At 69.5% G+C, this 55,546-nt stretch carries 57 protein-coding genes and 1 pseudogene (1 of these 58 running past the window's edge); 26 read left to right on the top strand and 32 right to left on the bottom strand.

Annotated elements, in window-relative coordinates:
• Positions 1-954: the 3' portion of a carbohydrate-binding module family 20 domain-containing protein gene (locus ACIA6A_RS17270; protein ID WP_396098655.1), read on the top strand. It extends 948 nt beyond the left edge of the window; only the last 954 of its 1,902 coding nucleotides appear in the window; its start codon lies off the left edge, out of view; the stop codon is at positions 952-954.
• A 41-nt stretch (positions 955-995) separates the two neighbouring features.
• On the opposite strand, the gene ACIA6A_RS17265 is transcribed toward ACIA6A_RS17270, so the two are convergent.
• Positions 996-1,571, bottom strand: coding sequence for a TetR/AcrR family transcriptional regulator (locus ACIA6A_RS17265; protein WP_396098654.1), 576 nt, complete (start codon positions 1,569-1,571; stop codon positions 996-998).
• Between the two features lie 150 nt (positions 1,572-1,721).
• Here ACIA6A_RS17265 and ACIA6A_RS17260 point away from each other — a divergent pair, with 150 nt between their 5' ends.
• Positions 1,722-3,947 (top strand): MMPL family transporter, encoded by a 2,226-nt coding sequence (locus ACIA6A_RS17260; RefSeq protein WP_396098653.1) that lies wholly within the window; start codon positions 1,722-1,724, stop codon positions 3,945-3,947.
• On the opposite strand, the gene ACIA6A_RS17255 is transcribed toward ACIA6A_RS17260, so the two are convergent.
• From ACIA6A_RS17255 to ACIA6A_RS17235, 5 genes are all read right to left on the bottom strand, one after another.
• Complete coding sequence (locus tag ACIA6A_RS17255; RefSeq protein WP_396098652.1) at positions 3,895-5,424, bottom strand: aldehyde dehydrogenase family protein; 1,530 nt, start codon at positions 5,422-5,424, stop codon at positions 3,895-3,897. The genes ACIA6A_RS17260 and ACIA6A_RS17255 overlap by 53 nt on opposite strands.
• 14 nt (positions 5,425-5,438) lie before the next feature.
• Positions 5,439-6,572 (bottom strand): NAD(P)/FAD-dependent oxidoreductase, encoded by a 1,134-nt coding sequence (locus ACIA6A_RS17250; RefSeq protein WP_396098651.1) that lies wholly within the window; start codon positions 6,570-6,572, stop codon positions 5,439-5,441.
• Between the two features lie 40 nt (positions 6,573-6,612).
• Positions 6,613-7,065, bottom strand: coding sequence for a hypothetical protein (locus tag ACIA6A_RS17245; RefSeq protein WP_396098650.1), 453 nt, complete (start codon positions 7,063-7,065; stop codon positions 6,613-6,615).
• Between the two features lie 590 nt (positions 7,066-7,655).
• Positions 7,656-8,249 carry a M23 family metallopeptidase gene (locus tag ACIA6A_RS17240; RefSeq protein ID WP_396098649.1) on the bottom strand — a complete coding sequence of 198 codons (594 nt, stop codon included), beginning with the start codon at positions 8,247-8,249 and terminating at the stop codon, positions 7,656-7,658.
• A 4-nt stretch (positions 8,250-8,253) separates the two neighbouring features.
• Positions 8,254-9,075 carry a hypothetical protein gene (locus ACIA6A_RS17235; protein WP_396098648.1) on the bottom strand — a complete coding sequence of 274 codons (822 nt, stop codon included), beginning with the start codon at positions 9,073-9,075 and terminating at the stop codon, positions 8,254-8,256.
• A gap of 239 nt (positions 9,076-9,314) precedes the next feature.
• Between ACIA6A_RS17235 and ACIA6A_RS17230 the strand changes: the two genes are divergently transcribed.
• Together ACIA6A_RS17230 and ACIA6A_RS17225 are read left to right on the top strand one after the other, a co-directional pair.
• Positions 9,315-10,904: a sensor histidine kinase gene (locus ACIA6A_RS17230; protein ID WP_396098647.1), complete on the top strand. Its 1,590-nt coding sequence runs from the start codon at positions 9,315-9,317 to the stop codon at positions 10,902-10,904.
• Positions 10,831-11,577, top strand: a complete 747-nt coding sequence (locus ACIA6A_RS17225) for a response regulator (protein WP_396099000.1) — start codon at positions 10,831-10,833, stop codon at positions 11,575-11,577. The genes ACIA6A_RS17230 and ACIA6A_RS17225 overlap by 74 nt, the downstream gene beginning before the upstream one ends.
• Before the next feature lie 2 nt (positions 11,578-11,579).
• Here ACIA6A_RS17225 and ACIA6A_RS17220 read toward each other — a convergent pair whose 3' ends face one another.
• The 3 genes from ACIA6A_RS17220 to ACIA6A_RS17210 form a co-directional block, all read right to left on the bottom strand.
• On the bottom strand, positions 11,580-12,188 hold the full coding sequence (locus tag ACIA6A_RS17220) for a GPP34 family phosphoprotein (RefSeq protein ID WP_396098646.1): 609 nt from the start codon (positions 12,186-12,188) through the stop codon (positions 11,580-11,582).
• Positions 12,185-12,613 (bottom strand): RDD family protein, encoded by a 429-nt coding sequence (locus tag ACIA6A_RS17215; RefSeq protein ID WP_396098645.1) that lies wholly within the window; start codon positions 12,611-12,613, stop codon positions 12,185-12,187. The genes ACIA6A_RS17220 and ACIA6A_RS17215 overlap by 4 nt, the downstream gene beginning before the upstream one ends.
• Before the next feature lie 213 nt (positions 12,614-12,826).
• Positions 12,827-13,795: a LacI family DNA-binding transcriptional regulator gene (locus tag ACIA6A_RS17210; RefSeq protein ID WP_396098644.1), complete on the bottom strand. Its 969-nt coding sequence runs from the start codon at positions 13,793-13,795 to the stop codon at positions 12,827-12,829.
• A gap of 245 nt (positions 13,796-14,040) precedes the next feature.
• Between ACIA6A_RS17210 and ACIA6A_RS17205 the strand changes: the two genes are divergently transcribed.
• Genes ACIA6A_RS17205 through ACIA6A_RS17190 form a run of 4 tightly spaced genes read left to right on the top strand, consistent with a single transcriptional unit; the run spans position 14,041 to position 18,873 of the window.
• Positions 14,041-15,330, top strand: a complete 1,290-nt coding sequence (locus ACIA6A_RS17205) for an ABC transporter substrate-binding protein (protein ID WP_396098643.1) — start codon at positions 14,041-14,043, stop codon at positions 15,328-15,330.
• On the top strand, positions 15,327-16,160 hold the full coding sequence (locus ACIA6A_RS17200; protein ID WP_396098642.1) for a carbohydrate ABC transporter permease: 834 nt from the start codon (positions 15,327-15,329) through the stop codon (positions 16,158-16,160). Before ACIA6A_RS17205 ends, ACIA6A_RS17200 begins: the two co-directional genes overlap by 4 nt.
• Complete coding sequence (locus tag ACIA6A_RS17195) at positions 16,160-16,966, top strand: carbohydrate ABC transporter permease (RefSeq protein ID WP_396098641.1); 807 nt, start codon at positions 16,160-16,162, stop codon at positions 16,964-16,966. The genes ACIA6A_RS17200 and ACIA6A_RS17195 overlap by 1 nt, the downstream gene beginning before the upstream one ends.
• Before the next feature lie 8 nt (positions 16,967-16,974).
• Positions 16,975-18,873: a glycoside hydrolase family 127 protein gene (locus tag ACIA6A_RS17190; RefSeq protein ID WP_396098640.1), complete on the top strand. Its 1,899-nt coding sequence runs from the start codon at positions 16,975-16,977 to the stop codon at positions 18,871-18,873.
• Positions 18,874-18,903: 30 nt separating this feature from the next.
• On the opposite strand, the gene ACIA6A_RS17185 is transcribed toward ACIA6A_RS17190, so the two are convergent.
• Positions 18,904-19,218, bottom strand: coding sequence for a hypothetical protein (locus tag ACIA6A_RS17185; protein WP_396098639.1), 315 nt, complete (start codon positions 19,216-19,218; stop codon positions 18,904-18,906).
• 298 nt (positions 19,219-19,516) lie between these two features.
• On the opposite strand from ACIA6A_RS17185, the gene ACIA6A_RS17180 reads away from it, so the two are divergent.
• A complete protein-coding gene (locus ACIA6A_RS17180) occupies positions 19,517-19,900 on the top strand; it encodes a winged helix-turn-helix transcriptional regulator (RefSeq protein WP_396098638.1) in 384 nt (127 codons plus the stop codon).
• Here ACIA6A_RS17180 and ACIA6A_RS17175 read toward each other — a convergent pair.
• A complete protein-coding gene (locus ACIA6A_RS17175) occupies positions 19,897-20,304 on the bottom strand; it encodes a RidA family protein (RefSeq protein ID WP_396098637.1) in 408 nt (135 codons plus the stop codon). The two genes, ACIA6A_RS17180 and ACIA6A_RS17175, sit on opposite strands and share 4 nt — an antisense overlap.
• A gap of 215 nt (positions 20,305-20,519) precedes the next feature.
• Here ACIA6A_RS17175 and ACIA6A_RS17170 point away from each other — a divergent pair, with 215 nt between their 5' ends.
• Positions 20,520-21,566 (top strand): M15 family metallopeptidase, encoded by a 1,047-nt coding sequence (locus ACIA6A_RS17170; protein WP_396098636.1) that lies wholly within the window; start codon positions 20,520-20,522, stop codon positions 21,564-21,566.
• On the opposite strand, the pseudogene ACIA6A_RS17165 reads toward ACIA6A_RS17170, so the two are convergent.
• Positions 21,553-22,080: pseudogene (locus ACIA6A_RS17165) on the bottom strand (beta-L-arabinofuranosidase domain-containing protein). The gene ACIA6A_RS17170 and the pseudogene ACIA6A_RS17165 sit on opposite strands and share 14 nt — an antisense overlap.
• 115 nt (positions 22,081-22,195) lie before the next feature.
• Positions 22,196-23,641 carry an ATP-binding protein gene (locus ACIA6A_RS17160; protein ID WP_396098635.1) on the bottom strand — a complete coding sequence of 482 codons (1,446 nt, stop codon included), beginning with the start codon at positions 23,639-23,641 and terminating at the stop codon, positions 22,196-22,198.
• 55 nt (positions 23,642-23,696) lie between these two features.
• On the opposite strand from ACIA6A_RS17160, the gene ACIA6A_RS17155 reads away from it, so the two are divergent.
• Genes ACIA6A_RS17155 through ACIA6A_RS17145 form a run of 3 tightly spaced genes read left to right on the top strand, consistent with a single transcriptional unit; the run spans position 23,697 to position 25,855 of the window.
• Positions 23,697-23,918: a hypothetical protein gene (locus ACIA6A_RS17155; protein WP_396098634.1), complete on the top strand. Its 222-nt coding sequence runs from the start codon at positions 23,697-23,699 to the stop codon at positions 23,916-23,918.
• A gap of 10 nt (positions 23,919-23,928) precedes the next feature.
• A complete protein-coding gene (locus tag ACIA6A_RS17150) occupies positions 23,929-24,978 on the top strand; it encodes an SDR family oxidoreductase (RefSeq protein ID WP_396098633.1) in 1,050 nt (349 codons plus the stop codon).
• Positions 24,979-25,000: 22 nt separating this feature from the next.
• Entirely contained in the window at positions 25,001-25,855 is an 855-nt protein-coding gene (locus ACIA6A_RS17145) for a hypothetical protein (RefSeq protein ID WP_396098632.1), read from the top strand.
• Here the strand turns inward: ACIA6A_RS17145 and ACIA6A_RS17140 are convergent.
• Positions 25,852-26,244, bottom strand: a complete 393-nt coding sequence (locus ACIA6A_RS17140) for a nuclear transport factor 2 family protein (protein WP_396098631.1) — start codon at positions 26,242-26,244, stop codon at positions 25,852-25,854. The genes ACIA6A_RS17145 and ACIA6A_RS17140 overlap by 4 nt on opposite strands.
• A gap of 50 nt (positions 26,245-26,294) precedes the next feature.
• Here ACIA6A_RS17140 and ACIA6A_RS17135 point away from each other — a divergent pair, with 50 nt between their 5' ends.
• Both ACIA6A_RS17135 and ACIA6A_RS17130 read left to right on the top strand, forming a co-directional pair.
• On the top strand, positions 26,295-27,401 hold the full coding sequence (locus ACIA6A_RS17135) for a hypothetical protein (RefSeq protein ID WP_396098630.1): 1,107 nt from the start codon (positions 26,295-26,297) through the stop codon (positions 27,399-27,401).
• Complete coding sequence (locus tag ACIA6A_RS17130; protein ID WP_396098629.1) at positions 27,395-27,646, top strand: PAAR domain-containing protein; 252 nt, start codon at positions 27,395-27,397, stop codon at positions 27,644-27,646. Before ACIA6A_RS17135 ends, ACIA6A_RS17130 begins: the two co-directional genes overlap by 7 nt.
• Before the next feature lies 1 nt (position 27,647).
• Here ACIA6A_RS17130 and ACIA6A_RS17125 read toward each other — a convergent pair whose 3' ends face one another.
• On the bottom strand, positions 27,648-28,517 hold the full coding sequence (locus tag ACIA6A_RS17125) for a hypothetical protein (protein WP_396098628.1): 870 nt from the start codon (positions 28,515-28,517) through the stop codon (positions 27,648-27,650).
• Positions 28,518-28,727: 210 nt separating this feature from the next.
• Here ACIA6A_RS17125 and ACIA6A_RS17120 point away from each other — a divergent pair, with 210 nt between their 5' ends.
• Complete coding sequence (locus ACIA6A_RS17120) at positions 28,728-31,232, top strand: ATP-dependent Clp protease ATP-binding subunit (protein ID WP_396098999.1); 2,505 nt, start codon at positions 28,728-28,730, stop codon at positions 31,230-31,232.
• Between the two features lie 38 nt (positions 31,233-31,270).
• Here ACIA6A_RS17120 and ACIA6A_RS17115 read toward each other — a convergent pair whose 3' ends face one another.
• Positions 31,271-32,194 (bottom strand): DMT family transporter, encoded by a 924-nt coding sequence (locus tag ACIA6A_RS17115; protein WP_396098627.1) that lies wholly within the window; start codon positions 32,192-32,194, stop codon positions 31,271-31,273.
• Positions 32,195-32,265: 71 nt separating this feature from the next.
• Between ACIA6A_RS17115 and ACIA6A_RS17110 the strand changes: the two genes are divergently transcribed.
• Positions 32,266-33,183, top strand: a complete 918-nt coding sequence (locus tag ACIA6A_RS17110; protein ID WP_396098626.1) for a LysR family transcriptional regulator — start codon at positions 32,266-32,268, stop codon at positions 33,181-33,183.
• Positions 33,184-33,186: 3 nt separating this feature from the next.
• Here the strand turns inward: ACIA6A_RS17110 and ACIA6A_RS17105 are convergent, their stop codons facing one another.
• Positions 33,187-33,489, bottom strand: a complete 303-nt coding sequence (locus tag ACIA6A_RS17105) for a hypothetical protein (protein ID WP_396098625.1) — start codon at positions 33,487-33,489, stop codon at positions 33,187-33,189.
• A 288-nt stretch (positions 33,490-33,777) separates the two neighbouring features.
• On the opposite strand from ACIA6A_RS17105, the gene ACIA6A_RS17100 reads away from it, so the two are divergent.
• Both ACIA6A_RS17100 and ACIA6A_RS17095 read left to right on the top strand, forming a co-directional pair.
• Positions 33,778-34,335 (top strand): hypothetical protein, encoded by a 558-nt coding sequence (locus tag ACIA6A_RS17100; protein ID WP_396098624.1) that lies wholly within the window; start codon positions 33,778-33,780, stop codon positions 34,333-34,335.
• Positions 34,336-34,350: 15 nt separating this feature from the next.
• Entirely contained in the window at positions 34,351-34,641 is a 291-nt protein-coding gene (locus ACIA6A_RS17095; protein ID WP_396098623.1) for a hypothetical protein, read from the top strand.
• Between the two features lie 491 nt (positions 34,642-35,132).
• Here the strand turns inward: ACIA6A_RS17095 and ACIA6A_RS17090 are convergent, their stop codons facing one another.
• The 7 genes from ACIA6A_RS17090 to ACIA6A_RS17060 form a co-directional block, all read right to left on the bottom strand.
• Positions 35,133-35,678, bottom strand: coding sequence for a hypothetical protein (locus tag ACIA6A_RS17090; protein ID WP_396098622.1), 546 nt, complete (start codon positions 35,676-35,678; stop codon positions 35,133-35,135).
• A 2-nt stretch (positions 35,679-35,680) separates the two neighbouring features.
• Positions 35,681-36,637, bottom strand: a complete 957-nt coding sequence (locus tag ACIA6A_RS17085; RefSeq protein ID WP_396098621.1) for a hypothetical protein — start codon at positions 36,635-36,637, stop codon at positions 35,681-35,683.
• A gap of 10 nt (positions 36,638-36,647) precedes the next feature.
• Entirely contained in the window at positions 36,648-37,073 is a 426-nt protein-coding gene (locus ACIA6A_RS17080) for an Ltp family lipoprotein (RefSeq protein WP_396098620.1), read from the bottom strand.
• 507 nt (positions 37,074-37,580) lie between these two features.
• Entirely contained in the window at positions 37,581-38,417 is an 837-nt protein-coding gene (locus tag ACIA6A_RS17075; RefSeq protein ID WP_396098619.1) for a DUF4352 domain-containing protein, read from the bottom strand.
• An 826-nt stretch (positions 38,418-39,243) separates the two neighbouring features.
• Entirely contained in the window at positions 39,244-40,053 is an 810-nt protein-coding gene (locus ACIA6A_RS17070; protein WP_396098618.1) for a CHAP domain-containing protein, read from the bottom strand.
• Positions 40,054-40,659: 606 nt separating this feature from the next.
• Complete coding sequence (locus tag ACIA6A_RS17065; protein WP_396098617.1) at positions 40,660-41,085, bottom strand: WXG100 family type VII secretion target; 426 nt, start codon at positions 41,083-41,085, stop codon at positions 40,660-40,662.
• A gap of 20 nt (positions 41,086-41,105) precedes the next feature.
• Positions 41,106-41,480, bottom strand: coding sequence for a hypothetical protein (locus ACIA6A_RS17060; RefSeq protein ID WP_396098616.1), 375 nt, complete (start codon positions 41,478-41,480; stop codon positions 41,106-41,108).
• 228 nt (positions 41,481-41,708) lie between these two features.
• Between ACIA6A_RS17060 and ACIA6A_RS17055 the strand changes: the two genes are divergently transcribed.
• Positions 41,709-42,542, top strand: coding sequence for a hypothetical protein (locus ACIA6A_RS17055; RefSeq protein WP_396098615.1), 834 nt, complete (start codon positions 41,709-41,711; stop codon positions 42,540-42,542).
• Between the two features lie 536 nt (positions 42,543-43,078).
• On the top strand, positions 43,079-43,438 hold the full coding sequence (locus tag ACIA6A_RS17050; RefSeq protein ID WP_396098614.1) for a VOC family protein: 360 nt from the start codon (positions 43,079-43,081) through the stop codon (positions 43,436-43,438).
• Positions 43,439-44,151: 713 nt separating this feature from the next.
• On the opposite strand, the gene ACIA6A_RS17045 is transcribed toward ACIA6A_RS17050, so the two are convergent.
• From ACIA6A_RS17045 to ACIA6A_RS17030, 4 genes are all read right to left on the bottom strand, one after another.
• Positions 44,152-44,910 carry a MerR family transcriptional regulator gene (locus ACIA6A_RS17045; RefSeq protein ID WP_396098613.1) on the bottom strand — a complete coding sequence of 253 codons (759 nt, stop codon included), beginning with the start codon at positions 44,908-44,910 and terminating at the stop codon, positions 44,152-44,154.
• Between the two features lie 67 nt (positions 44,911-44,977).
• Complete coding sequence (locus ACIA6A_RS17040; protein ID WP_396098612.1) at positions 44,978-45,697, bottom strand: ABC transporter permease; 720 nt, start codon at positions 45,695-45,697, stop codon at positions 44,978-44,980.
• 10 nt (positions 45,698-45,707) lie between these two features.
• A complete protein-coding gene (locus tag ACIA6A_RS17035; protein ID WP_396098611.1) occupies positions 45,708-46,631 on the bottom strand; it encodes an ABC transporter ATP-binding protein in 924 nt (307 codons plus the stop codon).
• A gap of 93 nt (positions 46,632-46,724) precedes the next feature.
• The gene (locus ACIA6A_RS17030) at positions 46,725-46,919 is read right to left on the bottom strand and encodes a hypothetical protein (RefSeq protein ID WP_396098610.1); all 195 of its coding nucleotides are present in this window, start codon (positions 46,917-46,919) and stop codon (positions 46,725-46,727) included.
• 661 nt (positions 46,920-47,580) lie between these two features.
• Between ACIA6A_RS17030 and ACIA6A_RS17025 the strand changes: the two genes are divergently transcribed.
• Together ACIA6A_RS17025 and ACIA6A_RS17020 are read left to right on the top strand one after the other, a co-directional pair.
• Positions 47,581-48,528 (top strand): sensor histidine kinase, encoded by a 948-nt coding sequence (locus ACIA6A_RS17025; protein ID WP_396098609.1) that lies wholly within the window; start codon positions 47,581-47,583, stop codon positions 48,526-48,528.
• Complete coding sequence (locus ACIA6A_RS17020; protein WP_396098608.1) at positions 48,525-49,196, top strand: response regulator; 672 nt, start codon at positions 48,525-48,527, stop codon at positions 49,194-49,196. The genes ACIA6A_RS17025 and ACIA6A_RS17020 overlap by 4 nt, the downstream gene beginning before the upstream one ends.
• A 1-nt stretch (position 49,197) precedes the next feature.
• Here the strand turns inward: ACIA6A_RS17020 and ACIA6A_RS17015 are convergent, their stop codons facing one another.
• The 4 genes from ACIA6A_RS17015 to ACIA6A_RS17000 form a co-directional block, all read right to left on the bottom strand.
• Positions 49,198-49,899, bottom strand: a complete 702-nt coding sequence (locus tag ACIA6A_RS17015; RefSeq protein WP_396098607.1) for a GPP34 family phosphoprotein — start codon at positions 49,897-49,899, stop codon at positions 49,198-49,200.
• Between the two features lie 77 nt (positions 49,900-49,976).
• Positions 49,977-50,744: a MerR family DNA-binding transcriptional regulator gene (locus ACIA6A_RS17010; RefSeq protein WP_396098606.1), complete on the bottom strand. Its 768-nt coding sequence runs from the start codon at positions 50,742-50,744 to the stop codon at positions 49,977-49,979.
• Positions 50,745-50,802: 58 nt separating this feature from the next.
• Positions 50,803-51,459 (bottom strand): GPP34 family phosphoprotein, encoded by a 657-nt coding sequence (locus ACIA6A_RS17005; RefSeq protein WP_396098605.1) that lies wholly within the window; start codon positions 51,457-51,459, stop codon positions 50,803-50,805.
• Positions 51,460-51,490: 31 nt separating this feature from the next.
• Complete coding sequence (locus tag ACIA6A_RS17000; protein ID WP_396098604.1) at positions 51,491-51,895, bottom strand: RidA family protein; 405 nt, start codon at positions 51,893-51,895, stop codon at positions 51,491-51,493.
• Between the two features lie 205 nt (positions 51,896-52,100).
• Here ACIA6A_RS17000 and ACIA6A_RS16995 point away from each other — a divergent pair, with 205 nt between their 5' ends.
• The 3 genes from ACIA6A_RS16995 to ACIA6A_RS16985 are packed head-to-tail and all read left to right on the top strand — an operon-like array spanning position 52,101 to position 55,498.
• Positions 52,101-52,919, top strand: a complete 819-nt coding sequence (locus ACIA6A_RS16995) for a lysostaphin resistance A-like protein (RefSeq protein WP_396098603.1) — start codon at positions 52,101-52,103, stop codon at positions 52,917-52,919.
• Positions 52,920-52,952: 33 nt separating this feature from the next.
• Positions 52,953-54,506, top strand: coding sequence for an alpha/beta hydrolase (locus ACIA6A_RS16990; RefSeq protein ID WP_396098602.1), 1,554 nt, complete (start codon positions 52,953-52,955; stop codon positions 54,504-54,506).
• Positions 54,503-55,498, top strand: coding sequence for a zinc-dependent alcohol dehydrogenase family protein (locus ACIA6A_RS16985; RefSeq protein ID WP_396098601.1), 996 nt, complete (start codon positions 54,503-54,505; stop codon positions 55,496-55,498). Before ACIA6A_RS16990 ends, ACIA6A_RS16985 begins: the two co-directional genes overlap by 4 nt.
• The last annotated feature ends 48 nt before the right edge of the window (positions 55,499-55,546 follow it).

Raw genomic sequence — 55,546 nt, 5'->3', positions numbered from 1 at the left:
CTGGACCTGAAGAGCGCGAACACCGCCGCGATGGTCACCAACCACGACCTCGAGCGCGACGGCAGCACGCTGCGCACCCAGGACGGCGGCAAGTACACGCTGGCCAACTACTTCCTGCTGGCCTACCCGCACGGCAAGCCGTTCCTGTACGACGGGTTCACGTTCTCGACCGGCAACACCGGCCAGTCGCCGCCGGCCGACGCGAACGGCTACGTCAGCGACACCAGCTGCGGCAACGGGGCATGGCAGTGCAGCACGCAGTCCACCGGCATCAAGGGCATGGTGGCCTGGCACAACACGGTCAAAGCGGCCACCACGGCCAGTGACTTCACGGCCACCTCGGACAGCGTGATCGGCTTCCGCCGCGGCTCGCTGGGCTGGGCCGGCTTCAACGCCTCCGGCAGCGCGTCGACCGCGACGTACCCCACCGGGCTGGCCGACGGCACGTACTGCGACCGGGTCACCGGCGGTGCCTCCAGCGGTGGTTGCGCCGGCACCGCGGTCACCGTCTCGGGCGGCAAGGCCAAGGTCACCATCCCGGCCGGCGGCGCGGTCGCCGTCGACATCAACGCGAAGTCCGCCGGTGGTGGCGCCACGACGGCGCCGACGGCCACGACGGCACCGACGGCCACGACGGCACCGGCCCCGACCACCTCCGCGTGTACGACGGTCGCGGTCACGTTCGGCGCGACGGTCACCACCGAGTGGGGACAGAACGTGTTCGTCCTCGGCAACAAGGCAGCGCTGAGCACCTGGGACACCACGGGTGGCGTGGCACTGTCGCCGGGCTCGTACCCGGTGTGGACCGGCGGGGTGAGCCTGCCGGCCAACACGACCGTCGAGTACAAGTACGTGAAGAAGGAAGGCTCCGAGATCATCTGGGAGTCGGGGGCGAACCGGACGTTCAACACCGGCAGCGCCTGCACCAAGACGCTGACCGACACCTGGAACTAGCCGACCCAGGGCCCCCGTCGTGATGGTGGGGGATTCCGCCGTCACGGCGTGGGGCGGCGCCGGATCTGCAGCAGCCGGCGGCCGACCTCGGTCAGCTGCGCGCGCAGCACCTCGGGGCCGAGCGTGGTGAGCTCCGGGTCGCGCAGTGGGCCGAGCAGGCCGGTGACGAACAGCGACAACGCCACCCGGGTGGAGACGTCGGCCGGGTCGCGGACCAGGTCGGCCAGCTCGTCCCAGCCCTGGGCGAGGGCGTGGTTCGTCAGCAGGAGGCCGACCGCGGGGTCGCCCAGCATGACGGCGAACTGCTCGTGGTTGTCGACGGCGAGGTCGACGATGCCGCGGACCAGCTCGTCGAGCCGGGCCTGCCGCCCGCGCCGGGCGGTGATCCGCTCGACCATCGCGGTGAGCCGGTCGACCACCGGTGCCAGCACGCCGAGGATCAGCTCGTCCTTGGTCCTGTAGTGGTAGTAGACCGCGGCCTTGGAGACGCCCATCTCGTCGGCGATCGCCTGCAGCGAGGTGCCCTCCACGCCGTGCTGCGCGAACAGGCGCAGCGCCACGTCGTGCAGCTGCAGCCGTCCGGCCCCCCGGGGTCGCCGACCGGTTCCTGTCGTCACGGTCACAGCCTATCGACACCTGTCCGTAACTTGCCGAACGGCTGGTTTGATACTGGCCGCACGGCAGGTTGAAAACTGGCCGAGCGGCAAGTTTAAGCCTTACGGTGATCGGGCCGATTGGATAGTGAGCGGCTTCTCGAGGGGGACAACGTGGCAACTCTGCTGTACCGGCTCGGCCGGTTCTCGTTTCGTCGGCGCCGGCTCGTGCTGGCGCTGTGGGTGGTGGTGCTCGCCCTGCTGGGGGTGGGTGCGGCGACCCTGTCCGGGCCGACCAGCAACGCGTTCTCCATCCCGGGCACCGAGTCGTCGCGGGCGCTCGACGTCATCTCCGAGAAGATGGGCGGCGGCGGCAACACCGCGACCGCCCGGGTCGTCTTCACCGTCGGCGACGACGCCGAGCTGACCGGCGCCACGCAGAAGGCGGCCGTCGAGAAGGCGGTCGCCGCGCTCAAGGTCGCCCCCCAGGTCGCCGCTGTCGCCGACCCGTACGAGTCGCAGACCGTCTCGCAGGACAAGCGGACCGCCTACGCGACCGTCACCTACGCGGTGGCCGCCCCCGACCTCACCGAGGCGGCCCGGGAAGGGCTCCGCACCGCCGGCGAGAGCGCCGCATCGGCCGGGATCGAGGTCGAGTTCGGCGGTGACGCCACCGTGGCCGGCACCGAGGCCGGCGCGACCGAGGTGCTCGGCGTGCTGGTGGCCGCCGTGGTCCTGGTGATCACGTTCGGCGCGCTGGTCGCCGCCGGGCTGCCGCTGCTCACCGCGATCATCGGGGTCGGCGTCGGCATGGCGGGCATCCAGATCGCCACCGGCTTCTTCGACCTGTCCAGCTCCACGTCCGCGCTGGCGCTGATGCTCGGCCTGGCCGTCGGCATCGACTACGCGCTGTTCATCGTCTCCCGCTACCGCCACGAGCTCGCCGAGGGCCGCGCCGGCGAGGAGGCCGCCGGGCGCGCCGCCGGCACCGCCGGGTCCGCGGTCGTGTTCGCCGGACTGACCGTCATCATCGCGCTGGCCGCGCTCGCGGTGGTCGGCATCCCGTTCCTGGCCGCGATGGGCTTCGCCGCCGCGGCCACCGTCTTCGTGGCCGTGCTGATCAGCCTGTCGCTGCTGCCCGCCCTGCTCGGCTTCGCCGGGGTCACGGTGCTGCCCAAGGCCCAGCGCGGCATCGCCGGCAAGCACGAGCAGCCCGCGGGCACCCCGTTCGGTGAGCGCTGGGCGCGTCTGGTCGTCAAGCATCGGGTCCTGGCCCTGCTGGTCCCGGTCGTCGCGATCGCCGTCATCGCGATCCCGGCGCTGGACCTGCGCCTCGCCCTGCCCGACGACAGCACCGCCGCGGTGGACTCCACCCAGCGCAAGGCGTACGACCAGCTCTCCGAGGGCTTCGGTGCCGGCTTCAACGGCCCGTTGATCATCGTGATCGAAGCCGCGGCCGGGCAGGCCGCGACCGCCGGTGCCGAGGCCCAGAAGATCATCACCGGCCTGCGGGACGTCGTGGTGGTGACCCCGCCGACGCCGAATCAGGCCGGTGACACCGCGATCCTGTCGGTGATTCCCGCCAGCGGCCCGACCAGCGAGGACACCAAGGACCTCGTGCACGCCATCCGGGCCCAGGAGAAGGCCTTCACCGCGGCCACCGGCGGCGCCACCCTCGCGGTCACCGGCACCGCCGCGATCAACATCGACGTCTCCGAGAAGACCAGCGGCGCCCTGCTGCCGTACCTCGCGGTCATCGTCGGTCTCGCGTTCGTCCTGCTCATGCTCGTGTTCCGGTCGATCCTCGTGCCGATCAAAGCCACCCTGGGCTTCCTGCTCTCGGTCGTCGCGGCGTTCGGCGCGGTCGTCGCGGTCTTCCAGTGGGGCTGGCTCGCCGACCTGCTCGGTGTCAAGTCCACCGGCCCGCTGGTCAGCTTCGTCCCGATCTTCCTGATCGGCATCCTGTTCGGCCTGGCCATGGACTACGAGCTGTTCCTGGTCAGCCGGGCCCGCGAGGAGTACGTGCACGGCGCTTCCCCGGACGACGCGGTGATCAGTGGCGTCAAGCACGGCGCCCGGGTCGTCACCGCCGCCGCGCTCATCATGATCAGCGTCTTCGCGGGCTTCATCCTCGCCGACGACGCGATCATCAAGTCGATCGGTTTCGCGCTCGCGTTCGGCGTGCTGATCGACGCGTTCCTGGTCCGGCTGACCATCGTCCCGGCCGTGCTCTCCCTGCTCGGCAGGGCGGCGTGGTGGCTGCCGCGGTGGCTGGACCGGGTCCTGCCGAACGTCGACGTCGAGGGCGAGCAGCTCACCAAGGAGCTCGCGGCGGACGACGACGAGCTCACACCGGGAACTCCACTCCCTGAGCCAGCGGGAGCGCACCGGAGTAGTTGACCGTGTTCGTCGCCCGGCGCATGTAACCGCGCCAGGCGTCGGAGCCGGACTCCCGGCCCCCACCGGTCTCCTTCTCGCCGCCGAAGGCCCCGCCGATCTCGGCCCCGGACGTCCCCAGGTTGACGTTCGCGATGCCGCAGTCGGAGCCGTCGGCGGCGAGGAAGCGTTCGGCCTCCGCCTGGTCGGTGGTGAAGATACTGGACGACAACCCCTGCGGTACGCCGTTGTTGAGCGCGATGGCCTCGTCCAGGCTCCGGTACGTCAGCACGTACAGCAGCGGCGCGAACGTCTCCCGCCGGACGATGTCGGTCTGCCCGGGCATCCGTACGATCGCCGGCTCGGCGTAGTAGGCGCCGGGGGCCTCGCCGGCGTAACGGCGCCCGCCACCGGCGACGAGCTGGCCGCCCTGGTGCCGGGCCGCGTCCAGCGCGTCCCCCATGGCCTGGTACGCGGCACCGTGGATGAGCGGCCCGACCAGGGTCCCGGCCGCGAGCGGGGAGCCGATGGGCAGCCGCCCGTACACCTCGGCGAGCCGTTCGGTGAGCTCGCCGGCGACCTCCGCGTGGGCGATGACCCGCCGCATCGTGGTGCACCGCTGGCCCGCGGTGCCCGCCGCGGCGAAGACGATGCCCCGGGTGGCCAGGGCGAGGTCCGCGGCCGGCGTGACGATGGCGGCGTTGTTGCCGCCGAGCTCCAGCAGCGACCGGCCGAACCGGTCGGCCACCCGCGGGCCGACCGCCCGGCCCATCCGGGTCGAGCCGGTGGCGCTGACCAGCGCGACGCCGGGGTGGTCGACGAGTGCCTCGCCGACGTCAGCGCCGCCGATCAGCACCTGGCTGAGATGCTCGGGAGCACCGCTCTCGGCGACGGCCCGGTCGAGCAGCGCCGCCGCGGCCAGCGCGGACAGCGGGGCGAGCTCGGACGGCTTCCACACCACGGGGTCACCGCAGACGAGCGCCAGCGCGGTGTTCCACGACCAGACCGCGACCGGGAAGTTGAACGCGCTGATCACCGCGACCACGCCGAGCGGGTGCCACGTCTCCATGAGCCGGTGACCCGGTCGTTCGGAGCTGATCGTGCGGCCGTACAGCTGCCGGGACAGCCCGACCGCGAAGTCGCAGATGTCGATCATCTCCTGCACCTCGCCGCGCGCCTCGGAGGTGACCTTGCCGACCTCGATGCTCACCAGATCGGCGAGGTCGTCGAGGTGCTCGCGCAGCAGCCCGCCGAACCGCCGCACCAGCTCGCCGCGCGCGGGTGCCGGCACCGTCCGCCAGGCGAGGAACGCCGCCCGCGCCCGCTCGACCGTCCCGGCCACCGCCGCCGCGTCGTGCCCGCGCAGCGAACCCAGCGAACCGCCGTTGACCGGCGAGGTCACCGGACGGTCACCGGCGAGCGCGGCGAGATCGACCCCGCAGCGGTACGCGGCCGCGTGCGCCCGCGACCGCAGGTCCTCGATGCTGGGCAGTACGGTCACGGTGTGCTCCCTCGTCAGACGATGTTGAGCTCGGGCCGGGCGGCGGCGCGCGCGAAACGGTCGGCGCCCAGCCCGGAGACGTCGGTGAACGGTTCCCGGCCCAGGTAGAGGTCGCGCATCACCTCGCCGACCGCGGGCCCCATCAGGAATCCGTGCCCGGAGAAGCCGGTCGCGTACAGGAACGACCCGGCCCGGCCGATGAGCGCGTTGTGGTCCGGCGTCACCTCGTAGAGCCCGGCCCAGCCGCCCGCGATCCCCACGTCGGCCAGCCCCGGCGTCCGGCGCGCGACGGCCTCGCCCAGCCGGGGCAGCCACGTGTCGGAGCGGCCCAGCTTGAACCCCGGCGTCTCGTCGGGGTCGGACATGCCGATCAGCAGGCCGGCGCCCTCGTTGTGGAAGTAGTACGTGGTGTCGAGGTCGATGGTGAACGGCGTGTGCGGGTCGAGCCCGGGGACCGGCTCGGTGACCAGGATCTGCCGCCGCAGCGGGGTGACCGGCAGCTCGACCCCGGCCCACGACCCCACCCGCGCCGACCAGGCCCCGGCGGCGCAGATCACGGTGTCGGTACGGATGTCGCCGCCCTCGGTGTGCACGGTCCCGGGGTCGAGCCCGGTGACGGCGCAGTGCGGGATCAGCCGGGCCCCCGCGCGCCGGGCGGCGGTGGCGTAGCCCAGCACGACCGACTCCGGCGTGCAGTGCCCGTCCAGCGGCGAATGCACGGCGGCGAGTACGCCGTCCGTACCGATCAGCGGTGAGAGCTTTTGTGCCTCCCGGGCGCCGATCATCCGGGCCGGGACGCCGAGCTCGTGCTGCAGCGCCACGGCGGCCTCGAACGACGCGACCGCCGTAGGATCACCGAGCAGGAACAGGTAGCCGACCCGCCGGAAGTCGATCTCCTGCCCCAGCCGCGCCCGGAAGCCGGCGAACGTCTCGAGGCTGCGCGCCCCCAGCATGATGTTGACCGGGTCGGAGAACAGCGCCCGCACCCCACCGGCCGCCTTCGACGTCGACCCGGACCCCAACGCGCCCTTGTCCACCAGCACGACGTCCCGCACGCCGGCGGCGGCCAGGTGGTAGGCGGTGCTCAGCCCGATGACCCCGCCACCGATGATGACCACGGCGGCGGAGGACGGCGGCGGCGTAGTCATTGCCATCCATCTTCACCGATGGATGGCGACGCGTACAGGATCAGAAGTAAACGGTGACGCCGACCGCCTTGCAGGCTCCGGTGAGGGTGGTCTCGGCCTTCTCGAAACCGCCGGTGCCGATCGCGGCGGCCGGGCTGGGGTCCTTGGCCGCCTTCGCGGCCTCCGAGCCGAGTTCGCGGGCGGCCACTGCCACCGCGCTGTCGCCCGCGGAGAACGCCTCGACGGCGACCTGGTCCTCGAGTTTGGTCAGGATCGCCGCGAGCGCGGCCGGGGTGGGGCCGGTCTTGGACTGCTGGAGTTCGAGCAGGTCGTCCTTGAGGTCGTTGCCGAGCTTCTGCACCGAGGTGCAGATCTTGACGTCACTCGCCGTGGTCGAAGCGGCCGGGGCCGAGGTCGCCGCGGCGGTCGGTGCCGGGTCCTCCGCGCCGCACGCGGCCAGCATGAGGAGGGAGGCGAGGGCCAGGACGGCGGACGGTACCCGAGAGCGCTGCACAAACGCGTACGGTAGCCGACGTTCCTGAGCGCCCGCGCCTGCCTCCTCGCCGTTCCCCCCGCGCCACGGCCCAGGAACGTGTAGTTCTGGAAGACGTGGGCAAGCTCGTGTGCCAGGTCCCACGACCCGTAGCGGTGTCGGCCTCACTGATCCGAGCGCGGGCAGGTTCTGGGAGACCGGCGCCGAGTTCATGGCCATGCAGACGGTGCCGGCTTCCTCGACGCCTACAACGGCGGCAGCGAGGTCTGGCTCGTGGTCTCCGGCACCCCGGCGGCGGTCCCGCACCGTGCCTTCCTGGACGGCTACCCCAGGGCGAGGCGAAGCCGGTCACGTCAAGCCCGCCGCCACCGGGAACGGCCACCGGCACAGCAACGGCGGCGGGTGGGTCGCCAATCGCGAACGTCGCCGCCACCGCGTACGTCGGCCCGAAAGCGGCCGTCCACGCCAGGACGGTCACCGGCAACGCCCGCATCGAGGGGCTCGGCTGGGTCAACGGCGGCACGGTCGGCGGCAACGCGGTGGTCAAGGACAACGCGCTGATCCAGGGTGGCGCGGGCCGTCCGGCCTCGACGCGGTCCGGGCGGCCTGACTCAGCAGTTCGCGCTCACCCGCTTGACCGAGTACTCCTTGTCGTCGCGGGTGATGCCGGACGGCACGCCGTCGAAGTGGCTCTCCACCTTGTCGCCGCCCCGCACCTGCTCGTAATGCAGGTGCGGGGCGCTGGAGTCGCCGGTGCTGCCGACCCGGCCGAGCCGCTGCCCCCGCTCCACGCGCTGGCCCTGCTCGACCTCGGGCGCCTCGAGCAGGTGCAGGTACAACGTCTCCCAGCGGCCGCCGTGATCGATCTTCACCCAGTACCCGCCGCCGCGCCCGGGCCGCCCCTTCGGGTTGTCCGGGGTGCGACTGCCCAGTCGCCCGCTGACCCCGGCCTCGACCACGGTCCCGGCGAACGAGGCGAGCACCGGCTGACCCCAGGGCTCACCCTCGGTGGGGTACAGGTCGATGTCGTAGTCGTCGTGGCCGGGATAGGTGTTGAGCTGCCAGGTCTGTCCGCAGGCCACGGGCAGCTGGAACGCCGGCCGTGGCCCGGGCGGCCGCAGGACCGGGTCGAGGAACACCGCCGCCGTGCCGAGGACCACCAGCCCCGCGGCGACGATCGCGAGGGGTTTCCAGCGGAAGGTCACATGGTCAGTATCCGTAGCGGCTCTTGAGGTGGCGCCACCAGTCCCGGAACATCCAGGCGTCGAACGCGGTGATCGAGGTGGCGGTGCCGGCCTGCATGAGGAAACCGCCGACGCCGGTGGGGGTCCAGTCGTAGAAGTCGTCCAGGCCCCAGGTGTGGCCCATCTCGTGCAGCAGGATGTGGATGTTGTCGGTGTTCAGGTTGGCCATGTAGTACTCGCGGCCGATCCGCTGCCCCCAGTCGCCACCCGCGCCGCCACCGAAGCCGTCGGTCAGCCACAGCGACTGGTCGTAGTGGCGGGCGACGCCGCCGGGGCAGTTCGGGTACTGCCCGTTCTGGTTGAAGAAGCGCCCGCACGGCGGTGCGCACTGCGGGGCGTTCTCGTTGATGTTGTTCACGGTGATGTCGACCGAGGTGTCGGTCCACTGCAGCTGCGACCGGTTCCGCACCGCCCACCCGACGACCTTGACCGGCACGTTCGCGTACGGCCAGCCGTTGTGCCCGGACAGTTCGTCCATCCACTTCTGGTACTGCCGGGCCACGGTCGCGTGGATCTGATCACGCTGGGCGGTGGTCACGGTGGCCGTCGAGTCCCACCGTACGCAGTAGTTGAGGTATCCGCCGTTGGCCATGATCTGGTCCCAGCCGTAGTTGCGGAACCCGTACAGATTGCCGTTGTTGTAGGTCTGCTCCTGGTGTTGCCAGACCTGGCCGAGCGGGGTGACCAGGTTGGCCGGTGGACTCCACGTGGCGGGCGCGGCGTTGGCGGCCCCCGCCCCCGCGAGGACCAGCACCAGGGCGAGCAGGACGGTTCGCAGTAGACGCACGTCTCCTCCATGGATCGACATCCTTGGATGTCTGAGCGTGCGCGCCGAAAAGGGTTTCGGCAACCCGGCGAAGCCGGTCCGTGACGACTGCGACTCACGGGCGGGCACTGAGGAATCGCCGCGAACCCGAACCGGAATCCGAACCCGGCCCCGGTGCCAGTCGGACGACATCCTCCGCCTGACGCTTTCCCTCCCGACCCGGATCGGGCGCGGGAGTGAGCGCGTGGCAATCTGGTGCCGTGACGATCCGAGCCGCCCGTGAGCGCTGGTGGGCGGCGGTCCGGGGCGCCGGGCCGGCCCGGCTCACGTACGAGATCGGCCTTGCGCTGTTGCTCGGTGTGATCTCCGCGGTGTCGGCCGCCGGTGCCGGGGCGGCGCCCGCCCTGCTCGCGGTCGTGGTTGCCGTCACCGCGCTCGTGCTGGTCCCGTTGCGGCTGGTGTATCCGGCGGGCGCCTTCGCGGCCGCCACGCTCGCCGGCACGGTGACCGGCGGGCAGAACAGCATTGTCCTGATGGTGCTGGGCATCGCCGCCGGTTACCGGATGACCCGCCTCTGGCGCACCGCGGCGGCGTTCACGGTGGGCCTGCTCTGCGTCGGCGTCATGCTGTTGTACGAAGGCGTGTTCGACCTCGGTTCCATAGTGTTCCTGGTCGCCGACTACCTGGTCTTCGCGGTGCTGCCGGGGCTGGTGGCCCTGATCGTCGGGCGCCGCCGCCGGTTGGTGACCGCGATGCACACCCGGAACGTGCAGCTCCACGACCAGCAGGCCGAGGTGGCCCGCCGGGCCCGGGAGCGGGAACGGACCCGGATCGCCCGGGACCTGCACGACTCGCTGGGGCATCAGCTGACGTTGATCTCGCTGTACAGCGGCACCCTGGCCACCGCCGACGAGGCGCAGCGGCGCTCGACCGTCGAACTGCTGCGGGCGACGTCCGCCGCCGCGATGGGCGAGATGCGGCAGATCCTCGGCATCCTGCACGAGGAGGACGGCGGGCAGCGCAGTGTCGCCCAGCCGTTGAGCAGCCTGGACGACCTGATCACCAGCGCCCGTTCGACCGGCGCCGAGGTGGTTCTGCACCGCGACGGCGACTCCCGGCCGCTCGCACCGATGGCCGAGCATGCCGCCTACCGGGTGATCCAGGAAGGCGTGACCAACGCCCTGCGGCACGCCCGGGGCGGGGCGGTCCAGGTGAGTCTGCGGTACGAACCGGACGCGCTGATCGCCGAGGTGGTCAACGAACCCGGGCGGCGGCACGACGGACCGACCTCCGGCCAGGGGCTGATCGGGCTCGGCGAACGGATCCGCCTGGCCGGTGGCGTGCTCTACCACGGCCGTACGCCGGACGGCCGGTTCCGGATCGCGGCGATGCTCCCGTACGACGGCCAGACCTCCGACGGCCAGAACCCCGACGGCCAGCCACCGGCGGTGGCAGCGGCCGGGGACTACTCCCAGCAGATGTACCGGTCCGTGCAACGGTCCCGGATCGGGCTCATCGCCGCGGGCGTCGGCGTCGCCGCCGTGGCCGGGCTGTGCGGCGGCGTGCTGATCCTCGGCGAGACGGTGCTCACCGTCGACCGGGACACCTACGACGCGGCCACCGTCGGTCAGCGCGAGGACGAGGCACGCGACAGCCTGCCGGACCCGGATGCGGCGACCGTGGGTGCCGTCGGCGGCGGCCCCGCCCCGGCGGGCGCCACCTGTGTCGACTATCCGGGGTCGTTCGTCGAGCAGTTGAGGGATCCGCATCCCGGCGATCTGCACTACCGGTTCTGCTTCGCCCGCGGGGTGCTGGCGGCCAAGCAGATCTTCTACGAGCCCGAGGCCTAAGGTGGGTGCCGTGACCGAACCGATCCGGGTGCTGATCGCCGACGACGACCGGCTCGTCCGTGGCGGTATCGGGCTCATCCTGACACCGTTGTCCGATGTGGAGGTCATCGCCGAGGCGTCGAACGGCCGTGAGGCGGTCGAGGCGGCTGTCCGGCACCGCCCGGAGGTGGCTCTGCTGGACATCCGGATGCCGGTGATGGACGGGCTCGCCGCGCTGCGGGAGATCCGCCGGTCCGCACCGGCGACGGCGGTGCTCATGCTGACGACGTTCGGCGAGGCCGACTACGTGTCCGAGGCCCTCGCCGAGGGGGCCGCCGGTTTCCTGCTCAAGGACTCGGCGGTCGACGAACTCGCCCGGGCGATCCGGGCGGCCGCCGCCGGTGAGGCGTTCCTGACGCCGGCGGTCACCCGGCAGGTCCTGGACCGGCTGCCGCACGCCGTGCCGCCGCGCGCGAACGCGGCCGCCGAGCGCCTGGCCACGCTCAGCGAACGGGAACGTGAGGTCCTGTTGCTGCTGGCCCAGGGACTGTCGAACGCCGCCATCAGCGCGCAGCTCTGGATCACCGAGGCGACCGTGAAGACGTACGTGAGCCGGCTCTTCACCAAACTGGGCTGCGACAACCGGGTGCAGGCCGCCCTGCTGGTCCACCAGGCCGGCCTGCATCACAGCTGACGTCAGTAGTACGGGGCGCCACCGTTGAAGCGCAGAGCGGTGGCGGGGACCGGGGCGGCCTGTCGTACTGCCAGGGCGATCGGGTCCTTGGCCGCCTGCCGCCCGAGTCGTAGCCGGGTGGCGACCCCGGCCCGGCCCAGCACGGCCCGGCCCAGTACGGCCCCGCTGAGCTCCGTCGCCCACAGCAGCGCGCCGAGGTCGGAGACCACACCATCATGCTGGACGGCGCTGCGTGCGTCATCACGGTGGCCGTCCGATGTCACCGCGACGACATGTCCCGCGGGGTCGAGGCGGCAGTGGCCGTGCGCGGCGAGCGCCGCCATGACCGACTGTCTGACGTCAGCACCGCAGGCCGGAAGAACCTGGTGCGGTGGGCGTGGCGTCCCGTCGGACAGCTGGTGCAGGAGCCGGTCGAGCAGCGGATCGCCGGTGGCGGACGGGCTCCGGACGGCGACGAGGCCGTCACCGGTCACCTCGATACGGCCGAGTCGGCGCAGTTCCATCAGGGCGGCGGCGGCCAGGCCGAACTCGAGGACGAAGCGCGGGAGGCGGGGCCGGCCCGAGGGACGGTGCGCGAGCAGGAAGAGCGTCTCCCGCAGGGCCATGGTCATGCCCGGCTCGGCGCGGGCTCCGCGACCGGCAGATCCTTGACCACGACGGTCCGGCTGACCTTGTCGCCGATCGTCTGGCGCTTCGCGGTGACCAGCGGCAGCAGGTACCCCAGGCAGAGCAGCGCACCGTCGAGCAGATGCGCCACATCGCGCAGGACCGCCCGGCCCACCCCGATCGGCCGCCCGGTACGGTCGTCGACCAGCCGGACACCGAGCACCTTGCGGCCCCAGCTCTGACCCGTCCGGCCGGCCAGATACCAGCGGTCGTAGGCGAACAGAGCGAGCGAGGCCACCCCCACAACCATGGCGACGACCCGCGGGGCGCCCGGAGTGTCGAGGAACTCGGCGGCCACGAAGAACGGAACGACAACGAGCCCGTCGATGGTGTTGGTGGCGACCCGGGTGAGCCAAGATGCGTAGTTCATCGCTGTTCCTTCAGTAGCAGGCGGGACGTCCCGGTGCGGACGTCCGATCGGCTCCGGCCGACTGCGTCAAGATTCGCAGCGCGGGCCACCCCCGCGCGTCGTCAGGAAGTGGTGTCCTGGCTGCCGCCGTGTCATCCGATCGGCCGACACCGGTCTGCCACGAAACCGGATCGGCTGATCTGAAAAGACTCCCACCCGAACCGGGTATCCGAGCTAGACCGACTCCCGGGTGACCAGCCGGCAGGAGACGGTCTCGACCCCGGACCCGAGGGTCCCGTCGATGGCGGCGAAGAGGCGCTGCGCCGCCAACCGCCCGAGCTGCTCCAGATTCATGTCGATGGTCGACAGCGGCGGCCGTGCGTTCGCCGCGAGGATGTTCCAGTTGTCGAAACCGATCACCGCGACCTGTGACGGCACCTCGAGATCCGACTGGTGCAGCACGTCGAGCACTCCCCGGGCGATCTCGTCCGAGCCGGCGAAGATCGCGTCGATGTCCGGGGAGCGTTGCAGCAGCATCCGGGTCGCTCCTCGGCCCCAGGCCTCGGACCAGGATCCGAACCAGACCTGGTCGCCCGCGAGGGCGAGGCCTTCGTCCGCCAGCCGCGCGAGGGCCCCGGATGCCCGGTCCTGGGCCGCGCCGTACGTGGCGTCGCCGGTGATGTGGGCGATGCGTCGCCGGCCGTGGCGGATGAGGTGGTCGACCGCGAGCCGGCCGCCGCCGATGTTGTCGGTGACCAGGGACAGGTCGGCCGGGTCGTCGGAGGGGGAGTAGGCGTAGATCACCGGCACCGGGAGGTCGCGGCCGAGGGAGGGGCGGGCGTCGGGGCGGGCGCCGACCACGATGAGGCCGTCGACGCGGCGGGAGAGCAGGGCTCGCAGGTGGTGTTTCTCGCGGACGTTGTCGCCCCGGGCGTCGCAGAGGAAGACCGAGGTCTGGTCGGAACCGAACGCGTCCTCCGCTCCCATGAGGATGGGGATGGAGAAGCGGCCCTCCAGGTCGGACGTGAGCAGCCCGACCGTGCCGCTGCGCTGGGTGATGAGGCCCTGGGCGAGCGTGTTGGGGGAGAACGACAGGTGTTCGGCGGCCTGGACGACCCGGGCGCGGGTCTCGGCGCGTACCTGGGGCTGGCCGTTGAGGGCTTTGGACGCGGTCGCGATGGAGACGCCGGCGAGCTTGGCCACGTCGCGCAGGGTGACCGTGCGGGAGGGGCGCCCTTGTGGACCGTCCGATGCGGAGGGTGACCCCGTCGAAACTATTGACAACGAATTTCCTCCGGATTACGTTTCTGAAAACCTTTTCGGTCGCGGCCAGGCACGCCAGCCGCGCCGCTATTCAAGCTGTCTGCCTGCGATAACTCTGAATCTTCCCGGCTCCCAGGGTAGCTGAACGGCACCAGGACCGAAACTCACCGAAAACGGAGATTCTCATGCGGAACCTCAGAGTGACAGCCGTCGCGGTGGCGTTGATGACCGCGCTCGCCGCCTGTGGTGGGTACGGCGGCAAGGGGTCGGCCGCGGCTCCCGCGGGTGCCGGGGCGGACGGGGTGGACGACGGGTCCGAGCTGACACTGTGGACCCGGGCGCCGTTGGAGCTGCAGGCCAAGGAGCTGGTGGAGGCGTACAACGCCGGCCACAAGAACCAGGTGAAGCTGACCATCGTCCCGAACGACGACTACGTCTCGAAGGTCGGTGCGGCGGCCGGCAGCGGGCAGCTTCCCGACCTGTTCGCGGCGGACATCGTCTACGTGCCGAACTGGACGAGGTCGGGGCTGTTCGCGGACCTGACCGACAGTATCGCCCTGCTCCCGTACGCGGACACGATCAACCAGGGCCACGTCGGCGCCGGCACGTACGAGGGCAAGAAGTATGTCCTGCCGTTCGTCCTGGATCTGTCGGTCATGTTCTACAACAAGGACCTCTATCGCGAGGCCGGACTCGACCCGGAGAAGGGGCCGACGACGCTGGACGAGTTCAAGGCCCAGGCCCTCGCGGTGCAGAAGCTGAACAAGCCGGGCGTCAACGGCACCTATTTCGGCGGCAACTGCGGCGGCTGCGGCGTCTTCACGTGGTTCCCGATGGTGTGGGCGAGCGGCGCCGACGTCATGGACGCCGAGGGCAGGAGCTCGCTGCTCAACAGCGCCGAGGCCAAGAAGGTGTACGCCACCTGGCGCGAACTGCAGGACGCCGGCGCGATCGCCCCGGGTGCCCGCGACGAGACCGGCGCCACCTGGGTCGCCGCGTTCCAGGAGGGCAAGATCGGCGTGATGCCGTACCCGGCGACGTTGCTGCCGACCGCGGCGAAGACGGTGGACGTGGGTGTCACCGGCATCCCGGGCGCGACCGGGGGGACGTCGACGTTCGTCGGCGGCGACGGCATCGGCATCTCGAAGGACTCCAGGAAGACCCAGCAGGCGTGGAACTACCTGTCGTGGCTGATGTCGGAGAAGGCACAGGTCGACGTGCTCGCCAAGGGGAACAGCACGGTCGCGCGCACCGATCTGGCGGACAACCCGTACACCGCCAAGGATCCCCGGGTCGCGACCATCAGCGCGGTCGCCGGGTCGGCACGGAGCAGGACGCCGGTGTCGGCCAACTTCCAGCAGGCGTTCAACGCTCCCGGCAGCCCGTGGGTCACCCTGTTCCGCAACCAGGTGTACGGCGACGTGTCCGCGCTGGAGAAGGACAACGAGGCCGTGACCCGGGTGCTCGGGCAGTGAACAAGAGGTTCACCGGCTGGGCGTACGCGGCCCCCACCGCGGCGTTCGTCGCGATCTTCTTCGTCGTCCCGATCGTCATCGTGACCCGGATGTCGCTGTCCGACTGGAGTCTGTTCACCGGGAACCGGGGCTGGAACGCCCCGGAGAACTACACCACCGCGCTCGACGACCGGCTGCTGTGGCCGGCGGTGTGGTTCACCCTGACGTACACCGTCGTCACCACCGTGATCCTGCTGGCCCTCGCGCTGGGGCTGGCGCTGCTGGTGCAGGAGTCGAGCCGCTGGACCGGCCTGCTGCGGACCTCGTTCCTGATCCCGTCCGCCCTCGGCCTGGCCTCCGCCTCGCTGCTGTTCTACGCGCTGTACTCCCCGCAGAGCGGGCCCTTCGACGCCACGTTCCTGGGTACGCCCGCGAAAGCCCTGTGGTCCACGGTGGCCCTGATCGTGTGGCGCTACGCCGGTTTCTACATGATCCTGCTGCTCGTCGGGTTGCAGGCGATCTCCGGTGACGTGTACGAGGCGGCCCGGCTCGACGGCGCGAACCGGTGGCAGACGTTCCGCTCGATCACCCTGCCACTGCTGCGGTCGTCGCTGGCGCTGTGCACGATCCTCTGCGTCACCGGCTCGCTGCTGGCGTTCGACCAGTTCTACATCCTCACCAAGGGCGGGCCGGACAACAGCACCGTCACCATCGTCCAGCTCGTCTACAACATGGCGTTCCAGGGGCGCAACGACCTCGGTGGGGCCGCCGCCCTGTCGATCATCCTGCTGGCCGCGTTGCTGGTCATCAACCTCGTACAGTTCCGCGGCCTGCGCGGCAGGGAGAGCTGATGCTGCGTACGTCGAACCGGGTCCTCACCGGAGGTCTCGCCCTGTTGTTCCTGTTCCCGTTGCTCTGGGCGGCGGTGGCGTCGGTCAGCCCGCAGGCCGGCACCGCGCAGACGTCCGGGTGGGGCCTTGGCAACTATCGGACGCTGGCGAACTACCAGGCCGGCATCGGTCAGTACCTGCTCAACTCGACCGCGGTGTCGCTGATGACGGTGGCTTTCACGCTCGGGGTGTCGCTGCTCGGCGGGTACGCGTTCGCGACGTTCGCGTTCCCCGGCCGTGACCTGCTGTTCCTGGTCACCCTGGCGATCCTCATGGTCCCGTACGCGACCCTGCTGATCCCGCTGTACGTCCTGCTCAACGACCTCGGCCTGCAGAACTCCCTGGTCGGGCTGGCACTGGTGCTCACCATGTTCCAGCTCCCGTTCGCCGTCTTCATGATGCGGATCTCGTTCGAGTCGGTGCCCAGGGAACTGCGGGAGTCGGCTCTGGTGGACGGCTGCGGCAATCTCGGGGCGCTGCTGCGGGTGCTGTTGCCGGCCGTCAAGCCGGGGCTGGTGACCGTGGGCCTGTTCGCGTTCCTGGCCGCGTGGAACGACTTCATCACGCCGCTGGTGCTGATCAACGACTCCGACAAGGCGCCCCTGCCGCTGGCCGTGGCGAACATGCGCCAGCAGGTCATGGGGATCGTCGACTACGGCGCGACGGAGGCCGGGGTGGTCGCGCTCGCGCTGCCCTGCATCGTGCTGTTCCTCGCTCTCCAGCGGCACTACGTCCGCGGGTTCATGTCCGGCGCACTCAAGGGTTGAGAACACACGTGAGCATCAATGACTGGATTGAGCGCGGCGGCACCCCCGCCGCCCCCGGCTCGGGCCGGCTGCGCCCGCTCGGCCTGCGCGAGGTGACGCTGCGCCCCGGCTTCTGGCAGCAGCGGCAGGAGACCAACCGGTCCGCCTCGCTGGCGCACATCGAACACTGGCTGGAGAAGTCCGGCTGGCTCGGCAACTTCGACGCCGCGGTGGCCGGCCGGCTGCCCGGTGACCGCCGGGGCCGGGAGTTCGCCGACACCGAGGTCTACAAGCTGCTCGAGGCGATGGCCTGGGAGTTCGGCCGGACCCGGGATCCCGTGCTGGACCGGCGGTACCGCGCGCTGGTGAGCCGGGTGGCCGCCGCGCAGGAGGCCGACGGTTACCTGAACACGAACTTCGGCCGGCCCGGCCAGGCCCCGCGCTACAGCGACCTGGAGTGGGGGCACGAGCTGTACTCGTTCGGCCACCTCGTGCAGGCCGGGGTGGCGCGGGCCCGCACCTGCGGCGACGACGAGCTGGTCCGGGTCGCGGTGCGGGCCGCGGACCACGTCTGCGCGGTGTTCGGACCGGACGGGATCGCGTCGGTGTGCGGGCACCCGGAGATCGAGCCCGCGCTCGTGGAGCTGTTCCGGGTGACCGGCGAACGGCGCTACCTCGACCAGGCGAAGCTGTTCGTGCAGCGGCGGGGTCACCAGGTGCTCGCCGACATCGAGTTCGGCCGCTCCTACTTCCAGGACGACATCCCGGTACGCGACGCGGACGTGCTGCGCGGGCACGCCGTCCGGGCCACGTACCTCGCGTCCGGGGCGGTGGACCTGGCCGTGGAGACCGGTGACACGGAGCTGCTCGCCGCGGTCACCGGGCAGTGGCGGGCCACGGTGGCCCGGCGTACGTACCTGACCGGGGGGATGGGCTCGCGGCACCAGGACGAGGCGTTCGGGGAGGATTTCGCGCTGCCGCCGGACCGCGCGTACTCGGAGACCTGTGCGGCGATCGGGTCGGTGATGCTGAGCTGGCGGCTGCTGCTGGCGCACGGCGACGCGGAGTACGCCGACCTCATCGAGCGCACGCTGTTCAACGTGATCGCCACGGCCCCCGCCGACGACGGCAAGGGCTTCTTCTACACCAACACGCTGCACCAGCGGGTCCCCGGCAGCGAACCGGAGCCGGACGTCCTGGTGCCACGCGCCGCGTCGAGCCTGCGGGCGCCGTGGTTCGCGGTGTCGTGCTGCCCGACGAACCTGGCCCGGACGTTCGCGAGCCTCGCCGCGTACGTGGCCACCAGCGACGACGACGGTCTGCAGCTGCACCAGTACACCGCCGCCGGGCTGGGCACCACGCTGCCGGACGGGCGCCGGATCGGCCTCGAGGTCGAGACGGTGTACCCGCGGGACGGCCGGATCGCGGTACGGGTCACCGAGAGCCCGGACACCGCGTGGCCGCTGAGCCTGCGTGTCCCGCCCTGGGCCGCCGGGGCGACGCTCGACGGCCGGCCGGTGACCCCCGGCTGGGCGCGACTGCACCGCGTGTTCGCGGTGGGCGACGTGGTCGTGCTGGAGCTGCCGGTCCAGCCCCGGCTCACCGTGCCGGACCCCCGGATCGACGCGGTCCGCGGGTGCGTGGCCGTCGAGCGCGGCCCGGTCGTGCTCTGCGCCGAGTCGGTCGACCTGCCCGCCGGGGTCTCGCTCGACGCGCTGTTCCTGCCGGGCGGCACCGCGCTGAAGGACGACGACGGCACGGTCGTCGTCACCGGCCGGCCGGTCGGCCCGCCGGACGCGGGCTGGCCCTACGGCGCGGCGGCCGGTGCGCCCGGCCCGGACGTGGACATCCCGTTGAAGCCCTACCACCGCTGGGGACGGCGTGGTCCGTCGACCATGCGCGTGTGGCTCCCCGTCACCGACTCATGATCTCCCGAAACCAGGCCGAGCTGGCGCCGGTCAGACCGTGAAGCCGGCGACCAGGGTCTGCAGCTCGCCGCTGGTCCGGGCCAGGTCCTCGGCGGACCGCTGTGCCTCCCGCACCACCGTCGTGGTCTCGCTGACGGCGTCGGAGACACCGGAGATGGTCATCGCGATGTTGTCGCTGCGCTGCGCCGCCTCGGCCACGTTGCGGCCCATCTCGCCGGTGGTCGCGGTCTGTTCCTCGACTGCGGCCGCGATCAGTGTCTGGTAGTCGCTGATCCGGTTGACGACGTGCCCGATCTCGGCGATCGCGGTGACCGCGTCGCCGGTGTCGGTCTGGATGGTCAGCACCAGCCGGGCGATGTCGTCGTTCGGCGGGCAGGGGAGCGGTCGCCGTGCAGAGCACCCCGGCGACCAGGAACCACCACGGCACGCGGTCGGTCCAGGGCAGCCGCCGGATGCCGATCAGCATGGCCACGGCGCACGACCAGCCGATCGGGACCTGGAAGGCGATCTCCCACCAGGCGAGCGCGGCATCGGTACGTAGACGACGACGGCCGTGACGACCGCCGCCGCGTACAGTCCGCGTCCCGTCATGCACTGATCACACCGCATTCGCGCCGGGGAGATGCGGCTATCCTCCAGTTCCATGGGAACCAGACACGAGATCAGCCTGTTGCCGCCGGAGGCCGACCTGGCGCGGGCCGACTCGCTGGCCCGGGAGATCTTCTCGGACGTGGCGAACAAGTGGGCGTTCCTGATCATCGAGTTCCTCGGGCAGCGCACCATGCGCTTCACCGAGCTGCGCCGTGAGGTCGGCGGCATCAGCCACAAGATGCTGACCCAGAACCTGCGGATGCTGGAGCGCAACGGCCTGGTCGAACGCACCGTGCACCCCAGCATCCCGCCCCGCGTCGAGTACACCCTCACCGAGGCCGGCCAGGGCCTGCGCGGGGTGGTCGACGGCATGTGCGGCTGGACCCAGCGCTACCTGGGTCACATCGAGCAGTCCCGCCGCACGTTCGGCGACTAGTCCAGGACGGCGGTGGCCTCGACCTCGACCAGGTGCTCGGGCACGTCGAGCGCCACGATGCCGAACAGCGAGGCCGGGGCCAGCGGGGTGCTGCCCAGCGTGGCCGCGGCCCGGCCGATCCCGTCCAGGAGCTCCGGCATCCGCTCGGGCCGCCAGTCGACGACGTGCACGGTCAGCTTCACCACGTCCTCGAAGCCGGCGCCGGCGGCGGCGAGCGCGGTGGCCACGTTGAGGTAACACCGCTCGACCTGGGCGGCGAGGTCGCCCACGCCGACCGTGGTGCCGTCCGCGTCCCAGGCGACCTGCCCGGCGACGTGGATCAGCTTCGAGCCGGTGGCCACCGACACCTGCCGGTAGACGCCGACCTGCGGGAGTCCGCTCGGGTCGATGAGGGTGACGGCCATGGTTGGTGCCTCCTCATTCGATCACTTTCGGTAACTGGGTAACCGTAAGAGATCGTGGTTGAGCTGGGAAGAAGGCACTTTTTCGACACTCAGGAACTTTTCGGTAACCGCTGCAACCGGGCCGCTACGGCATGGGGCCGGGGCTGCACCGCGGGGTCGGCAGAGTCGTCCGGACAACCTTCCTGACCGTTCTGTGGCCGAGGAGCGCTTGCCAGATGACGACACGATCCACTCTCACCGCCGCCATCGTCGCGGGAATCACCGCGATCCTGCCGTTCACCGGCACCCCCGCCCCCGCGTCGGCGGCCGTCCCGGCGGTCGCCCAGCGCTGGGCCACGCTGATGCACCGCAGCCTCACCCCGAGCCCGGAGTACCTCGCGCTGCGCAGGACGCTCGCCGCGCAGCGGGCCACCCTCGCCACCCGGGCCGGGCAGGTCACCGCCGGGCGGGTCGCGCACGAGGTCGCGCAGACCGAGCTGACCTCGGCGGTGGCCGCCGACGCCACCGCGCGTACCCGGTCCGCACTGGCCGTGGAGGCCCTGACCAGCGCCCGGAACAACCTGACCGTGGTCTCGCAGCAGCGCCCGCGCAGCGGCGCCGCGGTGGCCGTGGCGAAGAAGGCCGTCACCGACGCGGCCGCGACGGTGACCACCCGCCGGGCCGAGGCGCGTACGGCCGCCGCGACCCTGAGGACCACGCAGGCCACCGCGCTCACCGCGACCACCGACCTGGACAACATGATCACCGTGTGGCAGACCGCCGCCACCGCGGTCCGGACGAACCAGCAGAAGCTCATCGCCCTGGACGACTCGGCCGAACTCGCCGCTCAGGCCGCCGCGATCAGCCGGGACGTGGTCACCGGGGTCCGGCCCACGTTCACCGTCGCCGACGCCACCACCGTGTACGGCATCACCGTGCACCGCAGCATCGCGTTCGCGTTCCAGCGGATGCTCGACGCCGCCAAGGCCGACGGGGTGCCGCTGTCCGGTGGCGGTTTCCGCACGAGGGAGCGTCAGATCGAGCTCCGCAAGATCAACGGTTGCCCGGACATCTGGACCGCCCCGGCGTCGTCCTGCCGGGTGCCGACGGCGATCCCCGGCAAGTCCCTGCACGAGATCGGCATGGCCATCGACGTCACGTCCGGCGGCCGGAGCCTCACCGCGGGCAGCGCCGGCTTCACGTGGCTGGCCGCGCACGCCGACGAGTACGGCTTCGTGAACCTGCCCTCCGAGCCCTGGCACTGGTCCATCACCGGCGGCTGACCGCCACCGGGAGGGTGGCCATGGCCGCCACCGGATCGGTTCTGCTCCCGGCATCGGGCGCGGTCGTGGCGGAAAAAACGGGTGTGGGGGCGGAACGGGCCGCACCGATGACTGTGAAGACGGCGGCGTGGTCGAAGCGCTGAGCGACGGTGAGCCACCGGGCGTCACCGGTCCGCAGGTGCAGGTCGGCCAGCACCTCGTTCATGCCACCGAATTCGGTGGCCAGCATCGCCTGCATCTGCGCGGTGCCCAGCCGCGCGATGCGGGTGTCGACCTACCCGGCGAGCTTGAGCAGGACGTCGCGCGCCGCCGTGGACGCGATGAGCCGCGACACGTCGAGCAACCCGGCCATCGTCTTGTGGACGCAGTAGTAGGGAACGTTGCCGTTGCTCAGGGTGCGCGCATCGAGAGCGTCGAAGTCGGCCTCCGGAAAACCGGAGAGGTAGCCGTTCGCCGCCGGGCAGCTCGGCGTCCGGTTCTGATTGTCCCGCCGGCGCCCGGCGGTCAGCCGCACCTGCCCGAGCGCGAACGGACGCACCGCGCCCCCGGGCGTTGCTTACGCCGGGATTGTTCCCAGGGCGGGCGCTACCAGGGCCCCGAGCCCGGCCGCCTGGAGCAATTCCAGACATTTAAGAAGATGATTGCCATGCCGCCACGATGTCGTCGGGACCCCAGACCACGTCCACCGCATCGGCCGGTAGATCCGTGCCGGAGCGGGTGACGGCGATCAGCCCGGTGTGCGCGGGGTCGAAGCCGGGGATCTGCTGGGCACCTTCCCGGAGCTGGTGCAGATCGTGGTTGTCGAACGGGGTTCCCAGCCACTTCAGGGACCCGCAGAAGTGGATCCGCGACGCGACGGGTCCCCGGTCGGCGCCGACGAGGTCGATCTCCGGATCGAACTGCCGGTTCCACCAGCCACCGACGGTGTGAGCCTCGGGCCAGGGCAGCGCTCCGCCGATCGCGGCTTGCTCCAGCGACATGCGGACCAGCGGTTCGACGGCCCGGCCACGCCAGCTGGTCCACCGGTTCTGGAACAGGGCATAACCCGCGTCGGGCCGCCCCCTCCTGGTCAGGTTGTGCACGTCGCGCAGGATGGCGAGGTAGAGGCGCAGGTTGGTGTCGGCGACCCGGTACAACCCCGGTCTGCCGCTGGTCGTCGCGAGTGGCTGGTCGGTCGCCAGGACCTGCTTGTCGTCGGTGAGCTGCCGCAGCAGCGGGGACAGGGTGCCCGAGGTGACCGGTCCCTCGCGGCCGCCGGCGGTACCGGCGATGTTCGCGAAGGTGCGCGCGTCGCCGCCGACAGCTTCGAGGACGCGCCGGGCGACGTCCGGGTTGGGAAACTCCGAGGCCAGGGACTGCTCCGGCACGGTGAACAGCGCCGCCGCCGGGTCGGCGCACTCGTCGCGTAGGTAGTCGTCGGCGCTGGCCCCGGTGGGCCAGCGCAGGAGAACGCCGGGCAGGCCACCGGTGATCAGATGCGCGTCGATGGCGTCGGAGCCGGTCAGCCCGGTCGCGGTGGCTGTCTCGGCGAGGTTCAGCGGACCGAGGACCAGGCTGTCGGCGCGGCCGTAGAAGGGCCGGTCGTACGCGGTGAAGCGCTGCATCATGTGCAGGTCACTGCCAAGGAGCAGGAGCAGGATCGGCCGGTGGGAGAGCAATCGGTCCCAGACCACCTGCAGTTGTCCGTCGAAGGCGTCGTCCTGCTCACTCAGCCACGGCAGCTCGTCCAGCACGACGATGCACGGCCGGTCCGGCAGCGTGCCCGCGAGCACGCGCAGCATGTCTCCCCAGCCGCCCGTGGGTGGCGTCGTGGGCAGCAGGCCTGGGTCGTTCGGCAGGTCCGATTCGGTCAGGGCGGAGAGGAATTGACCAGTTGATTCAGTGACTGACGCACCCTTGACGGCGGTGAAATACAGGTAGGGCAGGCCGGAGCGATTGCAGAGTTCCTGGACGAGGCGTGATTTGCCGACCTGACGTCGGCCGCGGATCGCAACGGCGAGGCCGGTCGCGGTCCGTGTGACGTGATTGATTCGTTTCGTCAGGAGGGACAACTCGGTGCGCCGTCCAACGAACATAGGTCCCCCGATCAGGTAGATGCCATCTACGTAGATGGCATCTACCTTAACGGAGATGCTCGATGACGTCTTCCGGGTTGCGGCGGGGGAGGGGTCGTGGGCCGGCCTCGCCGATTACCAGCACAACGGCATCACCAGCACCCCGCTGTCGAATCCCTGGACGATCTCCGGCAACGCGAGCGTCGCGGCCAGCGCCGGGTGCGCCGCCCAGTGCTTCCGGGGCGACGACCATCGGACCGACACCGTCGGGGCAATAGCGGAGGTGTGGAGCAACTAAGATTGTCGATGTGAATGATGACCTTGTCCTGGTGACCGGCGGATCCGGGTTCATCGCGGCGCACTGCGTGCTGCGGCTGCTCGAGAAGGGATACCGGGTCCGCGCCACCGTGCGCTCGCCGCAGCGCGAGGCCGGGGTGCGCTCGATGATCGAGGCGGGCGGTGTCACGCCGGGGGAGTCGCTGTCGTTCGCGGTCGCCGACCTGACCTCCGACGACGGGTGGGCGGCCGCGGCGGCGGGATGTGACCACGTGCTGCACGTGGCGTCGCCGTTCCCCGCGGCCATCCCGAAGGACGAGGACGAGATCATCGTGCCGGCCCGCGACGGCACGCTGCGGGTGCTGCGGGCCGCTCGCGACGCGGGGGTCCGGCGCACGGTGCTCACCTCGTCGTTCGCCGCCGTCGGCTACGGCCACCGGGACGGCGAGCGGGTGTTCACCGAACAGGACTGGACCGATCTGGACGGGACGCCGCTCATCCCGTACGTGCGATCGAAGGTCCTCGCGGAGCGTGCCGCCTGGGATTTTGTCAATGCCGAGGGCAACGGCATGGAGCTGGCCACGGTCAATCCGGTCGCGGTGTTCGGCCCGGCCCTCGGGCCGGACTATTCGCTCTACATCGATCTGATCAGGGACCTGCTCGACGGCAAGCTCCCCGTGCTGCCGCGGTTGCGGTTCAACGTCGTCGACGTACGGGACGTGGCCGACCTGCACGTGCGGGCCATGACCGATCCGGCCGCGGCCGGGGAGCGCTTCCTCGCCGTCGCCGGGGAGATGACGCTGCCGCAGATCGCCGGCGTGCTGCGCGAACGCCTCGGTGAGCAGGCCCGGCGGGTACCCACCCGGACCGTGCCGGACTGGCTGGTGCGGGTCGCGGCCCGGTTCAGCGGGCGGATCGCCCAGTCGGCGTCCAGCCTCGATGTCGTGCGGAAGGGCACCAGCGAGAAGGCCGGCCGGGTGCTCGGCTGGCAGCCCCGGCCGGTGGCCGACACCATCGCCGACACGGCGACCAGCCTGTCCGGTCTCGGGCTGCTGCGCGAACCGCTGGTCAGCGCCGGGTAGCCGTCATGAGAGGATCTGCGGCATGGAAAACCAGCAGGTAACCGGCGACATCGATGTGCGGGTCGCCCTCGCGCAGGACAGCGAGACCGCACCCGAGGTCCTCTACAAGCTGGCTTCCGACCCGTCGTCGCAGGTCCGGGCCGTGGTGGCGGCCCGCCCGGACGCCCCGGCGGAGGCGCTGCGGCCGCTCGCCCGCGACTACGACCGGGACGTGCGCGAGGCCGTCGCCCGTAACCCCTCCGCCTCGCAGGGCAACCTGCTGCGCCTCGTCGCCGACGCCGACCGGCGGGTGCGCTGGGCGGTCGCCGCGAACCCGGCCTGTGACGTCGCGGTCCGCGAGGTCATGGCCAAGGCCCACGACAAGGAACTGCGCGGCCTGCTCGCGGAGTCCCAGGCCCTCGAGCCGGACCTCGCCGCGGTGCTCATCAACGACGTGTCGCCCGAGGTCCGCGAGCGCCTGGCCAGCCACACCAACGACCCCGAGGTCATCGCGACGATGCTGAAGGACCGCACCGTCCGCGTCCGCAAGGGCCTGGCCATCAACACGCGTACGTCGCCGGAGCAGCGCCACGCGCTGGCCCGGGACTCGTCGCCGGACGTGCGCGCGGTGCTGGTCCGGGCGCTCGAACTCGCCGAGGACGACCTGAAAGCCCTGGTCACCGACCGCTCGGCGGAGGTCCGGCGTTCGCTGGCGTCGTCGTCGATCACGCCGGAGCACATCCGCAAGCAGCTCGAGAACGACGCGGACCCGGCGGTCGCGCAGGAGGCCCGCGGCTACCAGCCTTCGACGGCGGCCACCCGGACCACGCCCGCCGCCCCCCGGCCCGCCCACCGGCGGGCCGTCGGCAAGCGTTTCCCGGGCAAGGCCGCCCGCTAAGCGGCGGAGGCCTCCCGCTTGATCCGCTCGAACTGGGCGGCCATCGCCTCGGCCAGGGCCTGCGCGGCGGACAACGGGCGGACCATGACGGTCAGCTCGTCGATCAGGCCGTTCTCGTCGAGGTGCAGGAAGTCGCAGCCGTCGACCCGGACGTCGCCGACCCGGGTCTCGAACACGAGCGCGTGCTCCCGGCCGTTGTCACCGCTCAGCTCCCGCACGTAGCGGAAGTCCTCGAACACGCGCAGCACGCCGCTCAGGATCGCGGTGGTGATCGCCCGGCCCTCGTACGGCCGGAACGCCACCGGGCTCCGGAACACCACGGTGCCGGCCAGTGTCGCGGCGATGGCGTCGATGTCACGTGCTTCCACGGCTTCCCGGAAAGTGACCATGCGGCCCAGGCTAGCCGTCACGGCCCGGGGTGGCGACATACCATTTTGTCATGTTATTGGCTAAATGTGCCGTTGGTCTTCTTGGTACCGCGATCGGGCTGACCCCGGCCGTGGCGCCGGCGGCTCCGCGGCTCGCCGTCTCGTCCGTGGTCACCTACCTGGGCTATGCGCCCACCCGGGGCGGCACCGGCGAGCTGCGTGTCGTCAACGCCGGCGGTGCCACCGCACGCCACGTCACGGTGCGGCTCGCCATGCAGCTCGAACGTGGCATCTCCGGCACACTGGCCGGTGCCGACGTCACCTGTGAGCAGGTCCGGGCCGGCGCCGTCCGCGCGCTCGGTGACCTGCCCGCCCGGTCCTCGGTGACGCTGACGGTCACCTGGGAGGTCCACCCGAGGCCCGGCCCGGCCTGGTACGACGAAGCGGCCCGGGGCACCGTCACCGCGACGGCCGGCACCGCGACCCCGGCGACCGGCACCGTCGTGGCCTCCGGCACCACCGGCTCGTTCCCGATCGCAGGACCCGATGCCGTCGTGCGCCCGAGGTCGCCGAGGACACTCACCGTCGAGCCCGGCCGGACCGTCGACCTGCCGATCACGTTCCGCGCCGAGGGGCAGGCCCCGGCGGAAGGGGTCTACGTCCGCGTCGAGGTGGACGCGCTCCGCCTCGTCCGGCCCCGCGGCAGCAGGTGCGTGGGGGAGCGCGGCAGTCTGCTCTGCTACCTGCCGGTGCGGCTCATGCCGGGCCGGCAGGCGGACGCGTGGGGCCGGCACAACCCGTTCCGCGTCGCCGCCGGCCGGGGTGCGGCGCGGGTCCGGCCGTACGACATCGTGGTGAACGTGAGCCCGGGCAACGGCACCCACCGGCACGTCGGCCTCGGCCGTGACGGCCGCCTGCTGATCCGGCCCACGGTGCCGCTCACCACCTCGGTCAACGGCAACTATCACGACACCCAGGACGCGCTCATCCCGTTGACCGTGCCAGCCGGTGCTCCGCTGCCCATCACCGGCACCCCCGCGGCAGCCGTCGCCACCGCCGGGATCTCGTCCGCCGCGGCCGGCGCCACCCTGATCCTGGCAGGTCGTCGTCGCCGCCCACGCCGACCCCGATCCCGTTCGCCGCGACGCACCCCACCGGGTGCAGCCCCGACGTGCTGATCCAGGGCAAGCCGGCCGCCACGCTCGGCAGCGGCACCACGAACGTGCCACCGCACATCCCACCGGGCGGTCCGTTCCAGATCCCACCGACCAACCGGGGTACGGTGCCGGCCGGCAGCGCCACGGTCCTGATCAACGGCAAGCCCGCGGCCCGGACCGGGGACAAGGAGCTGACCTGCGCCGACCCGATCCCACTGCCCAACGGCACCATCGCCGCGGTCAGCACCGTGCAGATCGGCGGCTGAGTCAGGAGGGCGGGGCGCCGGCCGGTTCGGCGGTGGGCTCCGCGGTCAGATCGTCCACCGCGACGACATGGGTGGCCGGGTCGGTGTCGAGGCGGACCTCGTACCCCGTGGGTGGTCCGTCCGAGGTCCAGACCGCGCCGGTCACGGTGGCGTCGGCGCCCTCGAAGCGGACCCGGGCCCCCGGAGGTAGGCAGCCGTGGGTCTCGACGAGCAGGGCGTCGAGGATGTGCCGGGCACCGTCGAGCGAGTCACGCAGGCTCACCGAGCGCAACTCGCCGCCGAGGGCGATCGCCGCGTCCCGGGCGTGGCGGTCCGGTCCGGCCTCACCGGCGGCGAGCGCCGCCTCCACCCGGGTCCAGAACTGCCAGCGGTCCTCGTCGAATAGGAAGCGGGCGGCCCGGTCGGCGGCGGCGCAGGCGATGTCGACCGCGGCCTCCTCGCCGAGCTCGGCGGCCCAGGCGAGCTCCTCCGCGGCGGGCAGCAGCGCCGGCGACTCGTGGGTTACCACGGCATACAACATCGCCAGGACCGTACGGCGGTGCTCCCCGTCGTACATCGCGCCGGGCGGGAGGCGCAGGGGAGGGAAGCGGGCGGTCAGGTGGGTGGCGCGGCCCAGCGGTAGGTCGGCGGCCATCCGGGTGTCACCGACCCGGGTGTGGAACGGGCGGCGTTCGCGCTCAGCGAACATCCACGCGCGGTGGTCGCCGGTGCCGATCGGGAAGGCCGGCGGCAGATGCGCCGAGCGGGCCGTCGTCGGCGCCGTGAGCAGGCGGGAAGCGACGGAATAGGGCACGCCGAGCTTGGCTGCCAGCGCCCGGGTAGCCCGTTTGCGGGCCCGGTCGGGTACTGCTCGGCGTTCAGTTCCGGTCATGTGGTCCTCCCGTGCCCATCGTAGGCCGAGATCGCGTTGTAGGCTGCAGAGGCAGCCGCGCCTGCACGAGCGTACTGAGGCCTCCCACGCGGGTCTCGTGTTCACGCCAAGAGGCTCTGACTCAGCGCATCTCGCCATTTTCGTTGCCGCGCGCCCGTGCGCGTCTGCCTGGTGAGGTGCGTGGGACCTCGCTGTGAGGACGTGAGTGTCGTGTTCGAGCGGTTCACCGACCGGGCCCGCCGGGTTGTTGTCCTGGCCCAGGAAGAGGCCCGGATGCTCAACCACAACTACATCGGGACCGAACATGTCCTGCTCGGCCTGATCCATGAGGGTGAGGGTGTCGCGGCGAAGGCTCTGGAGAGCCTCGGCGTATCCCTCGAGGGGGTCCGGCAGCAAGTCGAGGAGATCATCGGCCAGGGTCAGCAGGCGCCGAGCGGGCACATCCCGTTCACGCCGCGGGCCAAGAAGGTGCTGGAGCTGTCGCTTCGCGAGGCTCTGCAGCTGGGCCACAACTACATCGGCACGGAACACATCCTGCTCGGCCTGATCCGCGAGGGTGAGGGCGTCGCCGCCCAGGTCCTGGTGAAGCTCGGTGCCGACCTCAACCGGGTGCGTCAGCAGGTCATCCAGCTGCTCTCGGGTTACCAGGGCAAGGAGCCGGCCGCGGCCGGTGCCGCCGCGGGCGAGGCCGCCCCGCCGACCTCTGCCGTGCTCGACCAGTTCGGGCAGAACCTCACCCAGTCGGCCCGCGACGGCAAGCTCGACCCGGTCATCGGCCGGGAGAAAGAGATCGAGCGGGTCATGCAGGTGCTGTCCCGCCGTACCAAGAACAACCCGATCCTGGTCGGGGAGCCCGGTGTCGGCAAGACGGCCGTCGTCGAGGGCCTCGCCCAGGCGATCGTCAAGGGCGACGTGCCCGAGACGCTCAAGGACAAGCAGCTCTACACGCTGGACATGGGGTCGCTGGTCGCCGGTTCCCGCTACCGCGGTGACTTCGAGGAGCGCCTCAAGAAGGTGCTCAAAGAGGTGCGCACGCGCGGCGACATCATCCTGTTCATCGACGAGATCCACACCCTGGTGGGTGCGGGTGCCGCCGAGGGTGCGATCGACGCCGCCTCGATCCTCAAGCCGATGCTGGCCCGCGGCGAGCTCCAGACGGTCGGTGCCACGACGCTGGACGAGTTCCGCAAGTTCTTCGAGAAGGACAAGGCGCTGGAGCGCCGCTTCCAGCCGATCCAGGTCGGTGAGCCGTCGCTGGCCCACTCGATCGAGATCCTCAAGGGTCTGCGCGGCGCCTATGAGGCCCACCACCGCGTGACGATCACGGACGCGGCCCTGGTGGCGGCGGCCACGCTGGCCGACCGCTACATCTCCGACCGCTATCTGCCGGACAAGGCGATCGACCTGATCGACGAGGCCGGCGCGCGGATGCGGATCCGCCGGATGACCGCACCGCCGGACCTGCGTGACTTCGACGAGCGCATCGCCCAGGTGCGTCGTGACAAGGAGTCCGCGATCGACGCGCAGGACTTCGAAGGTGCCGCGCAGCTGCGTGACAAGGAGAAGCAGCTGCTGGGTCAGAAGGCGCAGCGGGAGAAGGAGTGGAAGGCCGGCGACCTGGACGTCGTGTCCGAGGTCGATGACGAGCAGATCGCCGAGGTCCTGGGTAACTGGACCGGTATCCCGGTCTACAAGCTCACCGAGGAGGAGACGTCCCGCCTGTTGAACATGGAGGACGAGCTCCACAAGCGGGTCATCGGCCAGGAGGACGCCGTCCGGGCGGTGTCCAAGGCCATCCGCCGCACGAGGGCCGGGCTGAAGGACCCGAAGCGCCCGTCCGGTTCGTTCATCTTCGCCGGTCCCTCGGGTGTCGGTAAGACGGAGTTGTCGAAGGCGCTCGCGGAGTTCCTGTTCGGTTCCGAGGACGCTCTGATCCAGCTGGACATGTCGGAGTTCCACGACCGGTACACGGTGTCGCGTCTGGTCGGTGCGCCTCCCGGCTACGTCGGTTACGACGAGGGTGGCCAGCTGACCGAGAAGGTCCGTCGTAAGCCGTTCTCGGTGGTGCTGTTCGACGAGATCGAGAAGGCCCACCCGGATGTGTTCAACACGCTGCTGCAGATCCTGGAGGACGGTCGGCTGACCGACGGTCAGGGCCGCATCGTGGACTTCAAGAACACGGTGATCATCCTGACCACCAACCTGGGCACGCGGGATGTGGCCAAGGCGGTGTCGTTGGGCTTCCAGGCCTCGGAGGCCGAGGAGTCGAACTACGAGCGGATGAAGGTGAAGGTCAACGACGAGCTGAAGCAGCACTTCCGCCCGGAGTTCCTGAACCGTATCGACGACACCATCGTGTTCCACCAGCTGCGCCAGAACGAGATCCTCGAGATCGTGGACATCTTCACGGCCCGGATCAAGACCCAGTTGAAGAACAAGGACATGGGTCTGGAGCTGACCGACAACGCGAAGAAGTACCTAGCGAAGAAGGGCTTCGACCCGGTCCTGGGTGCCCGTCCGCTGCGTCGCACGATCCAGCGCGACCTGGAGGACACCCTCTCGGAGCGGATCCTCTTCAACGAGCTCCGCCCGGGACAGACCGTGGTCGTGGACTGCGAGGGCGACCCGGAGAACACCGAGAAGTCCAAGCTCGTGTTCAGCGGTGGCGAGCCGCTCGAGCCGGTGGCCGTCGCCGCCGAGGAGAGCACGGACTGACGTCCGGCCCGGCCGGTCCCGCGGGACCGGCCGGGCCGTCACGTACGGGCGCCGGCCGGCACTTCTGCGGTATGGCCCGCGTCGGCGGGCACCTTTTCAGCCGGTTCAGCCGGGGACTTCTGCGGTACGGTCCGGGTGGAGAGCCGGCAGCCGGCCGCCACCAGCGCGAAACCGGCCAGGGTGCTCAGGCCCAGGTGCTCGTCGAGCAGCAGGACACCGAGCAGCACCGCCACGACCGGGTTGAGATAGGTGACCAGGCCGGCCCGGTTCGCCCCGGCCAGGCCGATGAGCTGGTAGAAAGCCAGCAGCGCGACCGCCGTGCAGAACACGCCGAGCACCGCGAGCGCACCCCACGCGGGCAGTCCGACCGGCCCCGACGGCAGGGCGAACACCGCGAACGGGATCAGCACCACCGCGCTGATCGAGGTGGTCGCCCCGGTCAGCGCCTCGGCCGGGACGGCGGACAACCGGCGCTGCACCAGGATCGTCGCCACCGCGTAACTCAGCGTCGCGACCAGGACCATGGCCGCCCCGAGCAGGCCGCCGGACACGTCCACGCCGACCAGCACCGCCACCCCGGCGAACCCCAGCGCGAGACCGGCGACCGGGGCCCGGCCGAGCGGTTCGGTGCGGGCCATCAGCAGGGCGATGAGGGCCGGCTCGATGGCGATCAACAGGCCGGTGAGCGACGAGCTGATGTGCGTTTCACCGTACGTGATGAGCGTGAACGGGATCAGGATGTGCACCGCCGACAGGGCCAGCACCGGGCCGGTGTGCCCGCGCAGGGCGGCCAGGCTGCCCCGCCGGGCGGCGACCGGGATGAGCACGAGGGCCCCGATCGTGATCCGGCCGGCCACGACCACGATCGGGGACAGGTCCTCGATCGCGACCTTGATCAGGAAGTACGGGATGCCCCAGAGGACGGAGACCAGCAGGAAGAGAAGCCACGCGCGTCGGTTCACGCCTCTCAGCGTCGTCGCGTACCGTCATCAGGGGTAGTGATGACTTGCTGATGTGGTCGTAAGGAAAACTGATGATCGACGTGCGCCGCCTCGCCGTCCTGCGCGAGGTCGCCCGCCAGGGCAGCTTCAATCGGGCGGCCGCGGTGCTGCGGCTCACCCCGTCCGCGGTGTCGCAGCAGATCAGCTCCCTGGAACGCACGCTGGGCACCCCGGTCGTGGTGCGCAGCACGCGCGGCATCGAGGTCACCGAGGCGGGCCGGGTGCTCGCCGCGACGAGCGACGCGATCAGTGCCGAACTCGCGTACGCCCAGACCCTGATCGACCGGATGGCCGCCGGGCAGCGCGAGTCCCTGACCGTGGCGACGTTCACCAGCGGCGGCCAGCGGCTGCTCCCCGCCGCCCTGACCCGGTTCGCCGCGGCCCGGCCCGGGGTGGAGCTGACGGTCCTGGAAAACGAACCCGAGGACAGTGTCCCCCTGGTCCGGGAGGGTGCCGCCGACCTGGCCCTGGCCTACCACTTCGACGGCCCGCCCCCGGTCCGCGCCCGGGACCGCACCGGCCTCGTCTGGACCCCACTGCTGGACGACCCGATGTGGATCGTGCTCCCCGCCGGCCACCGCCTCGCCGCCCGTGAGTCTGTGGCGATCGCCGACCTGGCCGAGGAACGCTGGGTGCACGGCTGCATGTCGATCGACGAACTGCTGGGCGGGTACGCCGCGATGGCCGGCTTCGAACCCCGGGTCGCGTGCCGCGGCACCGACTACGTGTTCGCCCAGTCCCTGGTCCGGGCCGGCGTGGGGATCAGCATGATCCCGCAGGTGGCAGTGAGCGCGGAGCCGGGCGGCCTGGTGATGCTGCCCCTGGACCAGCCCTGCCCGTCAAGGTTCATCGGCATCATCACCGCTCGCCGGGACCGCCCCAACCCGGTGGCCGACCTGCTGACCACGGCACTGCGCGAGACCGTAGCCGCACTCCCGGTGCCGGCGTGACCCTTACGAGGAGGTCATCCGGATCAGGGCATTGCCACCCAGCAGCAGCACATCCGCCCCGGCAACCATGGCCATGCTGAGCCGGAGCCGCTGGGACGCCACCTCAGGATCGTCGCCGGTCATCCCCCGGACCACCTGAACAAGGGCGGCGACAATGAGCGGAACACCCCCGATGAGCAGAAACCCAACCGAACCCGGCGTCTTGCCGCTCGTCACCAGCAGGGTAACCATGGCCACCGGAACAACGCCGAAGAAGACAACGGCAAGTCCGGCATACCACCGAAGCGCCCGCAAGGTTTCCGTCACGGCCAAATCCTAAGTCCTGCCACCCACCCCCACCGCCCGGGTACACCCTGCCCAGCATTGTCATGGCCCTGCACTCAACCAGTGCGCTACACCACTCGAGTACGAGATCTCGTCGAACGTCTGTCAGCCCGGTCTGTTCGGCGATTCACGAGTGCCGACGAGTCACCTCAAATCGTCGGCCGATCCGGACAATCCGCCGAACAAGCTCGCATGGTTCGACTACATCAGCCCCACATTGTGGATGCTTAAGGCTTCGACGCCGTCCTCGGATTCGATCCCGTAGCCGAGGTGCAGAACAAGGTCTTCGGCGACTGGGAAGCTATGGGCAAGATGGCGGAAGTCGTCTCCAACGTCGATCTCGCTCGTCACGACCTTGCCATCAACATCCAATCCAGCGCCACACAGCTACACGGCTACTGGCGGGGAAACGCCGGCGACACCGCGTACCGCTACTTCACCGACCTCGCGACCGCGGTGGCTGACCTCCGACCGGCCTTCCAGGAGATCGCCAAGGGATACAAGGTCATGGCCGATGCGGTGTGGGCGGCAGGCGACGCACTCGGCGGTGTCCTGAAGGGCCTCGGCGACGCAGCCATCATCGCGGGCATCGCGGCCGTCGGCGGTACCGCCACCGCAGCCACCGGTGTCGGCGCAGCCGTGGGCTACGGCGTAGCTGCGATCGAGGTCGCCAACATCTTGAGGCTGTGGGGCGAGGCGACGAAGCTGTTGCAGAACATCAACGCCGCTGTCCTGGCCTTCCGCGCCCTGCTCGGTCGATCGCTTAGTGACCTCGATGCCGTCATCCTCCCTGCGATCGGCGGCGGGGCGGGATACGATCACCCTTGACCGGAGCCGGCGCGCATGGCTGACGAACTCCTGGACATTGCCCGCGGCGATCCTAGGCTTGCCGCTGCGATCGAGAAAATGCTCAGCGATCTCGCCGACAACGGAAGCGACCTCATGCGCGAGATGGCACGGGGAATTCTGGACGGGGAATCCTTGCGCCACGCTGCTACCAGCAGTGCTTACGGGGACGAGGTATCAGCGGCGTTCGGTGACTTCTGGAAGAGGTATCAGGAGATGACACCCGAGAAACACACCGAATTCGAAGAGATCGGCCGTGAACACCTCGCACCTCGAGAGACCGAGTAGAGGGACGGCCCGTTCGGCCGACAGTGGGGGTCGATGCCGCCGTCGGCGGCACGACGTACCCGGCCGGGGTAGCCGACGTGGAAGCCTCTCAATCTCCCGGAAGCTGGCATCCACCTGCATGGCGGTCCTGAGGACTTTTAATCGTCGCGGCGGGGTCCGCGGGCGGCATTTCCAAGCTGTTGAACTGCGGTAATGATGAATTCATCAGTCCATGATGGATCTATGTTGGTCGTATGCTGCTCCGTCGACGTCAGGATGTTCCACCACGCTTACGGACGTGGCTGGAGTGCCGCCCATCACGTCGACTCCCACCCGGCCCGACTGCCAGCCTTACGGGTTCGTATTCATTGACCCGACCGAACTCGGCACAGCATCGTTCCCACGCTGGTCACCCCTGGTGCCCAGGCCAACGGCGTGGCCGCTGCCGGGCCTCGCCACGCCTGGCCTCAGCAGCGTCGACCGGGCGAAAGTCCTTGCCAGATTTGCAGCCTTTAGGCCCCTTCGGGGCGGCTATCCGAATCGGCCACGACTCTGCCGTGTCGCATAAATTGATCATTTCCTTTTTCTCTAACGGCGTAGGTTCGGTACAGGTATTCGATAAAGTCGTTCTTAAGAATTTCGGGAGCGGCTCTAGTCACGGCATCCAGTGCGTCTCTCACGAAAACGAGGACCGCCCGATAGAGCTCTATATAGGGGCAGATGGCTTCACCCTCGGCGAAGTTTGCTGAAACGTGGACGTCTGCACCAGTGAGGGCAAATTTGATCCGTGAGGGCGTTCCCTGAAATTGGAGCTCAGAGGTGCCACTCATCGCCAACTCGTCCAGACTGCTGCGCAATGACATACCGAAGTCAATGAGGGCCTCTGCGCTCCGACTCAGATCAATTCCATCAATAAGGAACGTCACGTCTGCGATGAAGAATCTTTCACGGACTTCCCACTCTTCGGCGCAGACGATGGCCGCAACCGTGGCAGAGTCTTTAAGTCCCGAGAGGGGTGGCCGTTCGGGCCGCATGGCGGCCTCGAGAATAATTGTCATTTTTAGTCCTGTGCACTTGGGATGTCGTCACCTTTAGGATATGCCGTGCGAACTGATCCGTCCGGGTTCAAGATTACCTCAGTGTCGTAGACAGGGTACTTACCCCTGGTGTCACCGGTTCGACCCACTGGACTATCGAACTCTCCTCGATGGATGGTTCCTGAACGTCCGTTGGTGTTGGGTGTCCCGTCAGGATCCTGTTCCAGCGTCTCTCGGATTCGAGCGTCACGATCGGCGCGGGTGCCACCCCAAACCGTCTTGTCTCCGGGCCGGCTCGCGCTCTGCTCCGAGTGCCCTTCGTCGATATGCTTGCTGTCCTTGTCCGAGATCTTCCCGAAGTTCGGCCGGCCTGACGAGCCACTACCGGTGGTCTGGTTGTTCCAGTGAAGATTGTCAATGTCCTTCATGAGGTTATTGGTGCCGTGCCCGAGTGCCAAAGCACCGCCGCCGACCCCTATGACGCCAAGTGCTGCCGCTGGCACTCCGATGACCGACAGGGTACCCACGGAAACGACTTCGACGCCGAACCCGCCCATAATCAGCGGCACACCGAATCCGATTGCCATGCCGCCGGCTTCCATCTCTGCCAGGTCGATGGCAATTTCGCCGAGGGTGTCTTGGTTCTGGTTAATCCACTCCATGGACCGTTGCCAGCCGTCACATACCCAGTCCAGATTGCCGCATTTGTTCTTCTGTTCGACGACCGGTACAAGCTGGACCACGTTGCCGCTCGATGACCCGGCGCCGCTGTTGCCGCCGCCGGAGTTGCCGCCGCCGCCGCTGTCACCACTGCCGCCACTGCCGCTATCACCACCGCCGCCGCTCGTGGGCGGGCCACAGGACATGTAGGCACCGCCGTTCCCGCAGTCCGTCAACAGGCCCGTCGGATCCGAAGAACTGACCGGGCTGTTGTCGGCGTAGGAATAGGCGCTCCATTGCAATCGTGCGTCGGCACCCACGACGCGGGGTTCAGAGGCCGACCTTTTTCACACCGTACTTGGCTTGAGAGGTGGTGAAGCCCTCGAATTTCAGTTGGGCGATGAGGCCCGCGCGGGAGAACGAGGTGTAGTCCAGGTACGCCTGGGCCATCCTGGCGGCCTGCTTGTTCCAGTTGGCGTGTTGCTTGTCCACCCCGTACGTGGCGAGCTTGGTGCTGAAACCTTCGAACTTCAGCTGGGCGATGAGACCTGAGCGGGAGAACGCGGTGTAGTCGAGGTACGAGGCCGCCATGCTGCGGGCGTTTCGCTGTGCGACTGACTCTTTCTTGACCGCGACGGAGTAGGAGGCAGCAGCGACGGTGTGCGGGGTGACGGACTGGGCCTGCGCCGGTGCGGCGGTGCCGATGAGCCCCACGGCGATGAACACGGTGGAGATGGAGACGAGGATCTTCTTCATGCAGACTCCTGAAAGTAGGGATGTGTGTGTTGGGGTCTTCTGATTGCCGCTGCCAGCGCTGGGGCCGCGGCTGGACTGAGTGGCAGTAGTTCGCCCTCATCAGCGGCGACGAACCGGCTCGCCTTGGTCCGAGCCTCCGGTGGACGGCCGGGACCTGTGGTAGCGCCCTCGAGGGCCTGGACTTTGAGGGCGAACGGGAGATCTCGCCAGCCTGGGATGCGTCACGTACAGGCGGTCTTGTCCGCGACGGAACCTAACCGCGTCACCTTGATTTCGGGGGCACTGTCCGCAGTGGTCAGCTTGACTGGTTTATGGAGCTTGGTGCTGGCGATGCGGCGTACTTCCGGTGGGTTGGATACCTGCCGGTCGGCCGCTGAGGCCAGCCCGACATGACGCAGCGACGCGGCCACACCCCAGCCCGTCGATCTGCCGGGTTTACGCCCTTACCCTGGTTGCCCACGAGCTTGGCGCGGCCGCAAAGAAAAGCATCCAGCTGGGTGGAAGTGCTCAGCTGAGTTTGGCGTGGACCCCGACGAAGGGCATCCCACCGCCGTCAAGTTCGACTTCGGTCAGCGTCGTGGACTTGGGCACATCGAAGATCACCTTGCCGGTGATCTTGTTGCCTGGGTTGATCTTCTCTAGGAAGGTCGACGCGTCCTCGTTGGCGTAGAGCTCGGCGGTGGTGTCGTTGTCGTACTCGGTGCCTTTCGCGTCGTACGCGGTCACGTCGGACCCTGAGAACGTGTGTGCGGAGTCGCCGTTGTTCTTAACGGTGATGGTGATGATGCAGAACTTGCCCTGGGCCTTCTGATTGAAGTACTCCGACCCGACTTCGGTCTTCGAGCAGTCCATGTCTTTGACCGTGAACGCGATGTCGCCGTCGGAGACCGTGTCACCCATCCCGCCGGCGGTCTCGTCGGCTGCGGGCGGCTGCGTGGTTCGTTTGGCGGCAGGACTCTTCTTCGTGGCTGCCGGTTTCGCCGCCGCTGCGGTGGTGGCTCCGGGCTCTGCGGTGTCGCTTTCCTCGGCAGCCGCCGAGGTCGACGACTTATCATCGTCGCTGCCACTGGCCAGGGCGCTGGCACCACACACCAGCAGGAAGAAGACACCGACGCCGCCGAGGATCAGGCGCGCGGGTGACGTCTTCTTGGCGGGCCGCCCGGGCGTACCCGGATAGGGCTGTCCTGGCAAGCCCGGGTGAGGCTGCCCGGCATGAAACTGCTGCCCGGGGTACGGCTGCGGATAGGGGTGTCCGGCGTGAGGCGGCTGGAACTGGGGCGCCCCGGGGTAGGGCTGCTGATTCGGCTCCGAGCCGGGTGAGGGAGTTCCGAACGGGTGCGACATGGTGGACTTCCTTCGCGATGAGGCTCGGCATATCTGGGGTGGGAACTCCCCGACGCCAGTCACTCTTCGTCAACGCAGAGGTAACTCTTAGTCACCTGCTGGATCGGGTGCGCTCGGCGGCGTGATCCGCCGCTCCAGCCAGTCAGTAGGTGGCCGCACGGGGGAGTCAGATCACGCCAGCCCCTTCGCCCCCACCCGCGCTCCGAACCCCCGGTAGCCCATTAGGTGCCGTTACGGATCTCGATCAACGATCCCCGCCGTGGGCACCGGCACCCCGGTCCGGATGAATTCGACGCCGCCGCGACTCAAGACGGCAGCGCGATGGCCGACGTTGTTCCCGCAAGCGACCCCAGGATCGGCAGGTCCAACCGAAGACAACGCACGGAAGGTGGCCGCGCCTATGGTGACTGCCAGGATGTCCCCGTCGGGAGCCACGCAAGCGATGGTGGCTGCACGGCAAGGCCGTCATCGCAGGTCAGGATCACCGGGGTCAGGCTTGTGGCCCATCATCGCAGTGACAGTTCCCCTGGGATTGTTCGGTTTGATCCCCGTGCTCGTGCAAGCGATGCGAAGTCGTTCCGCAGGCCGCCCGCAAGCGAGATATTGGTTCACATTTGCTCTGAGCTACGCCGCGAGCCTTACGATGTGGATCACTAACGTGGACTGGATCGCGTACTCCATCGGGTACTCGTATGGCTACATAACAAGCATTTTTCAGTGACGGACCGTGCCGGGAGATGATAGCGATTCACGGACAGCGGCCATCTCGCTGGCAGCAAACCCCGCTCGGTAGTGCCCTGTCTGCTGGCGAGACACGGGCCGAGGGTCACATGACGTGCCGGTCGGAGCTGCTGTTGCTGTAGGCAGCGGCGGTGGCCCAGTGCCCGAGCCTGGTGCTGTAGCTGGTGGCGCCGTTCAAGGCATGGACCTCGGTGCGGCCTGACCCGGTAGGGCCGGTCCCGACGATGACCAGGTCGGCGCGACCGTCGCCGTTCACATCACCCATCACGTGCCGGTCCGAGGTGCTGTTGCTGTACCCGGCAGCAGTCGCCCAGTGCCCGACCCAGGTGGAGTATGCGGTTGCCCCGTTTAAGGCGTGGACCTCGGTGCGCCCGGACCCGGTGGGGCCTGTGCCGACGATGACCAGGTCAGCGCGGCCGTCGCCGTTCACGTCGTGAGGTCCGCTCCCGGGTGCGGGCAGGTCCTTGAGGTGAACGAAATTGTCCGGCCAGGCCGGCGAACCGGCAGCAATACGCCACCGGTTGGTGCGGTTCAGGTCGACGCTGTCGTCGGTGACCTCGAGGTAGGAAGAGGTCACCGTTTCCACGTAGGCGACATGACCCACGGGGCCGCCGTTCCACTGCGCAATCGCACCGACCGCGGGGCTCTGGTCGACAGCAGTGCCGCCGGCGTAGGCCTGGGTGTCCCAGGTGCTGGCGTTACCGACCCAGCCCGGGTCACTCAGACCGTTGGCTTGCAGGCGGTAGGCCGCGTACAGCACGCAGTTGTGGTAGCCGTAGGCGTTCTGGCTGGCGTAACCCGCTCCATACCTCTTCCCAGGCCAGTCTTCGCTCTTGCCGGCGTATCCGCCGGTGGTGCAGCCGTAGCCCGGGTCCGGCCCGCACAACAGGGTCACCCCCGCCATGTTGGTCCCGGGGCGGGCATGGGTGCTGCTCGAGGGTGCCGCGACCGCCGGCCCTGCCGGTAGGAGCGGCACGGTAACTGCCGTAAGCACCAACCCCAGCAAGCTACACAAACCGCTGCGGCCTGACCGTGTCAGCGGGACTCGCCGAGAAGAACTGGCTCCGACCGGGGAGCCTGCACAGTCTTGACCGGTGGCCTTGACCCGACGCATCGCGACTCCTCAGACAGTCATAAATGGGCAAAAAACGCCAAAGCATACGCATGCCGCTTTTGGCTTACCTAAGGTTGCGTGAACCGCTCCGGCCACCCGCTCAAGCACCAGCCCACCGCACCGAAGCTGGCCCCACGCTCACGTAGATCGTTTCGCGCGATACTGCGTCTCGGGGCTGGCTTAGAAGACTTGCGGGAGCTGCCAGGTGTGATTAGCGCCGATGGTCTTGTCGATGGTCGGGCCGAGAACAGACTCGACGATGGTTTCTTGATGACCCAGTTCGTGGCCAGCAGCTGCAGCCCTCGGCGGTGGCGAAGCGGGCACCGGCCCAGTTATTCACCCCGACACTGCGGATCTTGGTGAGTTTGTAGTCCTTCGCGAAGCCACTCATCTTCCGCAGGAACACCGAGACCTGGCGCAGCAGCACCGCCAGTTTCTCCGTGACGACCCCGGTCCGTCCTGCGGCGACCGCGGCTTCGACCCCACCGGCGGCGGCACCGACCACCACGGACGCACCCGCAGTGGTGTACGCGATGCCAGCGCAACGATGATCGTGACGATCAGCCAGGCGATCAGTTCCCGGACGATCTGCTCCACCAGATCCTGCGCTTGTGCAGCGGCGTCCGCGGACTGGGTGAGGATGTCCGCGGTGCCGCGGAAATCCGCGGCGACGTCGGCGAACGACGCGCTAATCTCCTTCAGTTCCCGGTTGAACGCGGTTGCCGCGTCACCTTCCCAGTGCGACAACAGGTCCTTGCGTGTGGCGAGCTCGGGGGCCGGGCCCGGAATCCTCGGTCGGTCAAGCCAGCGCATGATGGGTCCGTCCGAGCGGATCAATCTCTGCGCAGTTGAAGTCCCTCGGAGGCGACGGAGCCTACGGCGTCGTTCCACCACCAGGCGTTGCCGTTGACGTAGAGGCACGGGGCTTGTGCGGTGATGTCGTCACGCAGCCGGGGTAGCTCGACGCCGGGCATCAGCAGCCGAACGGTGCGGCCGTCGGAGAGCGGCAGGTTCCATCCGAAACGGCCGTCGCAGTCGGCGCCCGGGTCTCGTACCGGTTCGCCGGAGATGCTGGCTACACGGTGGCGGATGGTGATGTCCTCGAGGTGTGTGGCGCGGGTGCTGACGGCGGTGAGGAAGGCGGTGAGGTTCTCGGTGGCGAGGTCTTCGCGGCTGTTGTCGAGCGGCTGGGTGCCGGGGTTGATCACGGTCCGAACGTAACCCGGTGTGCGCGCGTTTGTGCTGGTAAACGGGGCGGATGTGATCGTGCGGGGACTACGGGCCGGGCACGTGGTGGCCGTGTTCGTGTCCGTCTCAGATATGGGATGACACGCAGGCACGAGTTCGCCTGGCCGGCGAGGACTGAGCACGCACCCCCGTTCCCCGTAGATGCCATCAGTCATGACGCTTTGCGTCTTTGCGGGCATGATGAGGGGGTGACGGCTCTGGACCCGGTGCTGCGCAACGCGGCCAGTGTGCGTGTGGACGAGTACGGCGAGCAGCTGCTCCTGGTGGATGACCCCGCCGCGTTGGGTGACCTGCGCCGTGCTCTGGCGGTGCAAGCAGGACCCGGCATCATTTGCATGTGTCTCGGTGACATCGTTCTCAGCTTCTTCGACACGAGTGGCCGGCGACTTGTCCGGGTGGCCTATCACCGGCCGGACTCGATCAGCTGGAGCGGCTCCGAGGGCACCATGACGCTCACCGATAGTGATGCCTTGCTGCACTGGATGGCGGGGCAGGGTGCTGACGGTCCGCTGACCCGCGATGAACGGCAACGGCAAGCCGCAGTCACCCAAGAGGCCTGGCGGGCAGCGGCACCGGTAGCCCTGCCGGCCTCGGGGACCATCACCGCTGCCGACTTGAACGAGGCCCTGGTCAAGGCTCTTCCGGATCCGATCGGTCGAGCGGCTGCGGTGTTGCAATGGCATGGTTCCGGCACCGGACGCTGTACCGGATTTCCCTTCCATGAGGCGCTGCCCGAGCCGGTCCTGGCCGCTATGCCGATCAGCCACCTCATCCGCGCACTGCAACAGTCGCCGGACAAGACCCGGATGCACGATGGGGCGGTACGGCACCTGTGCGGCTGGAAGACCCGCGAGCATCAGGCCAGCGACATCACCCACCTCCCTGACGACGTCCGTCAGCGCCTGCTGAGGACGGCCCGGGAATCCGGTGACGACGACAAACGGCAACGCGCGGAACACTGGCTCACCGCACCCGCCAAACGCCGCCGTCCTACCCACCGGTCGGTTCGGCCCGCGGAGTGAGCCGGCGGCCACGGCGCAGGGCCACCGGGGCACCGCCCCGACCGCGGGCCGGGGTGATGTGTCGGCGTGCATCAGTTCAGGCGGTCGTCGCGGGGCTGCTGGTTACCGAGTACACCACCGGGCCCAGCGGGGGCACGGTCACAGCATCTTCAGCGACGGCCCATCACGGCATGCGAAGGCTCTGTGGTTTCGTCAGTGACTCCGAGAGCCGGCGATCGGTGAATTCAAGAGCCGCCTGAGGACGTTCGGATCCGGTGTCGGCGAGTTTGGGAGCCACCCTCATCTGGGTGAACTGGCACGTCGTGGCGTGGGCGAACGCGGGAGGTCGAGACGACATCAGCCGACCGGTGGTTCGCTAGGCTTATGGAGCGCTGGACGTGGTTGTGGGTAGTCAAGTCGGTCGGGCGGAAGGTCGGTGCGTGGTGACCGGGCCGACTCCTGAGCAGCTCGCAGTTCAGAAGTAAAAACGCGACGCGCGGGGTGCTGTTCAGGAGCAGGGGTCTGCCCGGCTTGCCACACCGCGCCGGGGCGACACGGTGCTTGACGTGGCGTTTGCGCCGTTGTCGGCCGTGCCGATCCTGCGGTGCGCTGACCTGGTCCGGACCGTTGCGTTTTACGGGCTCCTGGGGTTCGTCTCGGACCGGTTGTCAGGTTATGCCGTCTTCACGGCTGGTGATGCTGAGCTGCATGTCTCTGCGACCGAGACAGTGCTTGATCCGGGCGGGTGCCTCATTCATGTCAGTGACGCCACGGCGACGCGAGCGGCATTGGCTGCCCGCGGTGTTCGATTGCTCGGTGACGTCGAGGAGGACGGCAGGCTAGGCGCCGGGATCCGCAGCCTCACTGTCGAAGATCCAGACGGTAATAGGGTCCGGTTCGTCAGCCCCTGGTCCTGACGGCTGGAGGCCAGCAGGTGGCCTGCGACCTGCGCTCAACGCCGCGGAACCACGACCGGTCCGAGCACCGTTGCCCTGGCTCCGAAAATCAGCGACATCTATCACGGACTCCCCGACACCCGCGGCTCAGGAACTCACGGACTTCCGGCTCCCAAACTGACCGATTTAATCAGCTCTGATCGCGGCATGAGTGTCTACGTCTGCTGAGGTAGTTTCCGCTTATTCCTCATGATCCTTTGGAAGACATGCCGACCGAGTCCCGCACAGAACTGACAGCAGCCGTTCGTGCCTCCATCTGCGTCGATACCGCCACTGCAGAGGACATCATCCGATCGACGGAGCCGTTCTGGGACGCGATGGAACGAGCCGGTGGCCTCGTGGACTCATGGGGTGGCGGCGAGTTCTGTGACGTCCTACCACGGGTCTTGTCGTACATCCGGACGACTGTCAACCCGGGACGCATCCGGTAACTCTACGTATCCCCATCGGCAGAGGTGGGTATCTGATCATGCGGTTTCGGGTGAGCACCGGGGGCGCTATGTCTGCTCGAGGCTGGCCGTTCCAGCCGGCGACTTCCCCTTGTCGGCGCCCCCACCAATGTATGGACTGGGTCCTGTCCTCACGGGACAGAAACGAGTGGGGGTCCTGGATGACCGCTTGTTTCGGTCCCATCGGCGAATCCCTGTTCGGGTCGGCCCGGCCGACTGATCACATCATTGAGGTTCGGTGTCGTCCGTGGCCGCTCGCGGGTGGCCCAGCTGTTCGTGCGCGAGCCTGCTGGCTCGGACGAGCACGTCGATCTGGGCGGTGTTGTAGAGCGCGACCACGGCGTCGACGAACGTCTGCTGGGTGGCATTCTCGCTCTGGGACAGGTGGGCGCCCGGGTTGTTCAGCCACGGATAGTCGGTGAGGTTCCGGGCGATGACCGGCGCGAGCCGCTCGGCGACGTCCTGCCGGGTGGCCTCGTCCGCGTCCGCGGGCATTGCGTCCAACTGCGCGTTGACCGGGTCGGTGTCGTTCTCCGCCATGCGCTGCAGGTCCTTCATGGCGTCGTCGTCGTACAGCCGGGTGTAGACGTGCAGCAGCGAGGTGTCGGCCGTCGAGAGGCGCGGCGCGACCGACTCGAAACCCGCCGGGGTATCGGCCGGTGCGCCGTCGCGCAGGATGACGGCGATGTCGGTGCGGGCTTTGCTCAGACGCTGGATCTCCGCGGCGAGCTGGGCGTCGACCTGGCGCAGCACCTCCGGCGGGACGTCACCGGTCAACCGGGCCGTGCTGATCTCGGACAGCGGCACGCCGAGCTCCACCAGGCGCCGGATGCGCAGCAGGGAGACGAGATGGAGTACGCCGTACTGCTTGTAACCGTTGTAGCGGCGGTCCGGGTCGTCGAGCAGGCCGAGCCGGTGATAGTGCCGGACGGTGTTCACCGTGGTGCCGGCCATCTCCGCCAGCTCCCGGGTGCTCCAGGCCACGCCGGCCCCTTCCGGATCACGCAGGGAAATTCTCCGAAGCATCGTACCGTCGTTCGGCCTCGGCGCGTCACCGGCGAGGTTCCCACCGGAACAGGCGCAGCGCGAGCACGATCGCCACGACGACCCAGCCGAGCGTCGGGCCCAGCAACGGCAGCGAATCGGCTAGGGGCACGCCACCGTTCCAGGTGTCCACGATCAGCTCGGCGGCCGACCCGCCGGGGAGCACCCGCTTGATCAGGGTGAAGCTCTCGGTGCCGGTGATGCCGACCCAGCTGGCCACGGCGATGGTCACCAGGCTGATCGGCAGCGTCGTGACCTGAGCCTGTTCCGGCGAGCCGGTCACCCCGGCAGTGGCCACGGCCAGGGCGAGCATCATGACGAACGTCGCCAGGATCGCCATGACAAGGAGCGCGACGTCGGCGGGGCCGCCGCTGACCGCGGCGAAGATCCCGAGGACGACCACGACCTGGACGACTGCCGTGAGGGCGACCGGCAACGTCAGGCCGGACAGGATCGCCGGGTCGCCGGCCGCGGTGGAGCGCAGCCGCTTGAGGAACAGGTCCTGCCGACGGGCGGACAGGGTGGTCACCGCGGTGGTGTAGAGGGTGAACGCGCCGACGGTGAAGACCAGGACCACGGCGATGTAGCCCAGGCTGCCGATCTGGGCGAACGAGTCACGCTGGTAGATGAAGAACGCGCTCACCGCCAAGGGCATGATGAGGTTGGAGATCAGCACGGCGCGGTTGCGGAGAATCTGGGCGAATTCGCTGTACGCGATGGGGAACATGTCGTTGCCTTTACCGGGTTGGGGTGGGAACCGGGTCGGTGTCGATGGCGCGGAAGACGTCGTCGAGTCGCGTCGGCGCGGCGGAGAGCCCCTGCAGGGCGACGTCGTGCAGGTCCGCCCAGTCGAGCAGCCGCTTGAGGTCGGCCTGCAGTTCGAACGTCTCGATCAGGTACGCCGGGCCGGTGGGCTGAGCGGCGCCGAACGGTGGCACGGGAGCGCCGGGGGACATCGAGAACTCGATCGTTGCCGGCAGTGTCCGGGTCAGCTCGGCTACCGTTCCCTGGCTGCGGAGTGTGCCCCGGTGCATGAGCCCGATGCGGTCGGCGTACTGCTGCGCCTCCTCCAGGTAGTGCGTGGTCAGGATGACCGTGGAGCCGTCGCCGCGCAGGTCCGCCACGGCCGCCCACAAGGCATCACGGGACTGGATGTCGAGCCCCGTGGTGGGCTCGTCCAGGAAGATCAGCTCCGGGCGCCCGTACACCGCGGTGGCGAAGTCGAGTCGCCGTTTCTCCCCGCCGGACAGTTGCCCGACCCTGGTCGTGGCCTTGTGGGTGAGGTCGACGACGCCCAGGAGGCGGTCGACCGAATCCGAGCGGCCGGACAACCGGCCGACCAGGCGGACGGACTCCGCGACGGTGAGGTCGGCGGAGAATCCGCTCTCTTGCAGCATGATCCCGGTCCGGGGCCGCACCGCCCGCCGGTCCGCCGGGCTCCGGCCGAAGACCCGCACCGCGCCCGAGGACGATGTGCGATGGCCTTCGATGACCTCCAGAGCCGAGGTCTTGCCTGCCCCGTTCGTGCCGAGCAGGGCGTACAGCTCACCCTGCTCGATCCGCAGACTCAGCTCCTTGACGGCGAGGAAGTCGCCGTACGAGACGCTCAACCGGTCCACTTCGACAACCGGTCCCGGCGAGGCGCCTGATGTTCTCTCCACGTGCTCCATGTGGGTCCCGCCCTTACTGATCGCTGGCCCTGGATTCGGCCGGGACCAGTGCAGGCCATGTTCCGGGAACAGGGTCAAGCCGACTCACTCGCCGTCCAGCGGGATCTCGGGCGGTTCCCCCGCGATGCCTGCCGAGCCGGTGCGGGCCGCCGGGCCCGCGGCCTTCGACGCCGCGAACGGGGCCATGCCGACCATCAGGGCCGCGGTGATGACGGCCACTCCGCTCGCGGTGTTCGAACGCCGGAACTCGGCCGGGGACTCGGGCGTGCGCTGGGCCATGGCGGGCTCCTCGAACGGGCTGTGCGGAAACGTCGAACCACCGCACCGGGCGGCCTCACCACCGTGCCGTTCCAGGCCTGATCAGCGCATCTGGCGCGGGCACGAAGTTCGGCTTGCGACTTGCGACGGAGGCGCTCGGGCGGTGATTACGTCGCGGGAATGAAGTTCGCCGCTCGGCCGCGATGGACAGGTCGCTTCAGCGTCGGCGTCGGTAGCATCGGTGCCGACCCGTCGGTAGCTTGCTGCCGGCATCACCGGCGCGCCCGGCGTGAGCCGGCAGGAGAAAGCGTGAACAGGTGAAAGGCAATGGATGAACCCCCGCGGTTCGCCGGGTCACCGGAGCGGAGACGTCTCGTCGACGACTGGGTCCGATGGCTGGACGCGCTGGGGCTGAGCACACCGTGGCGGCGCGACTGTGCGTTCGCGGCTGCGGTGGCGGTCCTGTCCGCTGCCCTGTTCCTGTTTCCCGCCGGTGCCGAGCCGGGCACCTCCGGTCTGGCGCCCTTCGACGTACCTGTTCTGATCTTGATGGTGGTGCAGGCAGCGGTCCTGTGTTTCCGCCGGGTACGACCGGTTTTGGTGCGTTTCTGCGGTTCTCGCGCTGCAGGTGTGCCTGGCCTCGGCGGCGCCGCCGGGGGAGGGTCTGCGGGGGGTGGCCCTGATGGTCGCCGTCTACACCTGCGGCGCGCTGCTGTCCGTGACCGCCGCCTACGTCGTGGCCGGGCTCGCGGCGTTCACGGAGATCGGCAGCTTCGTGGTGCTGAGCGCGATCCCGGCGGCCGCTGACGCCGCCGCGTCGCCCTGGTCGTGGGTCACCCGCTTCTCCGGGCAGTTCTTCCTGGCGTTGCTGTTGTACGGTACCGCGGCGCTTCTGGGCCGCAGCGCCACGATGCGGCGGCGCTACACCGAGATCGTGGAGCTGCGCGCGGCCGAGGTCGCGGGGAACCTCCGCGCCCGCACCGACGCCGCCCTCGCCGAAGAACGCACCCGGATGGCGCGCGAGCTGCACGATGTCGCCGCCCATCACCTGACGGCCCTCATCGTTCAGGCCACAGTCGTGGAACGGATGCTCGACCGGGACCCCGACGCCGCCCGCCGGGCCGCCGCCGCCATCCGTACGGAGGGCAAGAGCGCGCTGGGCAATCTGCGCTCGGTGGTGGGCACGCTCAGGGAGAGCCAGCCGATCGAACCCGGCGGCGCGGCCGTACCGGGACTGCAGGGCATCAGTGAACTGGTGGCCGGCCACCCGAACAGCCGGAACCGCCCGGAGCTGATCGTGTCCGGAGAAGCCGGTGACCTGTCGGCGGCGGCGGAGCTGACCTTGTACCGGGTGACGCAGGAGGCACTCTCCAACGCCCGCGACCACGCCCCGGGCGCCCCGGTGACCATCAGGATCGACCACCGTACGGAGGGCAGTGTGCTCGAGGTTCGCAACGGCCCGCCGGCCGCGGGGCCGGCGCCGGCCGACCGTCACCACCGCGGATTCGGCCTGATCGGCATGCGCGAGCGGGCCGGTCTGATCGGTGCCGCCCTGGACGCGGGCCCGACCCCGGACGGCGGCTGGTCGGTCAAACTGACCGTGCCCCGTCAGAGCGGCCGACTGTCATGATCAGAGTGCTTCTGGTCGACGACCAGCCGCTGCTGCGGGCCGGGTTCCGCTCGTTGATCGAACTCGCCGAGGACATCCAGATCGTCGGTGAGGCGGCCAACGGCCCGGACGCGGTGACGCTCGCTCGGCAGCTACGCCCCGACGTGGTGTGCATGGACATCCGCATGCCCGGAGGCAACGGCCTGGACGCGACCCGGATCATCGTCGGCGAGATCGACCCGCCGCCGGCGGTCCTGGTGCTGACCACGTTCGAGCTCGACGAGTACGTGTTCGGAGCGCTCGAAGCCGGCGCGAGCGGATTCCTGCTCAAGGACACCGACATGGACGAACTCATCAACGGCATCCGGCGGCTGAGCGCCGGCGAGGGACTGGTCGACCAGACGGTCACCCGTCGCGTGATCGCGGAGTTCGCGCGCCGGCGCCCGGTCACGCCCGCCCCGGCGCCGGGGGCGGGCGGCCCGCTCCTGACCTCCCGGGAGGCGGAGATCGTCCGGTTGCTCGCCGCGGGCCTGTCCAACGCGGAGATCGCGGCCGAACTCGTCGTCGAGGTCAGCACGGTGAAGAGCCACCTCAGCCGGGCCATGGCCAAGATCGGCGCCCGCGACCGCGTCCAAACCGTCATCTGGGCATACCGCCACGGCGTGGCACCGCTGGACAACCCCACCTGAGTCACTGCTTGCGCAGGACGGCCGCCGCGAAGATCACGTTGCTGACCATGGTCGCCGCGAAACTGCGGGCGACCGCTTCGGCGGCGGCATCGGCTCCCCAGTTGCCCTGCTCGAGGTGCCGGGCTCGGGCGCGGGCCGCGGCGGTCCACGGGATCTCGGGGTGGAACTGCGGCAGGGTTCCGCTTCCGGACAGCAGCGCCGTCAGCGCGGCGAGGCGCGACTCCGGCTGCGCGACCCCGGCCAGCACGTCCCGTACGCCGCGAAGCAGACCTGCCCGGCGCCCGGACCCGTCGTCGGTCAGGAGCTCCACCGACGGCGTGCCGGACGCGGCGCGGGTGGATCGGCGGAGGTCGTTGCGAGCGACCAGCCGCTCGACCAGCGGAGTGCGCAGGGCCGGTCCGATGACGGCCAGGGTCGCCTGGACGCCCCGAGGCCGCGCGGCGAGGTGGTCCCACGTGGATCGCAGGAGGTCGTCCGCCGGGGGCCGCTCCGTGACGGCTTCCACCCGGGTCGACCCGCTCCAGCCGGGCACGGTCCGGACGTGCTCGCCGATGCTGAGGTCGGTGAGCACCGCTCCGGCGAGAACGTAGGGCAGCGTTTGCGCCCCGGCGACGACTGCGGTTCCGTCCGGCCCCGAGGACGGCCGGAAGAGGAGCAGCAGCAGGTCCTCGGCCAGGATCGGCGGTCCGGGCTCCGATGTCATTGGGCAATCCCTCACGGCGGCTCCTCGAGCGGACGGATGCGTCGGCATCGAGTCAAAACCGTGTCTCCGGCACAGGGTCAAGCGGGCCGCACCCGGTCGTTGCGACTGTCGGCCACGGGCGACCGGCCCCGTCGCTGCTGTGCGAGGACGCCGGCTCGCTTCAGCACATCGAGCTGGGCCGGGTTGTACAGCGCGACCACCGCGTCGACGAAGGTCTGCCGTGTGACGTGCGCATTGTTGGACAGGTGCCGCACCGGGTCACTCAGCCACGGGTAGTCGATCAGATGCTGCACGAGGGACGAGGCGACCCGCTCGGCGAGGTTGTGCCGGACCTCCTCGCCGGCGTCCGGCGCCAGGGAGTCGAAGTCACCGTTGACAGCGCCGGTGTCGGTCTCGACCATGCGCCGAAGATCGTCCAGCGCCTCTTCGTCGTACAGCTGCGAGTAGATGTGAATGAGCGACGTGTCGGACGCCGACAGGCGCGGCGTGAGGGACTCGAAGCCGGCCGGCGCATCGGCCGGTGCACCGTCGCGCAGGATGACGGCGATGTCGGAGCGGGCTCTGGCCAGGCGCTCGGACTCGGCGGCGAGGTCGGCGTCGACCTGACGCAGCGTCTCGGGGGTGATGCCGGCGTCAGCACCCATGGCGCCGATCCGCGCCAGCGGCACGCCGAGTTCGACGAGCCGCCGGATGCGCAACAGGCGGATGAGGTGCCGGATCTCGTACTGCTTGTAGCCGTTGAGCCGTCGCTCCGGCTCGGCGAGCAGACCGAGGCGGTGGTAGTGCCGGATGGTGTTCACCGTCGTGCCGGCCAATTCCCCGAGCTCTCGGGTGCTCCAGGCCACGTCGGCCCCCTTCCCGGCTCAGCTTCCGCGGCGTACGCGAAATGGTCCGGGGGTGCGGTCATCCGCCTCGGCGCACCGCGATGGCATAGGACAGGGCCTTGCGCAGACCCGGCAGTTCCTGGTCCATCCGATCGGCCAGGGCGCGGATGGCGCTCTTGTGCGCGCTCAGTTCACGCCAGCGGAACAGGGTGCCCACCAGTCCGTCGACCGCCAGGATGGCGAGTGCGAGCTCGCTGAGGGGAACCGATGCGGGTTCAGAGTCGGAACGCACCGCGTCGCGGACCCGGTCGCGCAGCGCCTGAATCCGCGCGGCATCGATGGCGACGATCTCCGTCCGCCGGAGCGGGCCGAAAATCTGGCGTTGCTCGATCCTGATGTGGCCCGCGTCGGCGAGGTAGTCCCGGACGGCGCCCTCAGCCTTGCCCCATCGACTCTCCAACACCTCGAACCAGCTTCGTGGCCGGCTCGGCGGTACGTCGCCGAAAACCTGTGCCAGGAACGGATCGAGCGTTGCCGGCGGCGTGGCGTCCGTCCGCTCGGCCTTGCCGCCACGGTCGTGCAGCAGCCCGGTGATGCGAAGCTCGGCGACCACGGCGGCGGCGAGCAGCGATCCACGAACCGGTTCGCTGTCCTGGTCGAGCCGGCCTTTCTCGACCTCGAGACTGAGGAGGAAGAGCTGGTGCGGCAACAGTAATGCGTCGACCGTCGGGATCATGCGCGTAATCCTCACCTGGAGTGGGCGCGTCTCAGTCGAGGACGGCGGTTGCTTCGATCTCCACGAGGAAATCGGGCGTGAAGAGGGCCTGGACGCCGATGATGGTGATGGGCGGAGCCGGGACCCGCAGACCCTCGTTCTGCGCCCGAGCGATGCCGGCGAGAACCTCATCCCATTTTTCCGGCACCCAATCCACGATGTAGAAGGTCAGCCGGGCCAGATCGGCGATGTCCGCTCCCGCGCCACGGACACCGATGATGATGTTGCGTAGCGCGGCGTGGACCTGACCGGTCAGGTCCGGTGCGGCGGGCGTGAAGTCCGGGGTGACGCCGGCCTGTCCGGCCAGCAGGATCAGCCGGGATCCGGTCGCGACGGCGACCGGCGAGTAGTCGGTCTGCCGAAGCAATCCGTCCGGGTGCAGAAGTTCTACGGTCATGTGATCTCCCTGTTCTGGTGGCGCTACCTCCGCAGACGCCACGCCCAGTACAGGCTGTGTTCAAGGAACACAGTCAAGGCGAGCCGGGCAAGAAAGTTCGCGCGTTGACTGCGTTCCCGCAACACGGTGTGGGATCCCGCCCATGAACTCCCCTCACCCTGTCGCACGAGTCGATGACACGCGTCCGTTCGGGACCCATATCCGGATGGCGTGGTGGAAGTCGCTGATCGTCGTCATCTCGGTACCGCTGACGCTGCTCGTCGTTCAGCTCGGGTTGTACCTGCTGGCCGGCCTGGTCGAGGGCGGCGATCCGCTCGAGTCGACACTCACTCCGCTCAAGCTGCTGGCGGCCAATCTCAGCACCGGCCTGACGGCGCTGCTCGCTGTGGTGCTGGTCACGTGGTTCGCGAGGGTGCCGTGGCGCAGTGTCTTCAGCTCACCGCGGCGCTTCGACCGGCGGCGCCTGGCGATCTATTTCGCCGGCTCGGTCGTGCTCGTCGGGGCCGGGGCCGCTGCGGTGGCTGTCCTGGCGCCCGATGCCACCGGGTGGGTCGGCTTCGGTATCAGCGGGACCACCGTGGCGTTGCTCGCCGTCGTGCTCTTCTCCACCCCGATCCAGTCGGCCGGTGAAGAGATCATGTTCCGGGGCGCGGTGCTCCCGGCCGTGGGGTCCTGGTTCCGTGCGGTGCGGCCGGCGTTCATCAGCGGACTGGTGGTGTCGAGTCTCTCGTTCGCCGTCGTGCACGCGGCGACCGATCGCTGGCTGATGGGCTACTACGTGTTCCTGTCGGCTTGTACGGCCATCATGGGCTTGATCAGCCGCGGCCTCGAGGCCGCGATGGCTTTCCACGCCGCGAACAACGTGGTCGCGACGACGATCAACGCTCTTCTGGCCGGGGGCGGCTCACTTGTCGTCGACCGTACCGAAGGCGCGGGCGGTGGTCCGGCGCTGATCATCCCGGCCGTCGTGAATCTGGGGGTGCTGGCGTTCGTCGGGCTTCGCGAGCGCGCGCGCCGCTCTTGACCCGGTTCCCGGAACACGGTGTTGCGTAGGCGCATGGACATCGAACCGGGTGCTGTGTCAGCACCTGCGCGTCGCATTCTCGGCAGGGCATCGGCGGCCGTAGTGCCTCTGCTGTTGCTTCTGAGTGCGTGTACCGCTGCATCGCCATCTCCGCAGGCCTCCCCGTCGCCCTCCCTGGACCGCTATTACCAGCAGAAGCCCGCCTTCGCGCCGTGCAAGACCCCGCTGGAGGGCACCCAGATCTCCGTCGACGGCGAATGCGGCGAGGTGGAGGTGCCGCTCAACTACCAGAAACCTGACGGCGACCTCGCGCGTATCGCGGTGTTCCGGGTCCCGGCCAAGGGCGACAAAAAAATCGGATCACTGTTTCTGAACCCGGGTGGTCCGGGCTATCCGGGCGTCGGTTACGCCGCGATGATCTCGGCGACCCTGGCGAAGAGCCCGGTCTCCGAGCGTTTCGACATCGTCGGTTTCGACCCGCGCGGAACCGGCGCGAGCAAGCCCGCGCTCGACTGTTTCGACGACGCCGAACGGGACGCCGACGTCACCCCGGGCAGTCAGCTGGTCAGCCCCGGAGCGCCCCCGCTCGTGCAGGCGTGCGCGGACAGCGTAGGCGGCGCGGACAAGCTCGCCCACTTCGGAACCCGGGACGCCGCCCGCGATCTGGACATCCTGCGCGCCGTCGTCGGCGACGAGAAACTGACCTACGCGGGCGCCAGCTACGGCACGCGGCTGGGTCCCGTCTACGCCGAGATGTTCCCCGACAAGGTACGGGCACTGGTGCTCGACGGCGCCTTGGATCCGTACGCGAACACGCTCAAGCGCCGCCAGGAGCAGTGGGCGAGTTTCCAGCAGGCCTTCGACGAGATCGCGGCCTTCTGTATCGCGAAGGGGAACTGTCCGCTCGGCGACGACGTCAAGGGAGCCACTGCCGAGTATCAGAAACTCGCCCGGCCCCTGCTGATCGACCCGGCGCCGGCCGGTCCCGGTCGCCGGCTGAGCTTCATCGCCGCCAACGACGGCATCGTCACCGGCCTCTACGCCCAGCGGCTCTGGCCTCAGGTCGTGGCCGGGCTGGCGGAGCTGAAGGCGGGCCGAGGTGACATCCTGCTCGCCCTGCGAGACAGCTACCACCGGCGGTCGCCGAACGGCCGGTACGACAACTCCGTGGAGGCGAACTACGCGATCGACTGCCTCGACGAGGAACGCTTCTCCCCGCGCGGCATGGCCGAACTCACCGAGAAGACCCTCGCTGCCGCGCCCTTCCTCGATCCGGGCACGCCCGTGCAGGACACACCGGACTGGTGCGAGGGCTGGCCGTCGGAGCCGACGCTCGGATTCCCCTATGCGACCGGCATCCGGAACCTTCCGCCCACGTTGACGGTCTCGGTGACCGGCGATGCGTTGACCCCGCACGCGGGTGGCGTGAGCCTGGCCAAGACCTTGGGCGGCAATCTGCTGACCGTGGAGGGCAGACAGCACGGCACGATGCTCGCCGGTAATGCGTGTGTCGACGCCGCCATCGCCGTCTATCTGATCGACCTCGAGGTGCCCGCGCAGGGCGCGACCTGTCGGCTGACCCGATGAAGGCCGTCGTGCTCGCCCGTTTCGGCGGGGTCGATGCTTTCGAGCTGCGTAACGTCTCCGTACCGCGGACCGGACCCCGTCAGGTACGGGTGCGCGTCCACGCGACCGCCGTCAACCCGCTCGATTATCAGATCCGTCGCGGGGACTACCCGGATCAGGTGCCGCTCCCGGCGATCATCGGGCACGACGTCTCCGGCGTGATCGAGGAGGTCGGATCCCACGTGACCGAGTTCCGTGCCGGCGATGCGGTGTACTACACGCCCCGGATCTTCGGTGGCCCCGGCTCGTACGCCGAGCAGCACGTCGCCGACGTCGACCTCGTCGGCCGGAAGCCGGAGAACCTCAGTCACCTGGAGGCGGCGAGCCTGACTCTCGTCGGCGGGACGGTCTGGGAGTCCCTGGTGACACGGGCTCGGCTCACCGTGGGGGAGACGATCCTCATCCATGCGGGCGCCGGCGGTGTCGGCACGATCGCGATCCAGGTCGCGAAGGCGATCGGCGCGCGGGTGATCGCCACCGCGAGAGCCCGCGACCATGAATTCGTGCGCTTGCTCGGAGCGGATGCGGCAATCGACTTCACGTCGACGGACTACGTCGATGCCGTGGCCGAGATGACGCGTGGCCGGGGGGTCGACGTCGTCTTCGACACGATCGGCGGCGATGCGCTCACCCGAAGCCCGCTGGCGCTCGCCGACTTCGGGCGCGTCGTCAGCATCGTCGACATCGCGCAGCCGCAGAACCTCATCGAGGCGTGGGGCAGGAACGCCGCCTATCACTTCGTCTTCACCCGGCAGAACCGCGGAAAACTGGACGCGCTCACCACGCTGGTCGAGCGCGATCTCGTAAAGCCGGTCATCGGCGCGACGCTTCCGCTCGCCCGGATGGGCGAGGCTCATGAGCTCCTGGAGAACAGGCGGTCGTACGCACTGCGCGGCAAGGTCACGATCGATGTGACGGGCGAAACCGTCGCGCTTCCCTCTCGCCTCTCCTAGCGGAACGCTTCCGGCGCTCGGGCGATCTTGTACGGGGGCCGGAGCCGG

It is taken from the genome of Actinoplanes sp. NPDC051494, assembly GCF_044454705.1.
Classification (GTDB): domain Bacteria; phylum Actinomycetota; class Actinomycetes; order Mycobacteriales; family Micromonosporaceae; genus Actinoplanes.
The sequence above is the reverse complement of the archived record's forward strand: the minus strand, read 5'-3'. Positions and strand labels throughout refer to the sequence as shown.

Excerpts from the sequence above, each read along its gene's own strand:
- ACIA6A_RS17025 (WP_396098609.1), top strand. The coding sequence starts at position 47,581 with ATGGTCGCCGTCTACACCTGCGGCGCGCTGCTGTCCGTGACCGCCGCC.
- ACIA6A_RS17090 (WP_396098622.1), bottom strand. The coding sequence starts at position 35,678 with ATGACAATTATTCTCGAGGCCGCCATGCGGCCCGAACGGCCACCCCTC.
- ACIA6A_RS17015 (WP_396098607.1), bottom strand. The coding sequence starts at position 49,899 with ATGACATCGGAGCCCGGACCGCCGATCCTGGCCGAGGACCTGCTGCTG.
- ACIA6A_RS17250 (WP_396098651.1), bottom strand. The coding sequence starts at position 6,572 with ATGACTACGCCGCCGCCGTCCTCCGCCGCCGTGGTCATCATCGGTGGC.
- ACIA6A_RS17125 (WP_396098628.1), bottom strand. The coding sequence starts at position 28,517 with ATGACCGGAACTGAACGCCGAGCAGTACCCGACCGGGCCCGCAAACGG.
- ACIA6A_RS17160 (WP_396098635.1), bottom strand. The coding sequence starts at position 23,641 with ATGTTCGTTGGACGGCGCACCGAGTTGTCCCTCCTGACGAAACGAATC.
- ACIA6A_RS16995 (WP_396098603.1), top strand. The coding sequence starts at position 52,101 with ATGGCGTGGTGGAAGTCGCTGATCGTCGTCATCTCGGTACCGCTGACG.
- ACIA6A_RS17215 (WP_396098645.1), bottom strand. The coding sequence starts at position 12,613 with ATGAACTACGCATCTTGGCTCACCCGGGTCGCCACCAACACCATCGAC.
- ACIA6A_RS17075 (WP_396098619.1), bottom strand. The coding sequence starts at position 38,417 with ATGTCGCACCCGTTCGGAACTCCCTCACCCGGCTCGGAGCCGAATCAG.
- ACIA6A_RS16985 (WP_396098601.1), top strand. The coding sequence starts at position 54,503 with ATGAAGGCCGTCGTGCTCGCCCGTTTCGGCGGGGTCGATGCTTTCGAG.
- ACIA6A_RS17195 (WP_396098641.1), top strand. The coding sequence starts at position 16,160 with ATGCTGCGTACGTCGAACCGGGTCCTCACCGGAGGTCTCGCCCTGTTG.
- ACIA6A_RS16990 (WP_396098602.1), top strand. The coding sequence starts at position 52,953 with ATGGACATCGAACCGGGTGCTGTGTCAGCACCTGCGCGTCGCATTCTC.
- ACIA6A_RS17205 (WP_396098643.1), top strand. The coding sequence starts at position 14,041 with ATGCGGAACCTCAGAGTGACAGCCGTCGCGGTGGCGTTGATGACCGCG.
- ACIA6A_RS17040 (WP_396098612.1), bottom strand. The coding sequence starts at position 45,697 with ATGTTCCCCATCGCGTACAGCGAATTCGCCCAGATTCTCCGCAACCGC.
- ACIA6A_RS17180 (WP_396098638.1), top strand. The coding sequence starts at position 19,517 with ATGGGAACCAGACACGAGATCAGCCTGTTGCCGCCGGAGGCCGACCTG.
- ACIA6A_RS17030 (WP_396098610.1), bottom strand. The coding sequence starts at position 46,919 with ATGGCCCAGCGCACGCCCGAGTCCCCGGCCGAGTTCCGGCGTTCGAAC.
- ACIA6A_RS17020 (WP_396098608.1), top strand. The coding sequence starts at position 48,525 with ATGATCAGAGTGCTTCTGGTCGACGACCAGCCGCTGCTGCGGGCCGGG.
- ACIA6A_RS17110 (WP_396098626.1), top strand. The coding sequence starts at position 32,266 with ATGATCGACGTGCGCCGCCTCGCCGTCCTGCGCGAGGTCGCCCGCCAG.
- ACIA6A_RS17155 (WP_396098634.1), top strand. The coding sequence starts at position 23,697 with ATGCTCGATGACGTCTTCCGGGTTGCGGCGGGGGAGGGGTCGTGGGCC.
- ACIA6A_RS17145 (WP_396098632.1), top strand. The coding sequence starts at position 25,001 with ATGGAAAACCAGCAGGTAACCGGCGACATCGATGTGCGGGTCGCCCTC.
- ACIA6A_RS17220 (WP_396098646.1), bottom strand. The coding sequence starts at position 12,188 with ATGACCATGGCCCTGCGGGAGACGCTCTTCCTGCTCGCGCACCGTCCC.
- ACIA6A_RS17095 (WP_396098623.1), top strand. The coding sequence starts at position 34,351 with ATGGCTGACGAACTCCTGGACATTGCCCGCGGCGATCCTAGGCTTGCC.
- ACIA6A_RS17000 (WP_396098604.1), bottom strand. The coding sequence starts at position 51,895 with ATGACCGTAGAACTTCTGCACCCGGACGGATTGCTTCGGCAGACCGAC.
- ACIA6A_RS17135 (WP_396098630.1), top strand. The coding sequence starts at position 26,295 with ATGTTATTGGCTAAATGTGCCGTTGGTCTTCTTGGTACCGCGATCGGG.
- ACIA6A_RS17140 (WP_396098631.1), bottom strand. The coding sequence starts at position 26,244 with ATGGTCACTTTCCGGGAAGCCGTGGAAGCACGTGACATCGACGCCATC.
- ACIA6A_RS17005 (WP_396098605.1), bottom strand. The coding sequence starts at position 51,459 with ATGATCCCGACGGTCGACGCATTACTGTTGCCGCACCAGCTCTTCCTC.
- ACIA6A_RS17080 (WP_396098620.1), bottom strand. The coding sequence starts at position 37,073 with ATGAAGAAGATCCTCGTCTCCATCTCCACCGTGTTCATCGCCGTGGGG.
- ACIA6A_RS17170 (WP_396098636.1), top strand. The coding sequence starts at position 20,520 with ATGACGACACGATCCACTCTCACCGCCGCCATCGTCGCGGGAATCACC.
- ACIA6A_RS17175 (WP_396098637.1), bottom strand. The coding sequence starts at position 20,304 with ATGGCCGTCACCCTCATCGACCCGAGCGGACTCCCGCAGGTCGGCGTC.
- ACIA6A_RS17065 (WP_396098617.1), bottom strand. The coding sequence starts at position 41,085 with ATGCGCTGGCTTGACCGACCGAGGATTCCGGGCCCGGCCCCCGAGCTC.